General features: G+C 60.5%; 60 protein-coding genes, 1 tRNA gene and 2 pseudogenes (2 of these 63 cut by a window edge). 23 read left to right on the top strand and 40 right to left on the bottom strand.

All coding sequences use genetic code 11. The features are described from left to right. The 3 genes from IPM89_02130 to pyrF form a co-directional block, all read left to right on the top strand. A protein-coding gene (locus tag IPM89_02130) for a hypothetical protein (protein ID QQS54676.1) crosses the window boundary here: on the top strand, positions 1 to 315 show its end. Its footprint begins 1,548 nt before the window's first position; only the last 315 of its 1,863 coding nucleotides appear in the window; its start codon lies beyond the left edge, outside the window; the stop codon is at positions 313 to 315. 67 nt (positions 316 to 382) lie between these two features. Then, positions 383 to 841, top strand: coding sequence for a universal stress protein (locus IPM89_02125; protein QQS54675.1), 459 nt, complete (start codon positions 383 to 385; stop codon positions 839 to 841). A gap of 238 nt (positions 842 to 1,079) precedes the next feature. Next, positions 1,080 to 1,787: an orotidine-5'-phosphate decarboxylase gene (pyrF, locus tag IPM89_02120; GenBank protein ID QQS54674.1), complete on the top strand. Its 708-nt coding sequence runs from the start codon at positions 1,080 to 1,082 to the stop codon at positions 1,785 to 1,787. Between the two features lie 7 nt (positions 1,788 to 1,794). Here pyrF and IPM89_02115 read toward each other — a convergent pair whose 3' ends face one another. From IPM89_02115 to IPM89_02075, 9 genes are read right to left on the bottom strand one after another with little or no spacing between them, the layout of a single operon-like run. Beyond that, the gene (locus IPM89_02115; protein QQS54673.1) at positions 1,795 to 2,745 is read right to left on the bottom strand and encodes a F0F1 ATP synthase subunit gamma; all 951 of its coding nucleotides are present in this window, start codon (positions 2,743 to 2,745) and stop codon (positions 1,795 to 1,797) included. A 5-nt stretch (positions 2,746 to 2,750) separates the two neighbouring features. After that, on the bottom strand, positions 2,751 to 4,265 hold the full coding sequence (locus IPM89_02110; protein ID QQS54672.1) for an alternate F1F0 ATPase, F1 subunit alpha: 1,515 nt from the start codon (positions 4,263 to 4,265) through the stop codon (positions 2,751 to 2,753). Beyond that, positions 4,252 to 5,034, bottom strand: coding sequence for a F0F1 ATP synthase subunit B (locus IPM89_02105; GenBank protein QQS54671.1), 783 nt, complete (start codon positions 5,032 to 5,034; stop codon positions 4,252 to 4,254). Before IPM89_02105 ends, IPM89_02110 begins: the two co-directional genes overlap by 14 nt. Before the next feature lie 2 nt (positions 5,035 to 5,036). After that, positions 5,037 to 5,315: a F0F1 ATP synthase subunit C gene (locus IPM89_02100; GenBank protein ID QQS54670.1), complete on the bottom strand. Its 279-nt coding sequence runs from the start codon at positions 5,313 to 5,315 to the stop codon at positions 5,037 to 5,039. Between the two features lie 16 nt (positions 5,316 to 5,331). After that, positions 5,332 to 6,060: a F0F1 ATP synthase subunit A gene (locus IPM89_02095; GenBank protein ID QQS54669.1), complete on the bottom strand. Its 729-nt coding sequence runs from the start codon at positions 6,058 to 6,060 to the stop codon at positions 5,332 to 5,334. Continuing rightward, entirely contained in the window at positions 6,057 to 6,347 is a 291-nt protein-coding gene (locus tag IPM89_02090) for an ATP synthase subunit I (GenBank protein QQS54668.1), read from the bottom strand. Before IPM89_02090 ends, IPM89_02095 begins: the two co-directional genes overlap by 4 nt. After that, the gene (locus IPM89_02085) at positions 6,340 to 6,699 is read right to left on the bottom strand and encodes an AtpZ/AtpI family protein (GenBank protein ID QQS54667.1); all 360 of its coding nucleotides are present in this window, start codon (positions 6,697 to 6,699) and stop codon (positions 6,340 to 6,342) included. Before IPM89_02085 ends, IPM89_02090 begins: the two co-directional genes overlap by 8 nt. Further along, the gene (locus IPM89_02080; GenBank protein ID QQS55744.1) at positions 6,696 to 7,088 is read right to left on the bottom strand and encodes a F0F1 ATP synthase subunit epsilon; all 393 of its coding nucleotides are present in this window, start codon (positions 7,086 to 7,088) and stop codon (positions 6,696 to 6,698) included. Before IPM89_02080 ends, IPM89_02085 begins: the two co-directional genes overlap by 4 nt. Beyond that, a complete protein-coding gene (locus tag IPM89_02075) occupies positions 7,088 to 8,497 on the bottom strand; it encodes a F0F1 ATP synthase subunit beta (protein ID QQS54666.1) in 1,410 nt (469 codons plus the stop codon). Before IPM89_02075 ends, IPM89_02080 begins: the two co-directional genes overlap by 1 nt. Before the next feature lie 190 nt (positions 8,498 to 8,687). On the opposite strand from IPM89_02075, the gene IPM89_02070 reads away from it, so the two are divergent. After that, positions 8,688 to 9,140 (top strand): DUF302 domain-containing protein, encoded by a 453-nt coding sequence (locus tag IPM89_02070; GenBank protein ID QQS54665.1) that lies wholly within the window; start codon positions 8,688 to 8,690, stop codon positions 9,138 to 9,140. Between the two features lie 12 nt (positions 9,141 to 9,152). Here the strand turns inward: IPM89_02070 and queF are convergent, their stop codons facing one another. From queF to IPM89_02050, 4 genes are all read right to left on the bottom strand, one after another. Then, on the bottom strand, positions 9,153 to 9,566 hold the full coding sequence (queF, locus tag IPM89_02065; GenBank protein QQS54664.1) for a preQ(1) synthase: 414 nt from the start codon (positions 9,564 to 9,566) through the stop codon (positions 9,153 to 9,155). A gap of 132 nt (positions 9,567 to 9,698) precedes the next feature. After that, the gene (locus IPM89_02060; GenBank protein ID QQS54663.1) at positions 9,699 to 11,108 is read right to left on the bottom strand and encodes an NAD(P)(+) transhydrogenase (Re/Si-specific) subunit beta; all 1,410 of its coding nucleotides are present in this window, start codon (positions 11,106 to 11,108) and stop codon (positions 9,699 to 9,701) included. Positions 11,109 to 11,111: 3 nt separating this feature from the next. After that, the gene (locus tag IPM89_02055) at positions 11,112 to 11,414 is read right to left on the bottom strand and encodes an NAD(P) transhydrogenase subunit alpha (GenBank protein QQS54662.1); all 303 of its coding nucleotides are present in this window, start codon (positions 11,412 to 11,414) and stop codon (positions 11,112 to 11,114) included. A gap of 14 nt (positions 11,415 to 11,428) precedes the next feature. Beyond that, complete coding sequence (locus IPM89_02050; GenBank protein ID QQS54661.1) at positions 11,429 to 12,556, bottom strand: NAD(P) transhydrogenase subunit alpha; 1,128 nt, start codon at positions 12,554 to 12,556, stop codon at positions 11,429 to 11,431. Between the two features lie 318 nt (positions 12,557 to 12,874). Here IPM89_02050 and IPM89_02045 point away from each other — a divergent pair, with 318 nt between their 5' ends. Continuing rightward, on the top strand, positions 12,875 to 13,474 hold the full coding sequence (locus IPM89_02045; protein ID QQS54660.1) for an HNH endonuclease: 600 nt from the start codon (positions 12,875 to 12,877) through the stop codon (positions 13,472 to 13,474). A gap of 18 nt (positions 13,475 to 13,492) precedes the next feature. Further along, a complete protein-coding gene (locus tag IPM89_02040) occupies positions 13,493 to 14,527 on the top strand; it encodes a hypothetical protein (protein QQS54659.1) in 1,035 nt (344 codons plus the stop codon). Positions 14,528 to 14,546: 19 nt separating this feature from the next. Here IPM89_02040 and IPM89_02035 read toward each other — a convergent pair whose 3' ends face one another. After that, on the bottom strand, positions 14,547 to 15,617 hold the full coding sequence (locus tag IPM89_02035) for a histidine kinase (protein QQS54658.1): 1,071 nt from the start codon (positions 15,615 to 15,617) through the stop codon (positions 14,547 to 14,549). Between the two features lie 283 nt (positions 15,618 to 15,900). Here IPM89_02035 and hemE point away from each other — a divergent pair, with 283 nt between their 5' ends. The 3 genes from hemE (at position 15,901) to IPM89_02020 (ending at position 18,171) form a co-directional block, all read left to right on the top strand. Then, positions 15,901 to 16,992, top strand: coding sequence for a uroporphyrinogen decarboxylase (gene hemE / locus IPM89_02030; protein QQS54657.1), 1,092 nt, complete (start codon positions 15,901 to 15,903; stop codon positions 16,990 to 16,992). A 5-nt stretch (positions 16,993 to 16,997) separates the two neighbouring features. Beyond that, positions 16,998 to 17,450: an NUDIX domain-containing protein gene (locus tag IPM89_02025; GenBank protein QQS55743.1), complete on the top strand. Its 453-nt coding sequence runs from the start codon at positions 16,998 to 17,000 to the stop codon at positions 17,448 to 17,450. A 94-nt stretch (positions 17,451 to 17,544) separates the two neighbouring features. Beyond that, positions 17,545 to 18,171, top strand: coding sequence for a CBS domain-containing protein (locus IPM89_02020; GenBank protein QQS54656.1), 627 nt, complete (start codon positions 17,545 to 17,547; stop codon positions 18,169 to 18,171). Between the two features lie 15 nt (positions 18,172 to 18,186). On the opposite strand, the gene aroB is transcribed toward IPM89_02020, so the two are convergent. From aroB to IPM89_02005, 3 genes are all read right to left on the bottom strand, one after another. Next, positions 18,187 to 19,263 carry a 3-dehydroquinate synthase gene (gene aroB, locus IPM89_02015; protein QQS54655.1) on the bottom strand — a complete coding sequence of 359 codons (1,077 nt, stop codon included), beginning with the start codon at positions 19,261 to 19,263 and terminating at the stop codon, positions 18,187 to 18,189. A gap of 42 nt (positions 19,264 to 19,305) precedes the next feature. Further along, positions 19,306 to 19,800, bottom strand: coding sequence for a shikimate kinase AroK (aroK, locus tag IPM89_02010; protein ID QQS55742.1), 495 nt, complete (start codon positions 19,798 to 19,800; stop codon positions 19,306 to 19,308). Positions 19,801 to 19,864: 64 nt separating this feature from the next. Next, positions 19,865 to 20,083 (bottom strand): hypothetical protein, encoded by a 219-nt coding sequence (locus tag IPM89_02005; protein ID QQS54654.1) that lies wholly within the window; start codon positions 20,081 to 20,083, stop codon positions 19,865 to 19,867. A 390-nt stretch (positions 20,084 to 20,473) separates the two neighbouring features. On the opposite strand from IPM89_02005, the gene IPM89_02000 reads away from it, so the two are divergent. Then, positions 20,474 to 22,951 (top strand): PASTA domain-containing protein, encoded by a 2,478-nt coding sequence (locus IPM89_02000; protein QQS54653.1) that lies wholly within the window; start codon positions 20,474 to 20,476, stop codon positions 22,949 to 22,951. Between the two features lie 157 nt (positions 22,952 to 23,108). Here the strand turns inward: IPM89_02000 and IPM89_01995 are convergent. Then, positions 23,109 to 24,169: pseudogene (locus IPM89_01995) on the bottom strand (IS630 family transposase). 184 nt (positions 24,170 to 24,353) lie between these two features. On the opposite strand from IPM89_01995, the gene IPM89_01990 reads away from it, so the two are divergent. After that, positions 24,354 to 24,683, top strand: coding sequence for a hypothetical protein (locus IPM89_01990; protein QQS54652.1), 330 nt, complete (start codon positions 24,354 to 24,356; stop codon positions 24,681 to 24,683). Here the strand turns inward: IPM89_01990 and IPM89_01985 are convergent. From IPM89_01985 to IPM89_01960, 6 genes are read right to left on the bottom strand one after another with little or no spacing between them, the layout of a single operon-like run. Further along, positions 24,635 to 27,124, bottom strand: coding sequence for a hypothetical protein (locus IPM89_01985; protein ID QQS54651.1), 2,490 nt, complete (start codon positions 27,122 to 27,124; stop codon positions 24,635 to 24,637). The two genes, IPM89_01990 and IPM89_01985, sit on opposite strands and share 49 nt — an antisense overlap. A gap of 42 nt (positions 27,125 to 27,166) precedes the next feature. Next, entirely contained in the window at positions 27,167 to 29,401 is a 2,235-nt protein-coding gene (gene pilQ, locus IPM89_01980) for a type IV pilus secretin PilQ (GenBank protein QQS54650.1), read from the bottom strand. Between the two features lie 16 nt (positions 29,402 to 29,417). After that, a complete protein-coding gene (locus IPM89_01975) occupies positions 29,418 to 30,008 on the bottom strand; it encodes a pilus assembly protein PilP (protein QQS54649.1) in 591 nt (196 codons plus the stop codon). Beyond that, positions 30,005 to 30,673, bottom strand: a complete 669-nt coding sequence (locus tag IPM89_01970; protein ID QQS54648.1) for a type 4a pilus biogenesis protein PilO — start codon at positions 30,671 to 30,673, stop codon at positions 30,005 to 30,007. Before IPM89_01970 ends, IPM89_01975 begins: the two co-directional genes overlap by 4 nt. Then, positions 30,670 to 31,242 carry a PilN domain-containing protein gene (locus IPM89_01965; GenBank protein QQS54647.1) on the bottom strand — a complete coding sequence of 191 codons (573 nt, stop codon included), beginning with the start codon at positions 31,240 to 31,242 and terminating at the stop codon, positions 30,670 to 30,672. The genes IPM89_01970 and IPM89_01965 overlap by 4 nt, the downstream gene beginning before the upstream one ends. A gap of 1 nt (position 31,243) precedes the next feature. Beyond that, on the bottom strand, positions 31,244 to 32,347 hold the full coding sequence (locus tag IPM89_01960) for a pilus assembly protein PilM (protein ID QQS54646.1): 1,104 nt from the start codon (positions 32,345 to 32,347) through the stop codon (positions 31,244 to 31,246). A gap of 145 nt (positions 32,348 to 32,492) precedes the next feature. Here IPM89_01960 and IPM89_01955 point away from each other — a divergent pair. Next, a pseudogene (locus IPM89_01955) lies at positions 32,493 to 34,039 on the top strand (IS66 family transposase). Between the two features lie 100 nt (positions 34,040 to 34,139). Further along, entirely contained in the window at positions 34,140 to 34,781 is a 642-nt protein-coding gene (locus IPM89_01950; protein ID QQS54645.1) for a hypothetical protein, read from the top strand. 19 nt (positions 34,782 to 34,800) lie between these two features. Here IPM89_01950 and IPM89_01945 read toward each other — a convergent pair whose 3' ends face one another. Then, positions 34,801 to 35,076, bottom strand: a complete 276-nt coding sequence (locus IPM89_01945; protein QQS54644.1) for a hypothetical protein — start codon at positions 35,074 to 35,076, stop codon at positions 34,801 to 34,803. A 584-nt stretch (positions 35,077 to 35,660) separates the two neighbouring features. Between IPM89_01945 and IPM89_01940 the strand changes: the two genes are divergently transcribed. Both IPM89_01940 and IPM89_01935 read left to right on the top strand, forming a co-directional pair. Further along, positions 35,661 to 35,876 (top strand): DUF1289 domain-containing protein, encoded by a 216-nt coding sequence (locus IPM89_01940; GenBank protein ID QQS54643.1) that lies wholly within the window; start codon positions 35,661 to 35,663, stop codon positions 35,874 to 35,876. 42 nt (positions 35,877 to 35,918) lie between these two features. Further along, positions 35,919 to 36,527: a DUF2889 domain-containing protein gene (locus tag IPM89_01935; protein ID QQS54642.1), complete on the top strand. Its 609-nt coding sequence runs from the start codon at positions 35,919 to 35,921 to the stop codon at positions 36,525 to 36,527. 29 nt (positions 36,528 to 36,556) lie between these two features. Here IPM89_01935 and IPM89_01930 read toward each other — a convergent pair whose 3' ends face one another. The 6 genes from IPM89_01930 to IPM89_01905 form a co-directional block, all read right to left on the bottom strand. After that, positions 36,557 to 37,564, bottom strand: a complete 1,008-nt coding sequence (locus tag IPM89_01930) for an NAD(P)-dependent glycerol-3-phosphate dehydrogenase (protein QQS54641.1) — start codon at positions 37,562 to 37,564, stop codon at positions 36,557 to 36,559. Positions 37,565 to 37,567: 3 nt separating this feature from the next. After that, positions 37,568 to 38,053, bottom strand: a complete 486-nt coding sequence (secB, locus tag IPM89_01925; GenBank protein ID QQS54640.1) for a protein-export chaperone SecB — start codon at positions 38,051 to 38,053, stop codon at positions 37,568 to 37,570. A gap of 178 nt (positions 38,054 to 38,231) precedes the next feature. Beyond that, entirely contained in the window at positions 38,232 to 38,507 is a 276-nt protein-coding gene (gene grxC, locus IPM89_01920; GenBank protein ID QQS54639.1) for a glutaredoxin 3, read from the bottom strand. Continuing rightward, positions 38,507 to 38,938, bottom strand: coding sequence for a rhodanese-like domain-containing protein (locus tag IPM89_01915; GenBank protein QQS54638.1), 432 nt, complete (start codon positions 38,936 to 38,938; stop codon positions 38,507 to 38,509). The genes grxC and IPM89_01915 overlap by 1 nt, the downstream gene beginning before the upstream one ends. A 21-nt stretch (positions 38,939 to 38,959) precedes the next feature. Then, positions 38,960 to 39,190, bottom strand: a complete 231-nt coding sequence (locus IPM89_01910; GenBank protein QQS54637.1) for a DUF2892 domain-containing protein — start codon at positions 39,188 to 39,190, stop codon at positions 38,960 to 38,962. 91 nt (positions 39,191 to 39,281) lie between these two features. After that, complete coding sequence (locus IPM89_01905) at positions 39,282 to 39,590, bottom strand: winged helix-turn-helix transcriptional regulator (GenBank protein QQS55741.1); 309 nt, start codon at positions 39,588 to 39,590, stop codon at positions 39,282 to 39,284. Positions 39,591 to 39,923: 333 nt separating this feature from the next. Between IPM89_01905 and gpmA the strand changes: the two genes are divergently transcribed. The 3 genes from gpmA (at position 39,924) to IPM89_01890 (ending at position 42,815) form a co-directional block, all read left to right on the top strand. After that, positions 39,924 to 40,670 (top strand): 2,3-diphosphoglycerate-dependent phosphoglycerate mutase, encoded by a 747-nt coding sequence (gpmA, locus tag IPM89_01900; protein ID QQS54636.1) that lies wholly within the window; start codon positions 39,924 to 39,926, stop codon positions 40,668 to 40,670. Positions 40,671 to 40,871: 201 nt separating this feature from the next. Beyond that, on the top strand, positions 40,872 to 42,218 hold the full coding sequence (locus IPM89_01895) for a S41 family peptidase (GenBank protein QQS54635.1): 1,347 nt from the start codon (positions 40,872 to 40,874) through the stop codon (positions 42,216 to 42,218). Between the two features lie 51 nt (positions 42,219 to 42,269). Then, entirely contained in the window at positions 42,270 to 42,815 is a 546-nt protein-coding gene (locus IPM89_01890; GenBank protein ID QQS54634.1) for a DJ-1/PfpI family protein, read from the top strand. 6 nt (positions 42,816 to 42,821) lie between these two features. Here IPM89_01890 and ubiB read toward each other — a convergent pair whose 3' ends face one another. From ubiB to rimO, 7 genes are all read right to left on the bottom strand, one after another. Then, the gene (gene ubiB, locus IPM89_01885; protein QQS54633.1) at positions 42,822 to 44,510 is read right to left on the bottom strand and encodes a ubiquinone biosynthesis regulatory protein kinase UbiB; all 1,689 of its coding nucleotides are present in this window, start codon (positions 44,508 to 44,510) and stop codon (positions 42,822 to 42,824) included. 13 nt (positions 44,511 to 44,523) lie between these two features. Further along, positions 44,524 to 45,135, bottom strand: coding sequence for an SCP2 sterol-binding domain-containing protein (locus IPM89_01880; protein QQS54632.1), 612 nt, complete (start codon positions 45,133 to 45,135; stop codon positions 44,524 to 44,526). Positions 45,136 to 45,181: 46 nt separating this feature from the next. Beyond that, entirely contained in the window at positions 45,182 to 45,931 is a 750-nt protein-coding gene (gene ubiE, locus IPM89_01875) for a bifunctional demethylmenaquinone methyltransferase/2-methoxy-6-polyprenyl-1,4-benzoquinol methylase UbiE (GenBank protein QQS54631.1), read from the bottom strand. Between the two features lie 29 nt (positions 45,932 to 45,960). Next, complete coding sequence (locus IPM89_01870; GenBank protein QQS54630.1) at positions 45,961 to 46,317, bottom strand: DUF971 domain-containing protein; 357 nt, start codon at positions 46,315 to 46,317, stop codon at positions 45,961 to 45,963. 9 nt (positions 46,318 to 46,326) lie between these two features. Next, complete coding sequence (gene hslU / locus IPM89_01865; GenBank protein QQS54629.1) at positions 46,327 to 47,661, bottom strand: ATP-dependent protease ATPase subunit HslU; 1,335 nt, start codon at positions 47,659 to 47,661, stop codon at positions 46,327 to 46,329. Positions 47,662 to 47,728: 67 nt separating this feature from the next. Beyond that, a complete protein-coding gene (gene hslV / locus IPM89_01860; protein ID QQS54628.1) occupies positions 47,729 to 48,271 on the bottom strand; it encodes an ATP-dependent protease subunit HslV in 543 nt (180 codons plus the stop codon). A 316-nt stretch (positions 48,272 to 48,587) separates the two neighbouring features. Continuing rightward, positions 48,588 to 49,910, bottom strand: coding sequence for a 30S ribosomal protein S12 methylthiotransferase RimO (rimO, locus tag IPM89_01855; protein ID QQS54627.1), 1,323 nt, complete (start codon positions 49,908 to 49,910; stop codon positions 48,588 to 48,590). Between the two features lie 210 nt (positions 49,911 to 50,120). Between rimO and IPM89_01850 the strand changes: the two genes are divergently transcribed. Beyond that, a complete protein-coding gene (locus tag IPM89_01850) occupies positions 50,121 to 50,366 on the top strand; it encodes a type B 50S ribosomal protein L31 (protein QQS54626.1) in 246 nt (81 codons plus the stop codon). Between the two features lie 240 nt (positions 50,367 to 50,606). Further along, positions 50,607 to 51,893 carry a citrate synthase gene (locus IPM89_01845; GenBank protein QQS54625.1) on the top strand — a complete coding sequence of 429 codons (1,287 nt, stop codon included), beginning with the start codon at positions 50,607 to 50,609 and terminating at the stop codon, positions 51,891 to 51,893. Positions 51,894 to 51,992: 99 nt separating this feature from the next. On the opposite strand, the gene IPM89_01840 is transcribed toward IPM89_01845, so the two are convergent. Together IPM89_01840 and trmB are read right to left on the bottom strand one after the other, a co-directional pair. Next, positions 51,993 to 53,246 (bottom strand): D-alanyl-D-alanine carboxypeptidase, encoded by a 1,254-nt coding sequence (locus IPM89_01840; GenBank protein ID QQS54624.1) that lies wholly within the window; start codon positions 53,244 to 53,246, stop codon positions 51,993 to 51,995. A gap of 224 nt (positions 53,247 to 53,470) precedes the next feature. Continuing rightward, complete coding sequence (gene trmB, locus IPM89_01835; GenBank protein QQS55740.1) at positions 53,471 to 54,208, bottom strand: tRNA (guanosine(46)-N7)-methyltransferase TrmB; 738 nt, start codon at positions 54,206 to 54,208, stop codon at positions 53,471 to 53,473. A gap of 218 nt (positions 54,209 to 54,426) precedes the next feature. Here trmB and IPM89_01830 point away from each other — a divergent pair, with 218 nt between their 5' ends. The 3 genes from IPM89_01830 to dapB form a co-directional block, all read left to right on the top strand. Further along, positions 54,427 to 54,747, top strand: a complete 321-nt coding sequence (locus IPM89_01830; protein QQS54623.1) for an H-NS histone family protein — start codon at positions 54,427 to 54,429, stop codon at positions 54,745 to 54,747. Positions 54,748 to 54,877: 130 nt separating this feature from the next. After that, positions 54,878 to 54,951, top strand: a tRNA-Gly gene (locus IPM89_01825). 143 nt (positions 54,952 to 55,094) lie between these two features. Then, positions 55,095 to 55,487: the beginning of a 4-hydroxy-tetrahydrodipicolinate reductase gene (dapB, locus tag IPM89_01820; protein ID QQS54622.1), read on the top strand. Its footprint extends 411 nt past the window's final position; 393 of the gene's 804 nt are visible here — the first part of the coding sequence; it begins with the start codon at positions 55,095 to 55,097; its stop codon lies beyond the right edge, outside the window.

Here is a 55,487-nt window from a genome sequence, read left to right as displayed (position 1 = left end):
ACCGTGTTGGCGGGTCCCTCGCCGCAGCATGAGGCAGTTGGCGATCGAGGGCCGGCTATTATCGTCGGCGCCCGGACCCAGCCGATTTCCGACGCCGCGATTCTTGCCTTGAACAAGGCGCTGGCGAGCAACGAGAAAATTGACCCCGCCCTGCCCTCCGCGGCGGTTCTGCGCCCGTCGAAAGCCGCCAAACCCGAAGGTATCGAGGTCAGACCCGCTATCTCTTTCACTAACCTGGTCGTTATCCTGCTGATTATTTATCTGATTTATCTGTTTCAGCAGAAAGACCCGCCGCGAAAAAGAAAAGCGCGGTAACCGCTCGACAACACCGCTTGGCCTGCCAAGCGGTGGCGCCGCCCCCTGACAGAGACGGAGGTGTGAGATGCATCAAACCATCCTGGTCCCCATCGATCTGAACCACAAGAGTTCCTACGTCACTATACTGCCGGCCGCCGCCGAGGAAGCGCGTTACCACTCGGCCACGTTGTATGTGATGACGGTGGTGCCCGACATCACCGCCGGCATGGACTGGCGCTATGCGATCCGCGGCGCCAAAGGCGGCTCGGAAAGCTACGGCCTTCCGGAAATGATGAAACAGGCCAGGGAAAGAATCACGGAACTGGTCAAGGAATTGATTCCAGCAGGATTCGAAACCAAAGTGCTGGCCAAACACGGCTCGATCTATAAGGAGATCCTGGACGTCGCCGAGGAAATCGACGCGGATCTGATCTTCATGGCGGCTTATCGGCCCTCGGTGAAGGACTATTTGTTGGGCTCGAACACCAGCCGCGTGGTCCAACACGCCCGATGCTCGGTGATGGTGGTCCGCGACAAGGAATGAGCCTCTCCGCATCGCGGCGGCGAGGTCGTTTCCCGCACTCGCCGTCTCGTCCCCTTGCCTGGGTTTCAATATGTTGATCAGGTAATCAGAAGTCGCTTTGAAAAAACCTTAGCCGTTGCCCGTCGCGCTTTTTCAAGGCTACCCCATGGATGGGCGGCAAGACGCTCGGCCTTTGCGCCCATACGCGCCGTCGGTATCGCGCGGCCGCCACTGTAACCCACCCCCCAAGAGTCAAGTCATGACAAAACAGATCCCTCTTAACGAGCGCATCATCTTCGCGCTGGACGTGGATTCGAAAGATGAAGCCGAACGCTGGCTGGATCGCCTGGGTGATCAGGTCCGGTTCTATAAAGTCGGCCTGCAGCTGTTCCTGGCGGGCGGTTTCCCCACGATCGACATGATCTTGCGGCGCGGTCACAAGGTGATGGTCGATCTGAAGTTTTTCGACATCCCCGAGACCGTGGCCCTGGCGGTTCGGGAACTGAAAAACAAGGGCGCCACCTTCATCACCGTGCATGGCAACGAACCGATTCTGCGCGCGGCCGTGCAGGAACGAGGCAGCGCCCAAATCCTGGCCGTGACCGTGCTCACCAGCTTCGATGAATCCGACATGCGGGAGATGGGCATGACCGGCACCATCGAGGATCTGGTTTATCACCGCGCCCGGAAAGCGCTCGACCTGGGCTGCGATGGCGTGGTTTCTTCCGGACTGGAAGTCCCTCGCCTGCGGGACGGACTGGGTGACAAGTTTCTGATCGTGACGCCCGGTATCCGTCCGGGAACCAACGACAGGGTTCAGGACGACGATCAGAAACGGGTCGCGTCCGCCCATGCCGCCATCAGGAATGGAGCCGATTACGTGGTGGTGGGGCGCCCCATCCGCAACGCCAAGGAACCGATCAGCATCGTCAGGGCACTGCAAGACGAGATCGCCGCCGCGCTATAGGGACCGTTCAAACTTCGTTTTCTCCCACCCCGTCCCGGCGGAGTTTTTCACGGCGACCACCCGCCACCACCAGCACCTCAAACCCAGCGACCACATCCAGTAATTCGGCGGTGATCGCCTCCTGGCGCTGCTGGCGGTAGGCGGTGTTCAATTCCGCCAAACGGTCCGTGATATTGCGCTCGGCGGCCTGCATCGCCAGCAGGCGGCTGGCGTGCTCGCTGGCCAGGGATTCGGCACAGGCGCGAAACAGCTCCACGAACAGCCATTCCCGCAGCAGCGCGGCCAGCAACTCAGCGTGGCCGACGGCGTAACCGGGCAGGGAACGCGACGGCGTGGCCGGTTCGCGGCGCAGGCTATCCGGGTCGAGCGGCAACAGCCGCGTACTGGTGGGTTCGTGGCTTTCGCTGCCCCGATGACGGCTATGGAACAGCAGCACCTGGGTCACACCCCGCGCGCGCCACTGCTCCAGTAACGGTAGCACCTGCCGCACGGTCTGGTGGATGGCGCTGGCGGCGCCCGGCGTGTAGAACTGCTGTTCGGGGACCAGGCCTTGCCCCTCCAGCGCCGCCGCCTGGCGCACCCCGACCGCCAACACCCGGCAGGCCGCCGCCGATTCGCGCAGCGTTTCCGCCACATACTCCGCAAGCGCTTCGTTGAACCGGCCGCACAAACCGTGATCGGAGCCGAACACGATGGCGCCGGTGACCAACTTGCCACCGGGCGGCGAGTCATCCAGCGGCCCCAGCAGCCCGACACCGTGCGCTCCAGCCTCCGCCACCAGATCCCCCAACACCACCGCCAGCCCGCGCCGCACCGCGCGATCGTAATCGGTCAGCGCCGCGACCGCCCGCTCGTACTGATGAATACTCACCGCCGCCAGCGCCTTCATGGTCCGCACGATGGATCGCAACTCCTCGACCGTGGCGAGGGTATGGCGCAGCGCATCCAGAGCCGGCATGGTAGTCAGTCAGGTTGAGCGGCGGCAAAACCGGCGAGCGCCAGCCGCGCCGCCGTCAGCAGCGCATCCCGGTCGGTGTCGCTTAGCGGTGCTCCAGCACTGATCCGCTGGCCGATGTCGGGACAGCGGACGGCGACCTGTTCCCGCACCGCCCGTTCCGCGGCCGCCACTCGTTCCAGCGGCACCAGGTCGAACACGCCCTCGGTCACCGCCAGCAGCACCGCGATCTGATCGGCGACCGGTAGTGGCTGGTACCGCGGTTGTTTCAGTGCTTCGCGTACCCGATGGCCGCGCTCGAGGGTCCGGCGAGTGGCCACATCCAAGCGGGTACCAAAACGGGCGAAGCTTTCCAACTCCTCGAACTGGGAATAGGCCAACCGCAATTCGGCGGCGATGGTGCGATAGGCCGACAACTGGGTTTTGCCGCCCACCCGCGACACCGACTGACCGACATCGACCGCCGGCAGAATGCCCTTTCGGGCCAAGTCCGGGGACAGGACAATCTGGCCGTCGGTGATCGAAATCAGGTTGGTGGGTATATAGGCGGAGACGTTTTGCGCCTCGGTCTCGACGATCGGCAGCGCCGACAGCGAACCGCCGCCATGCTCCGGGCGCAACCGGGTGGCTCGTTCCAACAGCCGGGAGTGCAGATAGAACACATCGCCGGGATAGGCTTCCCGCCCCGGCGGACGGCGCAGCAACAACGACAGTTCCCGATACGCCTGGGCGTGCCGGGTCAGATCGTCGTAGACGATCAGCACGTCGCGGCCCTGGGCCATGAACCATTCCGCCATGCTGGTGGCGGCGTAGGGGGTGAGGACTTGCAAGCCGGGCGGGTCTTCGCCGGCGGCCACCACCAGGAAGGTGTAACCCAAGGCGTCGCGCCGCCGTAGATCGTCGAGCACCCGGGCCACCGCCGTGCCGCGCTGGCCGATGCAGCAATAGACGCAGATCACGTTCTGATCGGCCTGGTTGAGGATGGCATCCACGGCGAGCGCGGTCTTACCGGTTTGCCGGTCTCCCAGGATCAGCTCCCGCTGGCCCCGGCCGACCGGAATAGCGGCATCGATTACCTTGATGCCGGTGGCCAGCGGCACGCTGACCGGCGCCCGGTGCATGATCGCCGGCGCCGGCCGTTCCAGCGGCCAGCGGTCGGCGGCGACCAGCGGGCCGGCTTCGTCCAGCGGTTCGCCCAGGGCATTGACCACTCGCCCCAGCAGGGCGGAACCAACCGGCGTATCCACCACTCGTCCGGTACGCTCGACCGGATCGCCGGCCTTGAGGCCGCTGCTGTTGTTGAGCAGCACCACGCCGACCTCATCGGGGTCCAGATTGAAGGCGATGCCGAGAATGCCGTTGGGGAAACGCACCAGTTCCATGGCCTCGACGCCCGGCAAGCCGTTGACTTGGGCGATACCCTGGCCGAGCTGCTCCACCACCCCGGTTTCCACGACCTTGATCTCGGGCCGATAGGCAGCCAGCGCCCGGTCGAAAGGCGCGAACAGCTCAGGATCGTGCATGGTCGTCGGCCACGGTGGAGATCCGGGAATTCAATGCCTGGGCGAGCGCTGCGCCGAAACCATCGAGATAGCTGTCCAGGGTCCAAGCCAGACGGTGACCGGGCATTTCCAGGGTGATGCCGCAAGCGGCGTTCGGATCGTGATGGAAGCTGAGTGACGTTTCGGTGCCCAGCAGTGAATGCAGCATCGTTCGCCAGTCTTGTTGCAGCGCCGTGTCCAGGGAAAAGGCGGTGGTAACGGTGCAGCCGCCCAATGCCGCCTGCGCCAGCGCCGCGCGTTCGCCCACATCCAGGGCGCGCAGCCGTGTCAGCAGCGGTTCGAACATCCGCCGCTCCAGATCGGCGTCCGCCAGTTCGCGCAAGGCGTGGCGGAGTGCCTCGGTCAAGCGGTGGACGGCTTCCCGTTGCAGGGCGTGCTGGCCTTCCGCCTGCTCCCGCCGCCAGGCCGCCAGCCAGTCGGCGCGCTGGGCCTCCACCTCGCGTCGGGCCGCCGACAACCACGCCTCGCGTTGGTCCGCAACCTCCTGGCGAGCCTCGGCCAGCCACGCCTCGCGTTGGGCTTCCAGCACGGCCTGCCGCTCTCGACCGGCTTGCGCCGCGCTTTCGGCTTGCTGGGTCTTGGTCCGGGCCTCTTCCAGCGCCGCCGCGATTTTTTGTTGGCGGGCGGCCATGGCATCGAGCACCGGACGGTACAGAAACCGCTTCAGCAGCCACACCAGCAGCAGAAAATTGACGATCTGGGCGGCGACGGTGAACCAGTCGATCTGCATGGCTACTGGCCGGCGGCAGCGACGAAATGATTCCAGAACGGGTTGGCAAAAATCAGAATCATCGACACCACGAAGCAATAGATGGCAGTGGATTCGATCATCGCCAAACCGACGAACAGGCTACGGCTCAAGGTTGCCGCTTCGTCCGGTTGCTGAGCGATGGCAGCCAGGGCCTGAGCCACTGCCCGGCCTTCCGCCAAGGCGGGGCAAGCGGTGCCGATGGCGATGGTGAGGCCGGCGGTGACGACCGAGGCAAGGCCAATGAGAAGTGCGGCATCCATGGGGAGGTGCCCTCCGTCAGGGTTCGTTAATTCGCTCCTCATCCTCCGAGGAAGAGGGTGAGGAGGCCGGGGGTGAAATATCGTGCGCCGCCGTGGCCGCGGCGAGATAGACCGTGGCGAGCACCGCGAAGATATAAGCTTGGATAATCCCGGTCAGCAGCTCCAGCGCGTGCATCAACACCGGGAAGAACAGTGGGGTGACGATCAGCAGAATCGCTCCCACCACGGCGCCGCTCATCACGTTGCCGTAGAGCCGCACCGCCAACGCCAGGGTGCGGGCCAGCTCGCCGATCAGATTCAAGGGCAACATGATCGGGGTCGGTTCCAGATAGTCCCTCAGATACGCGCGCCACCCCCGCCGCCGGATGCCGAACAGCGGCACCGCGACCAGGACGCATAGCGCCAGCGCGGTGGTGGTGGACAGTGAGCCGGTGGGCGGCTCGAAACCAGGGACGATGGCCAGCAGGTTGCAGGTGGCGATGAAAACGAACAAGGTGCCCACGAAGGGCAGATAGGGCACGGAGTCCTGCCGGGCGATATCGCGGATTTGTCCCTGAATACCTTCGACCAGCACCTCCAGCAGATTTTGCCAAGGCGACAGCGTGGCGTCGGCGGTCAGCCGGCGGGTGATCCACCGAGCCAACACCACCAGCAGTGCCATGACCAGCCAGGTGAACAGCAAGGTGGCGCTGATGCGGATGAAACCGAATTCGAACCAGACGGTTTGATCGGGACTGATGGTCATGCTCGTGACTCCGGCGTCGGTCGCAAATAGCGCGTCAGCACGACCCGCGCCGCCATGAAGGCCAGCAGCGCAATTCCCAGCCGGATCAGATTACGATCCGGACCGAGGATAAAATAAAACCCGCTCAGGCTGACGGCCAGCCGCAGAATGAAACTACCGGCCACCCACAAGGCGGGATGGGGATGAGCCGGCAATCGTTGCAGGGTGAACCACAGGCCGGCGAAATAGAACAGGCCCAGAAGTAGGCCACCCAGCGCGGCCAGCAGCCCAGTCCAACTCTCAATCATGAGGCTCCTGTTTTTTCAACCATTGCCAGGCGGCGGCGCAGCCGAGCACCAATCCCGCGACCAGCAGCGTCAAGGTCCAGGAATGCCGGCTGGGCCAGTTCCGGTCGAACCACAGCCCCAGCAGCGCACCCAGGACGGCCGGCAGCGCCACCGTCCAGCCGACGATGCCGAACAGGCCCAGGCCGAACCAGACGCTGGGCCGATCCGTCTCACGCGCCCGCAGCTTACGCGATGCCTTACGCCCCACCTGTTCCGGCAGAAGATCGGGCGGCGGGGATGAAGCGATCGGTTGGCCCTTGACGCTGTCATTCTCCTCTTTCCCAGAGGGATCGGGACTGTGGGAGCGAGTCATCGCCTACCCTCCCCCAAGTGCAGAAACCGCCGGATCATCCCGGCCTCCAGTCGAGCCAAGGCGCCACGGGCTGCTTTCTCTTGATCGTCGAGTTGACGGAACTCGATATCCACCACCTGCCGCAATCGGCGGAGATCGCCTTCCCGCACCGCCCGCCGCACCGCGATCAGCACCTCGGCGCCGCGCTTGCTCAGTACGCCCTGATCCACCGCCACAAAGTATTCCAATCCGGCGGGAGTGGTGAAGCCCACGATGCCCGGTACCAGCGCCGCCACCCAGTCGCGATGACGCGGCAGCAGGCAAAATGCGCCTTCCAACCCTTCGGCGCGAACCTGGGTCGCGGTTTCGTCCACCACGGTTTGGGTCGGAGTCAGCACCTTCAACCGGATCATCGCCGCGCCTCGTCCAGGGTACCGATCATGTACAGATCCGCCTCGGCCCAGTCGGCGCAACCGTCGTTCAGAATGCGCTCGCAGTCGTCCAGCACTTGCGGGAGCGGTACGCTCTTGCCGGACCGGCCAGTGAAGTGCTCGGTGGTGAAAAACGGCTGGGTCAGATAGCGCTCCAGCCGCCGGGCGCGATTGACGGTGCGCCGATCGGCCAGCGACAACTCCTCCAGACCGAGCATGGCGATCAGATCCTTGAGTTCCTCGTACTCGGCCAGGGTCTTGCGCACCGCTTGGGCGATCCGGTAATGACGCTCGCTGACCAGCGCCGGGGTCAGCAGCTTGGAGTCGGAAGTCAGCGGGTCCACCGCCGGGTAAAAACCCTGACTGGCGCGCTTTCTAGACAGCGCCACCGAAGCCGAAAGATGGGCGAAGGTGTGGGCGGCGGCGGGGTCGGTGAAATCGTCGGCGGGCACGTAGACCGCCTGCACCGAAGTGATGGAACCGCCGGCGGCGTTGCAGATGCGCTCTTCCAACTCGGCCAGTTCGGTGCCCAGGGTCGGTTGATAGCCGACCCGCGACGGGATGCGGCCCATCAGACCAGAGACTTCGGCGCCGGCCTGAATGAAACGGAAGATGTTGTCGATCAACAGCAGCACGTCGCGGCGGGCGCGGTCGCGGAAATACTCGGCGAGAGTCAGCGCGGCGTGGCCGACCCGGAAGCGCGCGCCCGGTGGTTCGTCCATCTGCCCGAATACCAGCACCGCGTCCTTCAGCACGCCGGCCTCGCGCATCTCGCGATACAGTTCCTCCGCCTCGCGGCAGCGCTCGCCGATCCCGCAGAACAGGCTGACGCCCTGGTAGCGGCCCACCATGTTGTGAATCAGCTCGGTGATGATCACGGTTTTGCCGACCCCGGCTCCGCCGAACAGCCCCGCCTTGCCGCCACGTTCCAGCGGACACAGCAGGTCGATGACCTTGATGCCAGTCTCGAACATCTCCAGACCGACCCGGCGTTGAGCCAACGGAATCGGCGGTTGGTGAATCGAACGCCATTCGCCACCCGTCAGCGCCGGGCCGTCGTCGATGGTCTGGCCGAACACGTTGATCATTCGCCCCAGCAGTTCTGGCCCGACCGGCACGGTCAGCGGACCGCCGCTGTCCCGCACCGGATCGCCGCGCGCCAAACCCTGGGTGGGCGTCAGGGCGATGCCGCGCACGGCATCGACCGCCAAATGGTCGCTGACCTCGATGACCACCGATTGATCCCGGCCAGCGCGCAGTCGCTGGCGCAAAGCCGGCAGGTGGTGGGGAAAGCGCGCGTCCACCACGCTGCCGCGCACGGCGATTACCGTACCCTGCGACTCGGCGACGGCGCGAGCAGGTACTGACGAAGCCGGGATGGCCGGCATTGAATGCAACCTCCATACAAACCGTCTTGCGACCACAATGTATCGTCGGCACATTGCTCCGCGCCCAGGCTAAACGGCTCTATCCCGAAGGGCGGACTCGGCGGCGACCGACAAAAGTCAATCCGGCGACCGTTGAAAAGCAGGTCTTCAACAGCTATTGCTTAGATAACCCTACATTAAGGAGCTAATAATGAAAACCCTGCGCTTGGTCTGCGTGGCGCTGCTGCTTGCAATGTCGCTCTCCGCATGGAGCGCCGACGGTTTGATCGCCCTCAAGAGCCCGTTGAGCCCCAAGGAAACGATGGATCGCCTGGAAAACCTGCTCCAGAAGAAGGGCATGACGATTTTTGCCCGGGTCGATCACGCGGCGGGCGCCAAGAAGATCGGCAAGACCCTCCGCCCGACCGAGCTGCTGATCTTCGGCAATCCGCAGGGTGGTACGCCGTTCATGGAGTGCGCGCAAACGGTCGGGATCGACCTGCCGCTCAAGGCGCTGGTCTGGGAGGATGCCTCCGGTCAGGTCTGGCTCGGCTATAACGACCCGGCGTTCCTGGCGACACGCCACGGGGTGGCGCAATGCCCGGTGGTGGCGAAGCTGCAAAAGGCCCTGGCCGGTTTCGCTCGGGAAACCGTTGGCGATTGAGATGATCCTGCTTCAGGACTCCGCATCGGCCAAGCGCACGCTGGGTTTGATCGCGATGCCGCCCCGAGGCCAGAACTCTCCCCACACCTCCAGCCATTTCGGTTGCAGGAACTGGAACAGATCCCGAGCGATGCAGTTGACGCTATCCTCGCTGAACTCGCCCTTGTTGCGAAAACTGAACAGGTACAGCTTCAGCGATTTCGACTCCACCAGAAACTCGCGGGGGCTGTAGCGGATGCCGATGTGGGCGAAATCGGGTTGCCCGGTCAGCGGGCACAGGCAGGTAAACTCGGGGCAGTCCAGCTCCACCACGTAATCCTGCTGGGGATAGCGGTTGTGGAACCGCTCCAACACGTTCGGGCTATAGCTTTGTGGGTACTCGGTCTTGGACTGACCCAGCAGCGTCAGGTTTTCGGTATCGGACATGGCAAGCTTCCGGCGGTGAAGGTGTGAGGGATGGCCGGTTCGACCGCCCCGCCGGACAGCATAGCGCAATCCCAAAAAAAGCGGGGCGACCCGAAGGCCGCCCCGCTGGCTTGGGTCCAAACCCGATAACGGCTAGCCGAGATCCTTGATACCCTGGATCAGTCCCGCCGTCACTTTCTGCGCATCGCCGTACACCATCCGGGTGTTGTCGGCGAAGAACAGCGCGTTCTCGATGCCCGCGAAGCCCACACCCTTGCCGCGCTTGATCACCTGCACGTTTTTGGCGTGATCCACATTCAGGATCGGCATCCCGTAGATCGGGCTGGCTTTGTCGGTGCGCGCCGCTGGATTCACCACGTCGTTGGCGCCGATGACCAACGCCACGTCAGCGGTGGAGAACTCTTCGTTGATCTCGTCCATGTCGAAGATCAGATCGTAGGGAACACCGGCTTCCGCCAGCAGCACATTCATGTGACCAGGCATCCGGCCCGCGACCGGGTGAATGGCGAACTTGACGACGACATCGCGTTCCATGAGCAGCTTGCACATTTCCCAGATCTTGTGCTGCGCCTGAGCCACCGCCATGCCGTAACCGGGCACGATAATAACCTTGGCGGCGTAGGCCATCTGAATCGCCGCATCCGGCGGCTCCATCGCCTTGAGGCTGCCGGTCACCGCCTGCGCCTCGCCACTGGCCAGCGCCGCCCAGTTGCTGAACAGCACGTTGGCTACCGAGCGATTCATGGCCTTGGCCATCATCAGGGTCAGCAAGGTACCCGACGAACCGACGATGATGCCGGCAATGATCATCGCCGAGTTGCCCAGCACAAAGCCTTCCAGCGCCACCGCCAAGCCGGTGAAGGCGTTGAACAGCGAGATAACGACCGGCATATCCGCGCCACCGATGGGCAAGGCCATCATCGCGCCAAACGCCAGCGCCAGCAGGAAGAAGATCGAGATCAGGAGGCCGCTGGAGCTGTGATTGAGCGCAATCACCAAACCGAGTATGACCGCCGCGCCGAAAATCGCCGCATTGACCTTCTGCTGCCCAGTGAAACGAAACTTGGCGTCATCCTTGAAGAATTTGAGCTCCTGCAACTTGCCGAAAGCCACCACCGAGCCGGAGAAGGCCACCGCGCCGATCAGCGCGCCAGCCACCGCCATGATCAGAACATGGGTTTCCGGAGCCACCGCCTCAGTGCCGTGATTCTTCAGTAGTTCCACCGCCGCAATCGCCGCCGCCGCGCCGCCGCCCATGCCATTGTAAATGGCAATCATCTGCGGCATGGCGGTCATTTCCACTTTCTTGGCGCCATACCAGGCGATGGCGCCGCCAACGGCAATGGCGATGACCATCAGGACATAATTGCCCGGTCCCGCCTGGATTTGCGGGTGGGCAAAGCTGAACAGCGTTGCCAGCACCATCCCATAGCCCGCCCAGACGATACCGCTCCGGGCGGTGGTCGGATGCGACATCCGCTTGAGGCCGACGATGAACACCACCGCCGTCAGGAAATAAATCGTTTCAATCAGGTAACCCATGACTTACTTCTCCTGACCCTTGCTGCTCTTGAACATTTCCAGCATCCGCTCGGTGACGAAGTAGCCGCCGACCGCATTACCGGCGCCCAGCAATACGGCCAGGAAACCGATAGCCTGCTCCAGGGGGGTTTCCGCCTGGCCCAAAGCCACCATTGCGCCGACCAACACGATGCCGTGGACGAAGTTGGTGCCGGACATCAGCGGGGTATGCAGGATCACCGGCACCTTGCCGATAATTTCATAGCCGAGAATGGCGGCCAGCATCAGGATGTAGATGGGAGAAAAAAAGCTAACCACTGCTTCCATCGTGCGTCTCCGGGTTATTGTTCGAGCAGTTTGCGGGTGGGTTCATGAACGACCTGCCCATCACGGGTCAACGCGCTCTTGGCGATCACTTCGTCGTCCCAGTCCAGGTTCAATGCGCCGTCCTTGATCATCGGCGACAGGAAGTTGTACAGATTCTTCGCGTACATTTCGCTGGCCGGAACCGGGAAGTTGCTGGGGATGTTGAGCGGACCGTCGATGATGGCGCCGTTATGCTCGTAGGTCTCGCCGGGGCGGGTCAAATCACAGTTGCCGCCGGATTCCGCGGCCAGATCGACGATGACCGCGCCACGCTTCATATTCTCCACCATGGCCGCCGTCACGATCTTCGGCGCCGCCCGCCCAGGAATGGCGGCGGTGGTGATGACCGCATTGGCGGCGGCGATATGCTTGGCCAGCACGTCGGCCTGCTTCTGCTTCTCCTCAGCCGTCAATTCGCGGGCGTAACCCCCTTCGGCCGCGGCGTTGACCCCGGTGTCGATCATCTTGGCGCCCAGTGATTCGATCTCCTGGCGGGCCGCCGGACGGATGTCGTAGGCCTCGACCATGGCGCCCAGCCGTTTGGCGGTGGCGATGGCCTGCAAACCGGCGACACCGGCGCCGACAATGACCACCTTGGACGGGCGGATGGTGCCGGCGGCGGTGGTCAGCATCGGGAAGAACCCGCTGGCCAGGCTGGCGGCGCGCAACGCCACATAGTAACCGGCCACGGCGGCCTGGGAGGACAGCACGTCCATCGACTGGGCGCGCGAGATACGCGGGATCAGTTCCATGGCAAAGCTGGTGATCTTCTTGTCGCGCAAGCGCTTGACCACCTCCGGGTTGCGATGCGGCGACAACACGGCCAGCAGAACCGAACCGTCCTTGAGCAACTCCACTTCTTCCAAAGTGGGTCCCTGCACCTTGAAGACTACCTCGGCCTCGGCATACAACGCTTGGGCGCCGTCCACCAACCGGCTGCTTTTAGCATAGGTTTCATCGGTGAAAAAGGCGCTGAGACCCGCGCCTTTTTCCACCAGGATTTCCACGCCGAGCTTGGTGAAACGCTCGGCCATCGTCGGGTCCAGCGCGACCCGCTGTTCGCCCGAAATGGTTTCCTTCGGGACGGCCATACGAACAGGCATGATCTTGTCCTCCTGATTGTGATTTTCACCGGGCTCCCGCCCGCCCGGAAATTGACACGAAAAAAAGGCTTTTTAAAGCCTCTTGGAGTGCCAGGGTGTTAAGGTGGGCATGCGCGCCGTCAGCGGGTAACGCGCGATACTCGTAGAATAGTAGCCTAGACTTTCAACATCACAAATGGGCAGAGTTCGAAATATGTCCAATACCCCGGGCGTCGCCCTTGCAACCCGACGCCGGCTTTTATGTCCATGGAGTGTCAAGCTGGGTTCAAGTTGGCGGGCGATAATGGGATGGAGATAAGGAACAGGCACAGGTGAAGTATGTACGGATTGGAGCAGCAGGTTCTGCACACGGATGTGACAGGAATGCCGTTGGAATGGATTAATTACCAGCAGGCGGTACGCTTATACCACGCCGAGCAGGTGGCCTATACCTGCGGCATGGCGCTCTACACGGTACACGGCGGCGTCAGCACCCTGAGCGGCCGGCGCAGCGCCATCACGGTCAACTCCATCATCGCCACGCGAGGCGGCGCCTACGCCCGCCTGCGTGCCCGTCATGACTACGTGCCCCCTCTCTCGAACGCCTCGCTGTTTCGCCGCGACTGCAATACTTGTCTGTACTGCGGCGAGACTTTTGCGATTCGAGACCTGTCCCGCGACCATGTCAGGCCACTCGTGCAAGGCGGCGCCGATCACTGGAACAACGTGGTCACCGCCTGCAAGCTCTGCAACCATCGCAAGGGCGGCAAGACGCCGGAACAGGCCAGAATGCAGTTGCTGGCGATTCCGTTCACCCCCAATCACCCGGAATACGTGTATTTGCAGGGCAAGCGAGTGCTGGCCGATCAGATGGATTTTCTCCGCGCTCACTTTCCTCGCTCCAGCCCGCTGCACCAGCGACTGGCACGGCTGTCCTGACCCGACGCGAGATGTGCGATGACGGACGATCAAGGGTTTCTACACGAGATTTACAGCACCTTCGGCGGCATCGCCGCCTTCGCCCAGCACCACTTGGCCGAACATCGCCTGCGCCAGGAGCGGCTGGCGTTGCTGCGGGATTCCATCGAGCAGGTGGTGGACGCCAGCGAGCCGCGAATTCGACTGGTGGGCAACTACGCCGAAAAACTGCTGGATGCCGTGGAAATCGGGCAACGCCATTGCGACGACATGCTGCGACGCTTGCCGCCGGCGCTGACGCTCGGTGGCCAAGCCTGGGCCATGGACCCGTGCGTCAATGCCTTTTTCGCCACGGTGGACAGCCTGCGCGCGACCTTGGACCTCGACCCGCGAGTGCGGACCTACTTCAAGGAGAGCGGACCACCGGAATGTTTCGCCCTGCTGCTGATGGTCAAGCGCGAAACCGAGACTTTCGGCATGACGCTGGCAGGCGATCTCCTGGTTCGCGACGCCCACCAAATCCAGGTCAGTTTCTCAAATCACCAGTTATTCTTTCCCGCCGCCAGCGAATCCGAACTACGCAAGGAACTGCGGCAGCGGATGCTGATGTTCTTGGCCTCGCGGGCGCTGGAGCGCATCAACGAACTGCGCGAACGGCGCGGAACCCTGGAAGAGCAGCGGCGGCAACTGCAAGCGCAGCTGCGTGCGCTGCGGGGACACGCGCGAGGCTTACAACCGCTACTGTCCGCCACCGATGCCGACGAGCGCCGGCTGGCGACACTGGAGCAGCGGTTATCCCAAACCGAGGGTGAGTCGATCGTCGCCCGCAAGCAATTGGGCACACTGGACGATTACCTGGAACAAGTGCGGCAGGTGCTCGGCCACCCGGAGACCTACCTGCAACTCCATCCCTTGAGCTTGCGGCTCAACCGGCTCGGGGTCAAGCTCGACCCGGACTCGCCGGAACCGGGGGAAACCCTCACCCTGATCGAACTGGCCTCTCTGGGGGAGCAGCGGATCGGCGCGCTGGTCCGTTTCACTCGCGACGAACTGCCGCCAGCCGAAACCGATTAGGCGCGCGTCCGAAAGCCGCTCACTCCTCGCCCAGCGGCACCGAGAACGCGACCTGATAGCGGTCGGGCGCTTCCACGATCTCCAACTGGCAGGCGGCACCGAAAGCCAGCAACAAGCGCTGGCGGATATTATCCTGAGCCAAGCGCTGGCCCGATCCGCCGGTTTGTCCGCCGTCCACGCCCCCCCAGGGGTTGGCAATGCTAAAGCGCAAGGCACTGGAGCGCCGCTCGATGCGAATGCTCAGCCGGCCACCCTCCGGCAAGGGCTGGATGCCGTGGCGGATGGCATTTTCCACCAGCGGTTGCAGCAGCAGTGCCGGCAGTGGAGCCGCCAGCGGCAACCCGTCGGCCAGATGCCACTCTACTTGCAACCGCTCGCCGAGGCGCAGCCGCTCGATGGCGATGAAGCGACGGGTCAGTTCGAGTTCCTCTCCCAGCGTGATGCGCTCCTGATGGGCCAACGCCGAACGCAGCAGGTCGGCCAGATCGAGCACCGCCTGTTCCGCCTGGTCCGGCTGAACCGGGATCAGGCCAGCGATGGTGTTGAGGGTGTTGAACAGGAAGTGCGGGTGAATGCGCGCTTGCAGGGCGCGCAGCCGGGAGCGGGCCTCGGCCTCGACATTACGCTGCCATTGATGGCGGACATAGAAGTAGCGCAGGGCCAGCAAGGTAACGATACCGCCGATGGCGAGGTTGCGAGCGATCAGAGCGGCTGGCGGCGCGGCGAGCCCAGCCGCTTCCCAGCCCGGCTCGAGAAACCACCAACCAAGGACCGAGAAGCTCAAGGTGACCAATTGAGTCAGGCCGAACACGGCCAAGGTGGCGGCGGTTACCTTGAGCCGATTGAGCCAGCGCCGACACAAACACAAAGCGGCGGCGGCCCCCAGCACTACCCACTGCACGAACAGCGAAATCAGCGCCAATCGATTCCAGAAGTCACCCAGGCGGTCGGCTTCGCTCAGCGCCAGCACCAAGGCGAATAACTCGGCCAACAGAATGGTCAGGAAGACCGTGGGGTTGGCGCAAAAATCGGGTAGAAACCCGGACACGGGCTCTCGTGTCCGGGAAGGTCCGCGCGGCGCTCGTTGCATGGGTACCTTGATCACAATGCCATGAATGAAGAACTGCCACTATCTTATAGCGCTCGGATCAAAACAGTGTCAGCTTGAACCACAATGCCATAATGCCGTCAACTCCGCCGATAATCACCACCCAAGAGTCGGCGGTCTCTAAACCGCGCCACGCATGGACGCCACCACCGAACCTTGGCACACTATAAAATATACGTAGCCGGGAACTGCGGGCGGTGTCGAACGGCCTCATGCTCAGGTAACCGACCCATCCCATTCAACCAGGACCGCCGTTCCGCCACGCATGACCACCTCGCTCCATAACGACCGCCTGCTGCGCGCCCTCCTACGGCAGCCGGTGGACCGCACCCCGATCTGGCTGATGCGCCAGGCGGGCCGTTATTTACCGGAATACCGAGCCGCCCGCGCCCGCGCCGGCAGCTTTCTGACGCTGTGCCAGACTCCGGAGCTGGCCTGCGAAGTCACCTTGCAGCCGCTGGAACGGTTTCCGCTGGACGCGGCGATTCTATTCTCCGACATCCTGACCGTGCCCGACGCCATGGGGCTGGGGCTGTCGTTCAGCGAAGGGGAAGGCCCGCGGTTCGCTCGGCCGCTGCGCGCGGCGGCCGACATCGCCCGCTTGGGCGTACCCGACCCGGAAATCGAGCTGCGTTACGTGATCGACGCGGTGCGATTGATCCGCCGCGAGCTGGCCGGTCGAGTCCCGCTGATCGGCTTTACCGGCAGCCCGTGGACGCTGGCGACCTACATGGTCGAGGGCGGCTCCAGCAAGGATTATGCCCGCATCAAGGAACTGCTGTACGACCAGCCGGAACTGCTGCACCGACTGCTGGACGTAACCACCCGGGCGGTAACTACTTACCTCAACGCCCAAATCGCCGCCGGCGCGCAGGCAGTGATGATATTCGACACCTGGGGCGGCATCCTGGCCCCGCGCGCCTACCGGGAATTTTCGCTGGCCTACATGAGCCGCATCGTCGCCGGACTGACCCGCGAAGCCGAGCAGCGACCGGTGCCGATCACCCTGTTCACCAAGGGCGGCGGCGCCTGGCTGGAAGACATGGCCGCCAGTGGTTGCGATGCGGTGGGGGTGGACTGGACCGTGGACTTGGGCGACGCCCGCCGTCGGGTCGGGGCGCGGGTGGCGCTACAGGGCAACCTTGACCCGGCCACCTTGTACGCCGCTCCCGAACGTATCCGCCAGCAAGCCGCCCAGGTGCTGGCCGATTATGGCGCCGGACCGGGCCACATCTTCAACCTTGGCCATGGCGTCCAGCCAGGAGTCGATCCGGAGCATGTCCGGGTGCTGGTCGAGGCAACGCAGCAGTTGAGCGTCCCCTATCACGCGCACGCCGGCATGGGCGATGCGCGATGACCTCGATGCCAAGTTCCAGGCCAGCCAGCGTTCGGATTCTGTCATCCGGCGTGGTGGTGGTACATTGGAATGCCGATCGTTACGACTATCTTTTACTCAGAGCCTACAATTACTGGGACTTTCCAAAAGGCGTGGTGGAAGTGGCCGAATCGCCGCTGCAAGCAGCCGTCCGCGAAGTCGAGGAGGAAACCGCGCTGACTGGGCTGCGGTTCCGTTGGGGCGACCTTTACCGGGAAACTCATCCCTATAATCAGGGCCGCAAGGTGGCCCGTTACTACATCGCCGAATCGGCGAGCACCGAGGTCAAGCTCATGCCCAATCCCGAGTTGGGGCGGCCGGAGCATAACGAATACCGCTGGGTCGACCGCGCCGAAGCCTGGAACCTGCTAACGCCGCGAGTGCGGGCGATTCTGGAATGGGCCGATGGCGTCATGGCTCGATCCAGCCGGCGCCGCTGAACACCGCGCTGGCGGTCTTCCAGGTCTTCCAATCAACCCACTTCTTAAAAAAACGCCTCAAAGGCAACCGCGCAATTCCATGGAGGCCACCCCGATGACCCCTAGCTACCAGCCGCTCCCGTTTCATCATCTGGAAGCCGGCGCCGGTTATTTCCGGCCGAAACAGCATCTGCCCGACCACGTCTCCACCGATGACCCAGCCGTGCAGGTGATGACCGACCTCAGCCAAGTCACCGCCTACACCACCGAACTGGATACGCCGCTTAGCAAGGCGCTGGAAATCATGGTCAAGCGTGGGGTGCGCATGTTGCTGGTGCGCGACGGCGACGGCCGAATCGTCGGGCTGGTGACCAGCCGCGACATCGAGGGCGAAAAACCGGAACGCATCCTGGCCAAGGCTGGCGGCGACTGGGAAGACCTGCGGGTCGCCGATATCATGACACTCAAACCCAAGCTGGAAGTGCTGCTGATGGACGATGTGCGGAACGCGCGCGTGGGCGACATCATCTCCACCCTGCGGCAAATGAACCGCCAGCACGCGATGGTGGTGGATACCGATCCCGCCACCGGTAAGCCGGCGGTGCGTGGTATTTTCTCGCTGTCGCAAATCGGTCTGCTGCTCGGGCTGGACATCGATCCCGCCCACCAGCCGACCACCTTCGCTCAACTGGAGCGGGCCGGCATCGATCATCCGATCGCCAGCACCGACCTGCTGCCCTGATTCCGGCGCGGCCCTCTAGCGCCGCGCCTCCAGGGTTTCCCGCAGGCGAACCGGATCGATGTCGCCGACGATAACGCCCTGCCCCAGCCCGCGCAGCAGGATCAGCCGCAAGTGGCCGTTCTGGACTTTCTTGTCCACCGCCATCAACCGCAGGAAATCGTCGGCGCTCAGGTCCGGCGGCGGCGCCGATGGCAGGTGGGCACGCTCCAGCAGCGCCAGTATCCGCCCGACCTGCTCCCCGCTCAGCCAGCCCAGCCGCGCCGAGAGATCGGCCGCCAGCGCCATCCCCGCCGCCACCGCCTCGCCGTGCAACCACACACCGTAGCCAGCGCCGGTCTCGATGGCGTGGCCGAAGGTATGGCCGAGATTGAGCAGGGCGCGCTCGCCGGTTTCGCGCTCGTCGGCGGCGACGATCTCGGCCTTGCTGCGGCAGGAGCGTTCGATGGCTTCGCTCAGGGCGCCGGCCTCGCGCGCCAGCAGCGCATCCAAGTGCGCCTCCAGCCATTCCAGAAAGGACAAGTCGCGGATCAGACCGTACTTGATGACCTCGGCCAAGCCGGCACTCAGTTCGCGATCCGGCAGGGTGGCGAGCGTATCGGTGTCGGCCAACACGCAGCGCGGCTGGTAAAAAGCACCGATCATGTTCTTACCGAGCGGATGATTGACCGCGGTCTTGCCACCCACCGAGGAATCCACCTGCGCCAGCAGCGTGGTGGGAATCTGGATGAAATGCACGCCGCGCTGATAACAGGCCGCCGCGAAACCAGTCATGTCGCCGACCACCCCGCCGCCGAGCGCCATGATCGTGCAGTTGCGGTCGAAGCGATGCCGCAGCAAGGCGGTAAACACCTCATCGAGCACCGCCAGCGTTTTATATTGCTCGCCGTCGGGCAGGATCACCGCTTCGTGGCGCAACCCGGTCAGCGCGGCGCGGGTCCGTTCGAGATACAGTGGCGCGACCGTGGTGTTGCTGACCACCAGTACCTGCCGGCCGGGAATATGGGGGCGCAGCAGTTCGGGCTGGCCGAGCAGGCCGGGGCCAATGTAGATGGGATAACGGCGGTCGCCGAGTTCCACATGCAGGGTTTTCATAGGGCGTTCCTGTCGGAGATCAAGCGGGAGCGGCGGGTTTGGTCAGCGCGGGCTACCCTGGCGGTTGAGGGCGCCGAGAATCCGCCCCACCACCTTTCTCACCGCCTGGCCGTCACTTTGGATCACGAGATCGGCGGTGGCGCGGTAGATTGGGTCGCGCTGTTCGAATAATTGCGCCAGACGAGCGCGGGGATCGGCGGTCTGCAACAACGGGCGGTTGCCGTCCATGCGGGTCCGCAGGAGCTGTTCGTCCACCGTGGCCCACAGGTAGATGACAAAGCCGCGCTCGCGCAGACAGTTACGGTTGTCGGAGTCGAGCACGGCACCGCCGCCGGTGGCAAGGATCAAATTGGCACGCTGGGTCAGTTCGGCGATGACGGCCTTTTCGCGGGCGCGGAAACCGGCCTCGCCTTCCAATTCAAAAATGAGCGGGATGCTGGCCCCGGCGCGCTGCTCGATTTCCTGATCGCTGTCCACGAACTCGCGGTTCAGCACCTGCGCCAACCGGCGGCCGATGGTGGTCTTACCGGCGCCCATCGGGCCGATCAGGAACAGGCGGGAGATGGCGGAAACATTGGCGACGGACACCGATCAACCCCACTCAACGCTCTGCACCACCACACCCTTCCGCCGCGCCTGCGCCAGCAATCCCGAATAAACAAAAGCCGTTTGAACCGTATCCAATTTGTGCAAGCGGAATACTATCCATTTCAAGAAGATGGGCGACACTGCAAGGCATGCTAAGCTTTCCCGATTCAATACGATGGCCAACAACGTATGGATTGGTTTGCCGAAGCCGGATTTTCAGCAGTATAAACACCGGAGGGGGCTTCTCGCATCCACAATCCAACCTTGTATCCCGGTCCAACCCATCCGTCGGCCGCGGCGGGCGGGCGGACAGGACCGCCAGGTTCGAGCAGCCACCCTCAATTCGGGTATGCGCGAATGTTTGCCAGCGTCATAAAAGAGCTATACTTGTTCCCTAATTAAGGAAAGGCGTTGTAAGGGGGGGCGGCACGGTTTTCGAAACGGTGTCTTCCTGAAAAGAGAGCGAATACACCTGTGCTGTAATGCCTGATAAAGCGTGGAGCTTTTTAACATGAGATCAAAAACCAGGTTTTTTTCCACGTCGTTCCTGTTAATTTTCATAAGTTTTTTTCTTGTCATTTACCCACAAATCAGTGCGGCGGCAGATGTCAAAGTTCCGGACGTGGTCGATCTGACCAAAACCGGCGCCAGCACCGTCATTCGCAATGCGGGGCTCAGCGTCGGCGCGACAACCCTGCAATTCGACGATGAGGCTCCCGCCGATACCGTCATCGATCAAAGCCCGGCGTCCGGAACCCAGGTGACCGCCGGTACCGCCGTCAATCTCACCGTATCCCTGGGTCCGGCCGGCGTCGTTACGGTTCCCAACGTGACCGGCCAACCCGAAGCCACGGCGCAATACCTCCTGCGCGGTGCCGGGCTTACGATCGGCGCCACCACGAAGCAACCGGATGTAACGATGCCGATCGGCAATGTCATCCAGACCACGCCGGCGGCCGGCGAGCAGGTCCAAGCCGGCACAGCGGTCGACCTAGTCATTTCCCAGGGCTTCTCCGGGCCGCAGCAATGCGCCGCGCCCGACGTGACTGGTCAGACCGTCGAGAACGCCCACGAGATTCTGTTCGCGACCTGTTTGGCCAACATCGGCTCCATCACCGTGCAGCGCGACAACACCATACCGGCAGGCCGGGTTGCCGCTCAATTCCCCGCCGCCAGCTCATTGATCGGCTACAACACCACGGTCAACGTGATCGTCTCTTCCGGTTCGCAACCGCCGGTTGTCACCCCGCGCGTGGTCGGGCTAACCGTACTCGATGCCACTGTCCTCCTCGAAAACGTCGGCTTGAAGGTAGGCTTCGTCTCCCGCCAGACCAGCAACACCATCGAAGCGGGCCGCATCATCAGTCAAAACCCGCTGATGACCGCGCTGGCTCCGGTCGGCTGGGCGGTCAATCTGGTGGTATCGCTGGGTCCGGTGCCGGAAGATCCGGGTGCCAGCCCGCAAACCTCGGTTCCCGACGTGGCGAACCTGACGCTGGCGGCAGCCACCGCCAAGCTGATCGAAGCCGATTTGCGGGTCGGCGTGGTCTCCAACCAGCGCAGCCCGGACGTCCCGGCCGGCCAAGTGATCCGCCAGAATCCGCAACCGGAGGCGACCGCGCCGATCAACAGCCGGGTCAATCTGACAATTTCCTTCGGTCCCTATGCTTATGGACTACTGAGTGGACCGGCTTATATCACCAATTACTATGGCAACACGGTATCGATCCTGAACCCCGACATCAATCAGGTCGTCGATAACATGTCGGCGGGCATCAACAACAGCGGTCCCAGCGGCATCGCGGTCAGCCCGGATGGCACCCGACTATATGTTGCCAATCGCCCACAGTACGGCCGACGCGCCGGGACGCTCTCGGTGATCGATCTGACCGAGCGTCGGGTGATCGCCATCATCCCGGTCGGCGTGGCGCCGCTGGGCGTTGCCGTCAACCCCACCGGCGAACGGGTGTTCGTGGCCAACGAAGGCAGCTTCAGCCTGTCGGTGATCGACACCACCACCAACCAGCCGTTCATCGATCTGAACGTGCCCAACTTGGCCGCGAACTCCTACCCGCGCGGCGTGGCGGCGCATCCCAACCCGTTGCGCCCGCTGGTGTATGTCACCAACCGGACGGTCAACTCGTTCTCGGACGATGCGACCAATCCTTATCCCGATCAGTGCGACGCTCTGGTATCGCGACCCCCGGTCAACGTCAATCCGGACCAGTGTGTCGGCTCGCTGTCAATCTTCGACGCGGACCTGAAAACCCAGGTCGGTTCGGTGGCGGTCGGCTGGGCGCCGGAGGGTGTGGCGGTTCATCCCGACGGTATGTTGGTGTACGTGGCCAATTCCGGTGACCGGACGGTGTCGGTCATTGAGACGGTGTTCAACCGAGTGGTCGGTGTCATCGCGCTGGACGAGTTCGGCGGCGCACCGCAACCACTGGTGCCACGCGGCGTCGCGGTCAGCCCGGACGGTAACCGGCTGTACGTCACCGACGGGGCTGGCAATCGCCTGTTTGTGATCGACACCACCGCCAACCACAGCGTGGTGGACATCGTACCGGTCGGCAAGAAGCCCTACGGCGTCGCGGTTAGCCCGGACAGCAAGCGGGTGTACGTGGCCAACACCGACGATAATACGGTTTCGGTCATCGAAGCGATCACCAACCGGGTGATTGCCGTAGTGCCGGTGGTTTCGGGGATCAACGCCAACGGCCAATGGGCGCCGTGGGCCTTCGGTCGGTTCGTGGGGCCACTGGCCACAGTGGCGGCGCCGACCTTCGATCCGCCAGGCGGAAACCTCACGCTGTCCGTCAGGATCAGCACCACCACGCCGGGCGCTTCCATCAGCTACACCACGGACGGCAGCACGCCCACACCAACCCACGGGACCATAATCAACAACGGTGATTCCGCCTCGCTGGCTGGATCGAATAGCCTCACCGTGGTGCTGAGGGCAATGGCCTTCAAGGATAACTGGGCGGATTCCGAAGTTGTGGACGCCATTTATTCCAATGACCCCACGCAGTCTTTACCGGGTGGAGGCATCATCCCGGGTTCGGGCGATGAGGCGGGTGGAAAAAGCCCTGGCGAATAAATAATCGGGTCATCTTTTCGAGCCGCGATTTATATCGCGGCTTTTTTTTACCCGCATTCGGGAACGGCGCAGGGAAGAGGATCGTTTTACGAGACCATATCCGCCTTGAGGTATGGCCTCTCCCCGAAAACGTAATACCGATTACTAATAGATTTTACTACTTTAGTGCGGATAAAATAAAATCAAAACTGGTCAAAGAAACCACTTCGCTTGGGAGAAGCGATTGAATGAGTTCATCCACTTTTTTACGTAGTTCATCTAGGGTTTTTAAATTGATCCAACACAATTGATCTTTCATTGATTGCCAAACACGCTCAATGGGGTTCACATCGGGACTGTAAGGCGGTTGGAATAATAAGACGACATTATCGGGGATTACGAGTTTTTTGGCAGAATGAAAGCGACCGTTATCCAATTGAATTACGTTGAGGCTGTGCGGATAAGTTTTAGAAAATTCATTCAAAAACCACTGAAAGCAATCAGCATCTAAATGGGAAAATTCTAAAAAGAAGTTTTCGCCACTCAGTGGCTCAATGGCACCATAGAGCCAAAATGATTGAAAGGTCCATTGAACTGGACCAACTGGCTTAATCCCCAGTGCGGTGATGACCCGCCGGGTGATCGTTTTTAATCCAAAGCGACTTTCATCTTGGCACCAATACCGTAAAGGCCGGACCGCTTCATTTTCAACTTGCTGAAGAATATCAATTAATTCAAGTTGTCGTGGAAGTTTTTTTTAAAAGAAACCACCGCCTCTTCATGGCGATGAACGCTCGTTGGCCGCGCCACTTTAAGTTTTGCTTTGAGTTGATAACGAACGACTTGATGCACTGTTGAATAAGGAATATCGACCTCGTATTCCTGGAGAAGCCACTGCTGGATTTGTCCGTAACTATGAAATCCATGAGTCGGATCGTCCAGACGGCGCTGGAGTGCCTCTCTCATAGCTTCGGTAATTCTCGAACGACGGCCGCCATGATAATTCCACTGCAACAGCCCGATTAAGCCTTGGGTACGATATACTTTGAGCCACTTGACAATGACGGATTTCGATCGCCCTAAATGATCGGCTAACTCTTGTAAAGAATGAAAAATTTCACTTTTAATCCAATATAGAATTTGTAATCGCTCTCGAAACTTGGCGTGAGTTTGTTCATTCATTATGCGCTTTAGTTCTTCGGAGGATTCGTGGATTTCGACTTGTAATGAGCGGCTCATGACTGGATCAATAAAAGTAGGTTAAATGAGTATGATAACAAAATCTAATCGTAAATGGTATAAAGAACCCCGCCACCAGGGGACGAGGTTCTTGAAGACAAGCCTGAAAGCCCCAATCTAAACAGCGGGCATCGCAGGCCACTACCAGATGTTCATTCCTGCCGCAAGTAACGGGGAGATATGAATGTCTTTCGTGAACGCTTTCCCTAAAAACACAAACGGCAAGGGAGAAACCTATCCCGTTTCGTTCAAACCGAGAACAAACATGTTCTTCCATGTTGATCCCGACGCAGTGATCAGTCATTTCATCTTTTGGATACTTGCACTTACTTTTTCGAGAACCCGCTTACGGGCCAAAAGCACCATCACCCCCATGCACAGCCAACAAAAAAACCGGCGGGATCACCGCCGGTTTTTTTCGGTTGCTGGCAAGAGAAGAAGATTACGTCTCGCCGTATTCAAGACTCACTGTGTCGCAGCCGCTTCCGGCTGCGGCGGCTGCACCGTAATCTGAAGCGTTTCGCTGCTAATCTCGGGGCCAACGGTAGAGAAGAAGAAGTCTACGCTGCCATCCGTGGGTAAGTCGTTGACTTGCAGCACCAGATTGGTGTACCCACCCGCGCCACTGGCTAGCGTGGCCGGAACCACCGACGCCGTAGGCGTGTGCAGGTTAGCAATCGCCCGTGCCTGGGCGGCTGCAATCTTTGCCGCATCCAAAGTGACCACCAGCGCTTTTCGCTCAGCACATTTCGCCGGATCTCGCTCCACCGGTGCGGTGTCCGGATCGCCATCGTCATCGATCAGATCACAGACGCCTGGATTCAATGCATCAAAGGTATCCAAGGCTACCTGTGCCTTCACCACGGCTTCTTCCGCCGCAATCGCCGCTGCTTCGGATGGATCGTTGATGACAATTTGCACCGCGATCGGCACACCCGGAATCGGAGTGCGAACTAATACACCTCCGGAGGTGACGCCGCCATCCAGTAATTGCAACGTGACGGGCAACTCAACGGCTATCCCGGAAGGTACTTCTTGAGTGACGGTAACCAGCGCCGGCGGATTTTGGTCGATTGGCGCTACAACAGCTACTTGCTGAGCCAATTGCGGCGGCTGCGTTATGGTTAAAAAGCTGCCATCCGGATTACCCAGATACCAATGGGTCATCACCGCACCAACCTTCCCACCGTTCGATTCGGCCGCTACCATGAAGCGCCGCCCCACTTGGCTAGCCGGGTAGCTCATCACGGTACTGGCCCTACCAGTAACATCGGTCAAAACGATGACTTCATTCCCGACAATTCCATTGCCGATATTCAGCACATTACCCTTATGGGGCGGGCAACCGACCGTGTACCAAACATTGGCGCCAACATTCTGACTGACTTGATTGAACGGGGTATTAACGGTCAACATATTTCCGCTACGCCCGGTGATAACCCGGCTACCCACATGATATTCCAAGCGACCCTCCGCAGGCAGGGCGTTGATTGTACTCGGATTTGGATTGATGATTTCAGGGTCCTGCAACATTAGCAGGCAAAGAGGATCAGCCACTGCATACGACACACCGTTGGGCACCACGAATGGATTCAGGGTATCTCCAACAGCCCGGGGTACCGTGCGATTGGGCGCGAAGAATTCCCAACTTCCTTCCTGGGGGTCACCGTTGTACCCCGTAATGGCGAACTGACCATGCCCTTGATCAGGATAGCGATTCACCAGCATATCTAACGGCGAATCGATCAATCGGAACGTGATGGGTGTTCCTTCCGGCGGAGGGTTCCCAAAGGGATCGCTGGCGATGACCGAGATAATGCGGTTATATACGCCATCCCATACAAAGTCGCATGCCTGCTGAGTGGGGCAAAGACCATTCACTGCGATCAGGTTGTTCGCACTCACAAAAGCAGCATCGGCAAATGGCCCGGTGAAGGTCAGTGATTTAATTTCACCCGTCCCGATCGATACCATGGCGTAATTGGTGATCCCCATCTCGATCCCGTTATCCACATTATTATCGCGGCGGTCAGCGGTGGCCGAGATCAAGACCGTTCCCGGTAAGGTGCCACTATGCAAGACCAAGGTCGCCACGCCACCAACCAAATTAGCCAGAACGCTGGTACCCTCCTGCGGGTTGCCGTTGGCATCGGTCGTGCTCAACCATTCACCGCCATTCGGCCGGTTAGGCAACAGCTCGACCCGTAAGGCATGTCCTTCACCCTGATTAATTGGCTGACTAAAATCGTCCAGCACAAAAACCTGGAACTGCTTGACCGTGTTCTGAGTGACGGTGGTTGTACCCGAAGGATTGTCACGGATATAAACCAGCGCGGGATCCATGACGAACTTGACCACAGAAGGGAAACCGCCCGTTGCGCCGCCGCCACCACCGGTCACGGTAATAGTTAGATTACCGCTGATAACTTGCCCGGTTTGAGGATCCTGTGCCGAAGCGACCAGCACTATGGTTCCCGGAATGTTGGTAGCGTTAACGTGAAATGTTACGATGCCCTGCGTATCCTCGAATGTTATGTTTCGAAAAGCGATGGGAACCGTAGCAGTGGGAGGACAAGTAGCTCCCGTAGGGCATTGCTCGTGCTCCGAATCACCGTCTAGATAGTACAAAGCACCACTGGAAAGACCCGACGCAATAGCAACATTAATAAGAGGTGCTGCGAACAATTTACCGTTCTGCATCACCTGAACAGTCACCGTATTCGTATAGGGATTACCAATAGACGGCCCGGCATTTAGGATATTCACCGGCAGCGTGGTCTTATCGGCGGTCATCCCAACGGTAATCGGCGCCCGCCCAGTAAACCCGCCGCCGGTAAACCCACCACCGCCACTGCCATCGAAACGAATAGCATCGCTGCTACCCCCCCAACCGACCAATACCACGGCCAGCAACAGCAATTCTGCAAACCCCGTCAATCGTCTCAGTGATCGCATGGCTTATCCCCCCGCGATGAAATTATGTTGTTCTTTGGATCTTTAACGTTCAGCCAACGCGCCGTTCTTCAAGATCTGCGGTGTCACGAAGATCAGCAATTCGCGCTTGGTATTGCTCTTACCCGTAGTCCGGAACAGGTATCCCAACAAAGGAATATCCCCCAACAGAGGCACTTTACTGACATCATCACGCTTGGTTTGCTCGAAAACACCGCCCAACACCACGGTTTCACCGTTATTCACCATGACTTCCGTTTCGACTTCACGCTTATCGATGCTGACCTGCGGCCCGGTCGCGGTCGCCACGGTGGCACCCTGCTCGTCCTTGGAAACCTTAAGATTCATACGGACGCGATCATCCGGCGTGATTTGAGGTGTCACCTCCAATTTCAGGAAAGCATCCTTGAATTCCACATTGGTTCCCTCCTGGCTGACCGTCGAGTAAGGGATTTGCCGGCCTTGCAAAACAGTGGCCTTCTTCAAATCGGCGGTCACCACCCGGGGATTGGAAATGATTTCACCCTTGCCTTCGACCTGTAGCGCCGACAGTTCCAAATCCACCAGATAATCCGCCCCCAAAATCGAAAGTGCCAACCTCGGCCCCGCCACCGGGAAATTCACTCCCAAGCGCTGATCGAGATCCGGCACCGTCACCGGGAAAGGCTGGCCAGTGTTGATCAAATTATCCACCGCGCTACCGACCATGGTATTAGTGCCCTGCAGGCTGCCGCTCAGCGTATTCACGCTGCTACCGCCTTGATTAACACCGGTCACGCCAAAGCGAACGCCCAGATCGCGACTGAAGTCATCACTGGCGATCACCACTCGCGAGTCGATCATCACCTGCCGGGTCGGCACGTCCAGTTTGCTCACCAGATCGCGGATCTCTCCCAGCTTGTCGGGCACATCCTTGACGATCAGGGAATTGGTGCGCTCGTCAAACACCACATCCCCACGCGGCGATAACATGGTTTGTCCCTTTTCGCCGGCCTGCTTGAGCAGGGCCGCCAGCTCCGCCGCCTTGGCATAATTCACCTGAATAATCTCGGTTCGCAACGGGATCAACTCCTGCACCGTCTTGCGCGATTCCAGATCCAGTTTTTCGCGGGCCGCGATTTCTTCGGTCGGGGCGATGAAAACCACATTGCCGTTCTGGCGCATGGCCAAGCCTTTGGTGCGCAGGATGATATCCAGCGCTTGGTCCCAAGGTACGTTCTGCAAGCGCAGCGTCAGGTTGCCCTTCACGCTGTCGCTGACCACAATGTTCAATCCAGTAAAATCCGCCAGAATCTGCAGGATCGCCCGCACCTCGATATCCTGGAAATTCAGCGACAGCAGGTCGCCCTTGTACTTCTTCTTGGACGGATCGAGCATCGCCTCCTTTTCTTCTTCCTCCGCGGATTTCTGCGGCGGGCGCACCTCAATCACATATAAATCATTGGCCTGATAGGCCAGATACTCGAACGGCGGGCTGGGCAGAATGCTCAAGCGGGCGTTATTACCCTGATTCAGCGCCTCCACGATCGTGACCGGCGTGGCGAAATCAGTGACATCCAGACGTCGCTGCTGGCCTTTTTTCAAAGTCGCCCCCTGGAAATCGGCGATGATCTGATTGCCTTCCTGCCGCACGTCCACCGGGATACCTGGATTCGACAGCTTGACCGTAATCACGCCCTGCCCGCCCGGACCGCGCCGGAAGCTGACATCGCTGACATTGCTGCGCTGCGTCGCAACCGGCGCCGCGTCGCGCCGCGATGAGGCGGCCGCCGCCACCGACGCCGTTGGGGTGGGTGCCGGGGTTTTCGCGGCGCTCGCTCCCGCGTTCTCCAACGTCAATAACACGACGTTGCCCTGCATCTGCACCTTATAGGGCACCAGCCGCGCCAGATTCAGTGAGGCACGGGTCCGGTCGGACCCTTCCAGCACGCTGATCCGATCGGCAACGCCGACATTGATGGATTGCTGCCGTGTATTCAGGCCGTTGCGGGTATTCAGAAAATCCAACACGATGCGCGCGGGCTCGTTGATGGTAAATGTGCTCGGCGGCTGTGTGGGCACTTCCGAAAGCCGGAAGCGAAGTTGCAAACGGTTGCCAGCCAGCGGGCTGATATCCACCGCTTGCAATACCGGTTCCCGTTCGGGGGTAACCGCCAACGCCTCGGTCCCCTCCCACAGCATCCCCCCAATCAAAAAAGCCGTAACCGCCAACATTGGCGACAGCCATCCCCCGCCCGGTCGCCGGTCATGTTGGCCTTCGCTCGTGGACCTGCTCGTCATGACACTTCCCCCTCGATCATTGGGTAAGCGACAGAAACGCATCCCGTTCCTGCCAGCGCCCGGGTCCATCCGGAACGATCTCCCGCAAATCTAACCGCTGCTCCGTGATGTCGACAATCTTGCCGTGGTTGGTCCCCAGGTAATTATTATTCTGCACCCGGTGCACGACACCATCGGGCGCCAGGATCAGCGCCCATAACTCGTTGTTACCCCCCATGCGAAAAGTACCCATCATCTTAAGCGAGCCTAACGAGTATTTTTCCAGTTCCTCACGCACCCGATTGGGATCGGGCCGCACACCGGTGTAGCTGCCATTTTGCTGGGCCGCCAGCGCCTGCGTCAGCTCAAGCTCCTCCTCCTGAGCGAACGGCGCCACGACGAATGGATCCTTGATGCCCTGCGCGGTGTAGGCAAACGGTGTATAGGGCTTAATTTCCGGCGGAGGGTCGGGCTTCTTCACCGGCGTGGTGCGTTTGGTGGTCTCAACGAACCGCTGCAAGTCGGTCATATCGCGCTGCGCGCACCCCGCCAGCACGGCCAATGCCGCAACCAGCAATGAAACGACCCGGATGGCTGCGGCAAAACCCGGAAAAAGGCATGCGTTCATTTTCTGCCGGCCCTCCTATCTTTTTGCCGACCCGCAGCCGGCGCATCGGCTTCATCCATATAGCGATACGTCTGCAAGGTGGCCTGGATGTTGAGGGGTTCCGCATTGCCCACCTTCTTGCCGTCTTTTACCGCATTGCCGCTGGTGCTGGTCAGCGTCGCGTTTTCCAGAGTCACGATCCGCGACAGCGCCGCAACCCCGCTGACGAACGCGCCGAACTGATGATAAGTTCCCTGCGCCTTGATGGTAATCGGCTTAGCCGCATAAAAATCCCGAGGCTGTTCGGCCTCGGGCTTGAATAGCTCGAAGTCCAGACCGTTTTTCTTGCCGGTGTTGGACACATCCTCCAGCAGATCAGGCATCTCCGTACCGGTCGGCAACTGCCGCAACATGACTTCCAGCTCGGCCTCCATCTGCTTAAGCTGCGCCCGAAACGATTCCAGATTGGCCGCAACCCGCTGCTTTTCAATAAACTCCTGCCGCAGTTGCTGCTCCTCGCGGGTCACCCGATCCAGTTCTTCCAGGCGGTCGCTGGTAAAGAAGTAGTACCCCGCTCCCAGCACGGCGGCGATGACCAGAACGACCAGCACGATCTTGCCGACCCAGGGCCAATCGCCAGCTTCCCGCAGGTCGAAGTCGTTGAGGTTGATCTCCGACAGATTCATGTCTTACCCCCTGTATCCGCCTTCTCCGCATCCAGTTTCAGCGGAACGACCAGCTCGAACACTCTCGCTTGCACATTATTCAAATTCTTGGTCTGAATAACTTGCAAGACTGGCTCGCCAAACAGCTTGACATCCCGAATGTCACGCATGAATTCGGAAATAATCAGGTCGGAGCGAGCAGTGCCGCTGAGAGTCACCTGATTGCTGGTGGTCTTGAAAGCGGTCAGGTAGATATCCTGAGGAACCAGCCGGACCAGCTCATCCAGCATCCGCACCATACCGGGACGGCTGGCCTGCAATTTCTGGATGACGTTAAGGCGCTCAACCAACCGGTTCCGGGTTTGTTGTAACGCCTGGATCTCCTCGGCGGCTTTCTTGAGTCGGGCCAACTCACCACGCAGATAGTTGTTGCGCTCTTGTTGGTACTCAATGCGGTTGGCGATTTCCGTTTGCACCAGAAACACGCTGCCGGCGGCAACCAGCGCCGCCGCGACCAGCATTGCGACCAACTCGCGCTGTCGCTGAGCACGGCGCGCCTCGCGCCAAGGCAGCAAATTGATGCGCGTCATGTCAGTCGAAGCTCCTCAGGGCCAGCCCACCGGCAACCGCCAGCATGGGTGCGTCACGCAATAAGGCGCTACTGTTCACCTTGGTGGCGCTACCCATGTTCTTGAAGGGGTTGGCAACCACCGTGGCGATGCCCAGCACGTCCGCCAACACCCGGTCCAAACCCGCGATCATGGCACCGCCTCCCACCAGGACGATAGTATCTACATTATAGCGGCCCGAAGCATATTGGTCGGAGGAAAAAAAGAACTGCAAGCCGTGCCCAATCTGCTCAGCCAGCATGTGCTTGAAAGGTTCTTGAACGGCCGTGGCAAAATCCTCGGCCACCGGATCGGCGGAGCGCTTGGCCTGTTCAGCCTGCTCCCGGGACAGGCCATAGGTTTCGGCGATCCGAAGGGTGAGTTGGTCGCAACCGAAACCCTGCTCGCGAGTAAAAATAACGCAATTCTGTCGCAAGATGTACAAATTAGTGATGGTGGCACCGATATCGATCAGCGCGGTCAACCCTTCCCGCGGCTTATCCAGGTTGAGTGATCCATCGCCGCCAGCCTTGGGCAAGCCCTCCATCAGTAGGCGGAATGTGTTTTCCAAGGCATAAGCCTCGATATCCACGACCACCGGAACCAAACCCGCATTCTTGAGCGCGGCTTCCCGAGTATCCACGTTCTCCTTACGAGTGGCCACCAACATGACATCCTGCATTTCGCTGCTGGCCTGGGACGGACCCTTCATCTCAAAATCCAGATAGATTTCCTCGACGGGGTACGGGATATACTGAGCCGCCTCGATTGAAACATTAACCTCGACATCGCTTTCCTTGAATTCCGCCGGCATCGGTATGGTACGCGTGATTACGCTGGAGGTAGGCACGGCGACGGCCGCGCGGCGCAAGCGGGTACCCGATCTGCGGCAGGCCCGCTTGATCGCCTCTCCCATTGCATCAGGATCGGCGGGGTTGCGGTCCTCCATCATCCCCTCGCCCAGCGGTTCGACAGCGAAGGCCTCAACCCGGAACCGTGACCCGGAACGGCTCAACTCGATCAACTTGATTGACGAGGAGCTAATGTCGATGCCCAGAATAGATTCTTTACGCTTGAACAGAGCCAAGTTACGCTTCCTCAACTGATCTGATTGAATGAATCAAACCTGTACCTTGGAAATATGTAACTCTTCACACCCCTCCCGGTAACGGCTGACTTCCCCTCGGGGAGTAGGTATGGAAAACTAGAGTCCGGCCCCACGATCAACCGCCATGCACCTAAGCCAACATAGCCTGCGCCAATTAGACCAAGCCTACCTGGATTCGCTGGGGAGGCCGAGGTGCGTGCGCTGTCGGGCAAGCTGCTGGACGATTTGAAGGAGGCGCTGGACCGGCTGAACCAGGGACCGGACAACAGTTCGCGGCCGCCGAGCAGTCGGGTGCCGTGGGACCGACCGGGTGGCGGGCCGGAATCGGATGCCGCCGATGCGGCGGACGATGGACCCGAGTCGGCGCCGGCGGACGCGAAGCCGGCGCCGGCGGAACCGCCGTCGGCCGAGGCGAAACCGGCGGACGCGAAACCAGCCCGTAAACCGGGTAAGCAGCCGGGGGCGCCGGGGATTGGCCGGACTCAGGTGTTCCAGGCGAATGCCGAACAGGCCCATTACCCCGACACCTGCGCCGGTTGTGGCCGGCCGCTGGACCCGGTGGGCGCGGTGGCCTACACCGGGTTTCAGGCGGTCGACCTGCGCTGGGACGATCCAGCGCGACCGGGGTTGACGCTGTGGGTAGTGGACCATCGCTACTACGAAGCCCCCTGCGCCTGTGGCCATCGGACCCGGGCCGTGGCCGGCCAGGGCGTGGTGGACCCACTGCTGGCGGGGATTGAACTCAGCGAATGGCGCTTGGTGGGGCCGGGGTTGGCGGCGCTGATCGTGGCGCTGGCCCTGCGGTTTCGGCTGTCGCGGGCACGGATTCGCGAATTCCTGGACGAGTGGCTGGGCCTGAAGCTCAGTACCGGCACGATCCATCGAACGCTCCACGAAGCCGGCGCGGCCGTGGCCCCGGCGGAAGACGAACTCGTCCAGGCGGTTCTGGACAGCGCCCTGCTGCACGCCGACGAAACCTCCTGGCCCGAACACGGCCAGACCCTGTGGCTGTGGGTATTCCGGTCGTTAACCGTGACGCTGTATTACGTGGCCGGGCGAGGCAAAGAGTTAGTCGAAAACGTGCTGGACGGTTTTAGCGGCTGGCTGATGAGCGATGGCTGGATGGCCTACCGCGACTACCCGCACCGGTTGCGCTGTTGGGCGCACCTGATTCGCAAGGCGCGAGGCTTGGCCGAGAGTTGTGACCGCGAAGCCCGCGTCTTCGGCCGGATCGTCCTGGATACTTTACAAGCCTTGATGGCGGCGGTGTATGCCGCCCGCGAAGGCCCGCTCCCGGTCGATTTGCCCACTCAACACGCGTCGCGGGTGGCGGCGTTGCGCGCCGCCTGCGAGCGGCAGCAAGGGAGCGACCACGCTAAAACCCACGCCTTGGCGGTGGAGTTGCTCAATGACTGGGACGTCATCTTCCAGGTACTGCGGTACCCGAAACACCCCTTAACGAACAACGAGGCCGAGCGCGCCCTGCGGCATTGGGTGATCGCGCGCAAGATCAGTCTGGGCACCCGCACCCCGGTCGGCTCGCGGGTCTTCGCTCTGCTCGCCAGCGTCATCGATACCTGCCGCCAGCGCGGCCACTCCCCTTGGCGCACTCTCGAACGCGCCATCGCCGACCGGCGCGCCGGACTGCCTCTCGCCCCCTTACCTCAGTAGAGTAGAGGGGAATGAACGGCTACGGAAATATAGCAAACAAACTCGTTCGAAGCGCCGGGGAATGCCATCGCCCGCCGCCATCGCCCCACCGGAGCTGCCCATGGCCCGACGCCGCCGCGACACCCCGCGACTCAAGATCCTCATGGCGCAGGAAAGCGCCCGAATCATGGTTGAAGAAGGAGTCCAGGATTTCCGTAGCGCCAAGCGCAAAGCCGCCATTCGCCTGGCGGTGACCGATAAGGCCGCTCTGCCAGACAATGCCGAGATCGAGCAGGCATTGCTCGACTACCAGCGGCTGTTCCATGCCGACCGTCAAGCGCTGCGCCTGCGCGGCCTGCGCGAAACCGCCGTGGAAATCATGCGGTTTCTGGGGCGTTTCCGACCCCGGTTGGTTGGCCCGGTACTGAGCGGCGCCACCGGCCCGCATGTCGATATTCATCTGCACCTGTTTGCCGATACGCCCACGGACGTCCTGCTGTTCTTGATGGAACACCACATTCCCTTCGATACCACGGAACACCGCATCAAACTAGGCAATGGCGATCCGGTCTGCCTGCCCGCCTTCCGACTCGACGCCGACGGCAGCTGTATCGACCTGACCATTTTCGCGCCATTGGCCGAACGGGAGGCGCCGCGCAGCCCGGTCGACGGCCGCCCCATGCGGCGGGCGAGCCTAGCCGAAGTTCAGGCTCTTCTAGCCGAAGATCGGCAACAGACACCACCGGCCGCACCCGAGCGGTGACACCAATCCGTCGCCCTGGCTAGGCCTTTTTGGCGGTGGCGTTTGGATGGGTGTCAACAAAGTGCTTGAGCACCAACTTCAACTGCAAGACCTTTTCAGCATGCCCTCGCCGGTTCGCATCCTCGATATCTTCTAAAATGATACGCTTGATCATCGGTATACCTTCCGGCGTATGCACCAAATAGCTACCCAGCTCCAAAGCCGCCATTTCCGGTAAATGCTCGTGCTGGGCGATGGCTTCGATCTCTTCTTCGGTCAGGTCGCTCAACTCCAGACAGTCTTCATAGGTCAACATGGATGTTCCCTCCTGAATCGTTATTCGATGGATCAAAACCTGTCGTCAGGGCACACCACCGAGCAGGGTCAACCCTGCTCCAATGCCTGTTATTAAAGGTTAAACCCGGCGATGCGTCCACACAAGCACAAACCCCATGACCATTGTACTTATTACATCCTTCCGATCTCGGACCTCCCATAATCCTGTGGGTACCCTTGCATCAATCAAGGTTTGTCCTTATTTACGTCCGCTTGCCACTTTGGCTAAGGTCTTCGAAGTCAAGCGTGCCAATTCAAGCATCCTGATTCAACCTGGTTAGCCGCGAAGACGGCGGAGAGGTCTCCCAACCACCACAGGATCGAGGGTCGGCTACCACCGCCCGACCAAAGCGCCATGGCGCGTGCTCCAAACCAGCACACTCGATAAGCCCATAACCATTCTCTCCCAAGTCTTCGCGGCCGACCGGCTCTTCCGCCCCGACAACGCCTAACCGATCACCGGAATGCCGCCGGTCAACCCATTGGACATGGATTCGAACAGCCGAGGCGCTGTATCATTGCAATCTGATCCATGTTGCAAGCGACCGCCATTCCGAAAGCCTCATGAGCGACAATCCCTCCACCGTGCCCGACGAGCCGCCGTCCCCGTGTATCGGGGTCTGCGTGATCAACCCGCAGACCCAACTGTGCGACGGCTGCTACCGTACGTTGGAGGAAATTGCCGCTTGGTGGGACTGTACCCCCGAGCAAAAACGCGCTGTGCTGGCGCGGTTGGAACAGCGAATGGCACGAATCGTGGGTGGTACGTTCTTCGACTAATGACACTCGCCACCCAACGCTTTACCCCTACAAGGATTTCTCATGCCATTGCCCGCTCCCGCTCCTCGCCAACTACTGCACAAGCGCGTCGTTCAATGCTGGGGCTACCGGCGCGAGGATGGCTTGTGGGATATCGAAGGACGGCTGGTCGACACCAAAACCTACCCCTTTCCCAACGATGATCGCGGCGGAACGATTCAGGCCGGCGAACCGTTACACGACCTGTGGATCCGCCTGACCGTCGACAGCCAGTGTCTGATCCAGGCGGTCGAGGCTTGTACCGATGGAGCGCCGTTCGCCCTGTGTCCGGCGATCGCCGGCCGCTACCAAGAACTGGTCGGTGTACGGATTGGGCCGGGCTGGTCGTTGAAGCTGAAGGAATTGTTCGGCGGTACGAGCGGCTGCACACACATGACCGAACTGCTGGGTCCCGTGGCCACCACGTTCTTTCAAACCCTCTACGGTCAGCGTTACGACGAGGAAGATGCCAAGCCCGCCGCCGCCCGCAAGCCACCGCCAGTCCTGAACACCTGCCATGCACTGGCCAGCGACAGCCCGGTGGTCAAAAAGCGCTGGCCGCAAGCCTATAGCGGCCTGGATCGGGAAGCGGACGATCGCAGCCGCCCATTGCTGGAAAGCTGCATCACTTAACCCATCGCCCGGCTGGTGGCGATTCTGCCTCAAACTCCTTCCGGCTTCGGATCGCGCGCCAGCAGGTTTTCCACCGCCCGGCGCGGACTCTGACCGTGATATAGCACCGCATCCACCTGTTCGGTAATGGGTAGCTCCACACCGTGCCGCCGCGCCAGCCGCAGGATTTCCCGCACGGTCGCCGCACCTTCCACCACCTGCCCGATAGCCGCGCTGGCCATCTCGGCGCTGTCACCGCGGCCGATCGCCAAGCCGAATCGCCGGTTGCGCGACTGGTCATCGGTACAGGTCAGCACCAAATCGCCGATACCGGCCAAACCCATGAAGGTTTCGCGCTGACCACCCACGGCCACACCCAGCCGCACCAGCTCCGCCAACCCACGCGTGATCAGCGCCGCTCGGGCATTGGCTCCGAAACCCAGACCGTCGGCGATACCGGCGGCGATGGCCAGCACGTTCTTGACCGCGCCGCCCAGTTCGACGCCGATCACATCGCTGCTGGTGTAAGCACGCAAGTTGGAACCGTGCAGCACAGCCGCCACCCGACGAGCATGCGCCACATCCCAGGCGGCGACCGTAACGGCGGTCGGCAAACCACGGGCTACTTCCACCGCAAAGCTGGGGCCGGAAATCACCGCCGCCGACCTGTCTCGACCAAGCATCTCCAGCGTCACTTCATGCAAAAACCGACCACTGCCGTGCTCCAAGCCCTTGGTGGCCCAAGCGAAACCGGCGGTCGTCGGCAACAGTGGCCGCAACCGGACCAAGGTCGCCCCGTAGGCATGGCTCGGTACCGCCACCAGCGCCAGTTCGACATTGGCAAGCGCTTCGATCAGATCGGTGCTCGCGTTCAAGCGACTCGGGAACGGCACGCCAGGTAAGTAGCGGCGGTTCTCTCGCTCCCGACACAACGGCGCGATTTCCCGCGGATCGTGACCCCACAAGCGGACGTCATGCCCATTGCGCGCCAGCAACAACGCCAGTGCGGTGCCCCAACTCCCCGCCCCGAGGACAGCGACCCGCGCGGCGACGAGCATCGCTCAGGAAATGGTTGGAGCGGAGGAAGGCGGGGCAGCAGCGGCGGCTTGCTCCTGCTGTTGCTGAAAGCGTTGCAGATAAAGATTGTCGAAGTTGATCGGATTGAGCAGCAGCGCCGGAAATCCGCCCTTGCCGATCAACGAGGCCAGTTCCTCGCGGGCGAAGGGAAACAGGAGGTTCGGGCAGTATGCATGCAGCATGTGACCCATTTGTCCATCATCGAAACCCCGCAGCGCAAACAAGCCACCTTGCTGCACCTCAACCAGATAAGCAGTACGATCGCCGAGCTTGGCGGTGACAGTTACGGTCAACGACACTTCAAACAAGCCTTCGGCCAGCGGCTTGGCGCCGGTTTCCAGACGCACCTCGGTCTGCGGTTGCCATTGCTCGGTAAAAATCATCGGGGAATTTGGGGTTTCCAGCGATATATCCTTCAGATAGATTTTCTGAATTTCGAACTGCTGGGGAACCTGTTGCTGATCGCTCATGCACAATAGCCTTGTCTTGTCGGTGGAGAATATCCGTCATTCTACAGGGTCTGCGCCATACAGCCCAACAATCCACCCAGACCCGGCGTGATTGCGGCGCGTGGCCGGACGCCAGCAACCTACCTCCCTTGGAAAATCGGCTTGCCACCGGACCGACGGACAAACCGCGCGTCCGGCTTCAGCCGCGCAGCAATGGGGTCAATTCACCGCGCCGCTCCAGCTCGAACAAGTCATCACATCCACCGACATGCCGGTCGCCGATGAAGATTTGCGGCACGGTATGGCGACCGGTGCGTTTGGCGATTTCCTCCCACAACCGCGGGTCGCGGTTCACGTCCAAGGGCGTGTAAACCACGCCCTTGCTGTCCAATAACGCCCGCGCGCGCCGACAGTACGGACAATACCCGGAGGTGTATATCACGATGTTCGGCGTCGCCGGATCTGGCGCGAGCATCAGGACTTCTTGCGACTGACCGGCAAGTTGGCTTCCTGCCAGGCCGATAACCCGCCGCTCAGGCTGTAGACGTCGGCAATGCCGCTCTTTTTGATTTGCGCGCAAGCCGCCTGCGAGGTGGCGCCGTTGCGACAATAGACGATGATGGGTTTATCCTTGGCCTTGGTCAGTTCACCCAATCGGTCGCGCAGAGCGCCGAGCGGGATATGGCGCGCCTGCGGAATATGCCCCTCTTTGTATTCGCCGCCATCGCGAACGTCCAGAATCAGGGCCTCCTGATCGTTGATCAGGCGCAGGGCTTCGGCGGCACTGAGGCTGCTGACCCCACGCATTTTGCGCAAGACCTCGCTACCGATCAACATCCCCGTAATGGCGAACAGCGCCAAGAATAACAGCCAGTTCTGTGTGGAGAATTCGATGAAATCGTTCATTAATGATTTCCCGCGGTCCCGCTAGTTCGCACAACCGGTCGGAGTACCGGCTTTTTTAACACCCAGCTTCCACAGGATTTGCTCAGCCGGACAGAAGCGGGTAAAGCCGCTCTGAAATAGGTTGAACCCAACGAAGCCGGTGAACCAGAGCCAGTAACCGCTGTGATAGAGTGGGCTGGCCGGAGCCCCCAGCAACAATGACAGCAGGATAAAGGAACCGGCCATAATCCGGATAATCCGTTCGCTATTCATATAATCGATGACAACCTCGTGGAAATGGTCGAGTCGGGTTCGCCGCCGGACGGACGGTACCAATGCGTGTCCATCGAACCGCTCCAGCGATTCAAACCCGCGTACAGAAGACGTCTCTCATCATACCGATCAGGCGCAAGGTACGGGCGTCTCCCACCCGATAATAAACCCGGTTGGCATCCTTGCGGCAAATGAGGATACCTTTGTCACGTAGGATCGCCAGATGTTGGGAAATGTTGCTCTGAGAGGTACCCACGCGCTCGACGATTTCCTGGACACTGACTTCCCGCTCGCCCAGGGTACAAAGAATCTTAAGCCGCAGCGGATGCGACATCGCCTTGAGCGAACGCGAGGCCCGTTCGATATCCTCATCGCGAGTTATCAGCAATTCCAGCGCCATATTGCCGGCCCCACCGCCATCCCGCGCAATACCCGTCAACCCATCTTGCACCATAAATCCGATAACGCCTTGTCCAGGAATTTGGTGTATTAGCATAGCTTGATATAGCGATACTGAGAAGTCACTTCAGGACCAGCGGCACAAATGCCGAGTGGCGAAATCGACCGGTCCAGCGTATGATCTCTCGATAAAATTATGTATATCGTTTCAAGGGATCGGCGCGCTGCCGGCCCATAGTGCCGCCGCCATCCCAGAGAGCAGCGTATTCCAAACGCTGGCCGATACACCATCCGATGACGACCACGACGCCCTGAACCAAGGAGGCATTCTTTCATGTACAAAATCGTGCTCATCCGCCATGGCGAAAGCCAATGGAACAAGGAAAACCGTTTCACCGGTTGGCATGACGTCGATCTATCCGAGAGGGGCCGCGAGGAAGCTCGGAAAGGCGGACAAGCCCTAAAGAAGGAAGGCTACGTCTTCGATGTCGCCTTTACCTCGGTACTCAAGCGCGCCATCCGCACGCTCTGGACCGTGCTGGACGAAATGGACCTGATGTGGATTCCGGTAAACCGGACCTGGCGACTCAACGAGCGCCACTACGGTAACCTGACCGGCTTGAACAAAGCGGAGACCGCCGCCCAGCACGGCGAGGAACAGGTCAAGATCTGGCGGCGCAGTTTCGATATTCCGCCCCCGGCGCTGGAGGCAACCGACCCGCGTTTCCCCACCAACGATCCACGCTACGCCGATCTCGATCCGCGGGTGCTGCCGGCCACCGAAAGCCTCAAGATCACCATCGATCGAGTGCTGCCCTATTGGCACGACACCATCGTGCCCACCATCCGCGCCGGCAAGCGCGTGGTGATCGCCGCGCATGGCAACAGCTTGCGGGCGCTAATCAAATATCTCGACGATATGTCCGACGAGGCGATCATCGCTCTGAACGTTCCGACCGGCGTGCCACTGGTCTACGAACTCGATGCCAAGCTGCGACCCACCAAGAGCTACTACCTCGCCGACCCCGAGGAACTCAAGAAGCTGATGGATGCCGTTGCTAACCAAGGCAAGGCCAAGTAGAACTCGCCCACTTCCCCACCGTAACCACTCCCGGCACCGACCACCAGGGTCGGTGCCGGGATTTTTCCATCCGTGAATCATTGAGCCTCGATACACTTTTCCAGCCCGACCCTGCATATTTAGGCTTATTCGGTTGTCTCATGACAATCACCGATTGATTATTTGCGTTCTCCCTGTGCGATGAAGAATTCTGGAGCGAAGATGAGTGCTGCAACCCGACACGGTCTGGCGCTGGCGTTGAGTTTTTTGGTGGGCGTTTCATTGACAACGGTGCATGCCGTCTGGGCCGAGAAGGAAACGGCGGCTGAGAACAACCGACTCCCTCTGGATGAGTTGCGCACCTTCACCGGCGTACTCGATGCCGTCAAGCAAGATTATGTGGAGCCGGTCAAGGACAAGGAGCTGCTGGAAAACGCGATTCGCGGCATGCTGAGCAACCTCGATCCCCATTCCGCCTACCTGGACGCCGAAGCGTTCCAGGATTTGCAGATCGGCACGTCCGGCGAATTCGGTGGCTTGGGCATCGAAGTCGGGCAGGAAGACAGTGGTTTCATCAAAATCATTGCCCCAATCGACGATACGCCCGCCCAGCGGGCCGGTCTTCGCGCCGGCGACTTGATCATCCGTCTGGACGACACCTCGGTCAAGGGCATGCCGCTGGCTGATGCCATCCAGCGGATGCGAGGCAAGCCGAATACTTCGATCACTCTGACCATCGTCAGGGAAGGCGCGAAAAAACCGTTCAAGGTCAAGCTGGTCCGGGAAGTTATTCAGGTCAGAAGTGTCAAAAGCCGCTTGTTGGAACCGGATTTTGGCTATCTGCGAATCACGCAATTCCAGTCCAAGACCGCGCAGAATCTGGAGCAAGCACTGCAAGAACTGGAACAACAGAATAAAAAACCGCTACGAGGGCTGGTGCTGGACTTGCGCAACAACCCGGGCGGGGTATTGAACGGCGCGGTGGATGTGGCGGACGATTTCCTTGAGGATGGCGCCATCGTCCAGACCAAGGGACGCGGCAACGGCTCCGACCAAAGCTTCAAGGCCACGCCAGGCGATTTACTGAAAGGCGCGCCGCTGGTGGTGTTGGTCAACGGCGGTTCCGCGTCAGCCTCGGAAATCGTCGCGGGCGCGCTACAAGATCACCGTCGGGCGCTGATTCTGGGCGAGCGCACCTTCGGCAAGGGTTCGGTACAAACCATTTTGCCCTTGGGCAACGGCACGGCGGTCAAACTGACCACGGCGCGCTACTACACCCCGAATGGCCGCTCCATCCAGGCCGAGGGTATCGAACCCGACATCAAGCTCAAATCGCTGAAGATTGCCGCTGACGACACCGGCACCACTTTTATCAAAGAATCCGATTTGTCGGGCCACCTGAACAACGACCGCAACGGCCGGACCGACGATAGCACGCAATCAGACGACACGGCTCCCATAGTCGCCGGCGGCGAAGCAGCCGATTCCGCCCAAAACGATTACGCGCTTTACGAAGCCCTGAACCTGCTGAGAGGCATGTCCTTACTGCAAGCCCACAAAAACGGCTGAATACTGACCTGCCACCCTTGAACCCGCATCCCCTCGAAAGAAGAGTTTGCCATGGCCACCATACTCGTCCCACTTGCTCAAGGCTGCGAAGAACTGGAAGCCGTCACCATCATCGATCTATTGCGCCGCGCCGGCCTCACCGTGGTGGTCGCGGGGCTGGAAGCGGGAACAGTGACGGCTTCGCGCGGGGTCATGCTGCTCCCCGAAACCACGCTGGCCGAGGTTCTGGATCAGGATTTCGATATGGTGGTGCTACCCGGTGGTTTGGGCGGCGCGCAGCGATTGGAAGCCGACCGGCGGATCGCGGCACTGCTGCGGCGGATGGCGGAACAAGGTCGCTATGTCGCCGCCATCTGCGCCGCGCCGCGGGTGTTGGCCGGTGCCGGTTTGCTGGATAATCGTGAAGCCACCGCCTATCCAGGCATCCTCGACGGTCAGGAAGGTATCAAGACCAGCAGCGCCGCCGTGGTGCGCGACGGTACCTTTATCACCTCGCGCGGCCCCGGCACCGCCATGGACTTCGCCTTGACCCTGATTGAAATTTTGTGCGGGCGCGGCCAACGCGATACCGTGGAAGCCGCATTGCAACGCTCCTGAACGTCTTCAGGCATCCGTCGGCCAGGCGCCGAGCAACAAGCCGACACCGACACCACCCAGTAGCCAGACCAGCAATGGCGTTTGCCAAATATCGATGCTGTTCTGAGCGTTGAATCCCAGCAGCACCGCCGCGCAAATGATCAGTGCGGCACCCACCACGGAATGGAAATTGCGCCGGTTGGCACGGCGGAGGTCGCGCCGCAAATATTCCGTTTCTTGTTTATGCAGCTGCACCGTCAGCCCGCCGGCGCTCGTGTGTCGAAGCAGATAATAGACCAGGTTTGGCAAATCCGGCGTCTGGTCGATCCAACGCGGTATGTGATTTTTGATGCGCCTGATGAAGGAACGCGGACCGACCCGATCACGCATCCAGCTTTCCAGGAACGGTTTGGCGGTCTTCCACAGATCCAGTTCAGGATCGAGCTGCCGCCCCAACCCCTCGATATTGAGTAAAGTCTTTTGCAGCAGTATCAGCTGCGGCTGCACCTCCATGTTGAAGCGGCGGGCGGTCTGGAACAGCGTCAGTAGAAAAACGCCGAAGGAAATATCCTTGAGCGGGCGGTCGAAGATCGGCTCCGACACGGTGCGGATGGCCGACTCAAATTCGTCTATCCGGGTTTCCGCCGGCACCCAGCCGGATTCGATATGCAGTTCCGCCACTCGCCGGTAATCGCGATGGAAAAACGCCAGAAAATTTTCCGCCAGGTACTGCTGGTCGGTGGGGCTCAAGGTACCGATGATGCCGAAGTCCACGGCGATGTAACTGGGATTGTCCGGATGTTCGGCGTTGACGAAGATATTGCCGGGATGCATGTCGGCGTGAAAGAAACTGTCGCGGAATACCTGGGTAAAAAAAACCTCCACTCCACGTTCCGACAGCTTCTTTAAATCCACCCCGCGCCGCCGCAATTCGGCGATATCGCCCACGGGGATGCCGTGGATCCGCTCCATCACCAGCACCTCGCGGCGGGTTTCCGGCCAGAACACCTCGGGCACGTACAGGACCGACGAGTCCTGGAAATTGCGCCGCAGTTGACTGGCGTTGGCGGCCTCGCGGATCAGATCCAGCTCATCGAAAATGGTCTTTTCATACTCAGCCACCACCTCGACCGGCCGCAACCGACGCCCCTCTCGCCAGTAGCGCTGCGCCAGGCTGGCGATGATGTGCAGCAATTCAACATCGCGGCGAATAGTCTTTTCGATGCCGGGCCGCACCACCTTGACCACCACCTGCCGACCGCTGTGTAAGCGGGCGGTATGCACTTGGGCAATCGAAGCGGAAGCCAGTGGCTGAAAGCTGAATTCTTCGAAAAATACCTCCAGCGGCTGGCCATAGGCTTTCTCGACGATGGCTCGCGCCTGCTCGCCGGGAAAGGGTGGCACCCGATCCTGCAGCTTGGCCAATTCCAGGGCGATATCGTCCGGCAGCAGGTCGCGGCGGGTGGACAGCATTTGTCCGAACTTGACAAAGATCGGCCCCAAATCTTCCAGCGTCAGGCGGATGCGGGCGCCGCGCGGTAGATCCAGTTGCTGGCGAGGTACCCAGTTCCACGGCAACAGGTGCCGCAAAAAACCAATGGGCCGAAACAGATGGGTCGCCAGCACGATATCGTCCAGACCGTGGCGCACCAATATCCGGTTGATGTGCAGCAAGCGCAGCAGCTGAGCAGGACCGAATAGGCGAAGTTCGCGCATTGTATGGAGGAGACTAGCGCGGTTCGCCGATCATCGGCCGCCGGCGCAGGCGTTCGACCCGCGCGGCCAGCCGGTCGGCGTCTTCCCGCAGGAGGTCCACAGCATTCAAAAACTGTTCGATCACCTGGCGCGGCGGCAACAAACGCAGCTCTTGTTGCACATACTCGCCGCCATCGCGCAGCAAGACATCGCCAGTTCGTCCACTCCAGGCCCGCAGACCGTCCCACAAACCGCCGAGGCGACGAGCGACCACATCCCCGACAACCCGCGACAGTTGCTCTTCCCAGTCGATATCCAGCCGCGCCAGAAGGGCTTGGAACTCCCGCCCCACCCCGACATCGCCCTCGATGGCGATCTCTTCGCCGCTGGCACGCTGCCCGCGCCATTGCCGGAACAGCGCCGCGGGCGTGGCACGAATCCGCACACTGGGTTCAGCCTCACAGCGGTCCGTCACCTGAATGCCACCGGGCTTGGGCAGTAGATAGAAAGTCATCGCCACACCGCTCGGTTCGATCGCAATGACGTGACCGCTCAGCGCACCCAAACGGGGGAACATCTCGGGGTCCAGGCGCAGAACCAGGTTGAGCGCGGTCTCCAGACTGGCGGCGATCACGGCGGGTGTCACGCGAGGCTCCTGGATAGGATGGGGTCGGAGAAGAGATTGAGGAGGATCAAAGCTTATAGCCGCGATGCACCGCGACAATGCCGCCGGTCAGGTTGAAATACTGGCAGCGCTCAAAGCCCGCCGCCTCCATTAGCCGCAGCAGGGTTTCCTGATCCGGATGCAGGCGAATCGATTCGGCCAGATAACGGTAACTGGCGGCATCGCCGGCCACCAACTTGCCCAGAATGGGCAGTACCGCAAAGGAATACAAGTCATAGGCCGGCTTCAGGCCCGGCGCGATCGGATGAGAGAACTCCAGGATGAGCGCCCGCCCACCCGGCTTGAGCGCCCGGTACATATCCGCCAGCGCCCGCTCCTTGCGGGTGACGTTGCGCAAGCCGAAGCCGATGGTGATGCAATCGAAGGTCTGGTCGGGAAACGGCAATTGCTCGGCGTCGATCTGGGCGTAGGCGATATTGCCGGCCGCGCCCTCGTCGATCAGCCGTTTGCGACCCTCGTCCAACATGCGGGCATTGATGTCGGACAACACCACCAGTCCCTTCGGTCCGACCAGAGGCAACAAGCGGCTGCTCAGATCGCCGGTACCCCCGGCCAGATCCAGCACTCGCTCGCCCGGCCGCACGCCGCTGACGCTCACCGCGAATCGCTTCCATACGCGGTGAACGCCGAGCGACATCAGATCGTTCATCAGATCGTATTTGCCGGCGACGGAATCGAACACGCCCGCCACCTTGCGGGCCTTCTCGGCGGCGGCCACTTTCTGGTAGCCGAAATGTGTGGTTTCGGGGGGTTCCATATTCGCGGGTTCCTGGGACAAATACCGGTTCAGATCGGGCGCTGGTGGCCGGCTTCGGCCAGCCGCCGCAGATAATCCCGCCAGTTGCGCTCCTGATTCGCTCCCAGATCGTACAGGATGTTCCAGGAATACAGGCCGGTCGAGTGGCCGTCGTCGAACACCAGCTTGACCGCGTAGTGGCCCACCGGTTCGATAGCGCTAATGTTGACCGTTTCCTTGTCGGTCACCAGAGTGGCGCTGCCGGGTCCGTGGCCACGGACTTCGGCCGAGGGCGAAAACACCCGCAGGTACTCGCAGGGCAACTGAAAACGCGCGCCGTCATCGAAGGTAACCTCCAGAACGCGGGACGCCTGATGCAATTTGATTTCGGTGGGATGAGTGCTCATGGTCGGGCTTCACAGAATGTAACGGGTCAGATCTTCGTGCTTGATCAGTTCGCCCAAATGGGCGTCGACATAGGCCAAGTCGACGGTCACCGCTTGGCCGGAACGGTCGGGCGCTTCGAAGGAAATCGTTTCCAGCAGCCGCTCCATGACGGTGTGCAGCCGACGGGCGCCGATGTTTTCGGTGCGTTCGTTGACCTGGCAGGCGACCTCGGCCAAGCGGCGTACCCCATCCGCCACAAACTTCAGTTCGACGCCTTCGGTGTTCAGCAGCGCCGTGTACTGCTCGGTGAGGGAGGCGTCCGGTTCAGTCAGAATCCGCACGAAATCCTCGGTGCTCAGGGCGCTAAGTTCCACCCGGATCGGCAAACGGCCCTGCAATTCGGGGATCAGATCGGAGGGCTTGGCCAGATGAAAGGCTCCGGAAGCGATAAAAAGAATGTGATCGGTACGCACCATGCCGTACTTGGTGGAGACGGTACAGCCTTCCACCAGCGGCAACAGATCGCGCTGTACGCCCTCACGCGAGACATCCGGACCACCGTACTCGCCACGCTTGGCCACCTTGTCGATTTCGTCGATGAAGACGATACCGTTCTGCTCCACCGCCGCCAATGCCCTGAGCTTGAGTTCATCCTCATTGATCATCTTGGCCGCTTCCTCTTCCTGCAACAGCTTGAGAGCATCCTGCACCTTGAGCTTGCGCGTGCGCGTGCGGCCGTTATTGAGGTTCTGAAACAGGCTTTGCAACTGATTGGTCATTTCCTCCATGCCGGGCGGCGCCATGATCTCCACCCCCACCGGCCGGGCCGTAACCTCGATTTCAATTTCGCGGTCGTCCAGATCGCCTTTGAGCAAACGCTCGCGCATCTTCTGGCGGGTCGTGGAATGATCCGCTTGTTGCGGTTCATTGGCGAAGCCAACGCTGCGCGGCTTCGGCAACAGCGTATCCAGCACCCGCTCGTAGGCGGCTTCCTCGGCGCGGTGACGAACCTTGTGCATTTCCTCCTCGCGCACCATCTTGATCGCCCCATCCATCAGATCGCGGATGATGGACTCCACATCCCGGCCCACATAGCCGACCTCGGTGAACTTGGTGGCCTCGACCTTGATGAAGGGCGCGTTGGCCAGTTTGGCCAGCCGTCGGGCGATTTCAGTCTTGCCCACCCCGGTCGGGCCGATCATCAGAATATTTTTCGGGGTGATTTCGCTGCCCAGCGCCGGCTCGACCCGCATCCGCCGCCAACGGTTGCGCAAGGCGATGGCCACCGCCCGCTTGGCGGCATCCTGCCCAATAATATGTTTATCCAGTTCCTGGGCGATTTCTCGGGGGGTCATCTCCGACATGCTGGGCTACCGTTTGGGCGTGTGAGGTAAAGATAAACCGGCGGGCGCATCGATCCCAAACAGCGCATCACGCAACCGCCAGCTCTTCGAGGGTCAGATTCTCGTTGGTGTATATGCAGATGCCGGCGGCGATTTTCAAGGCCTGTTCGACGATGGTCCGCGCGTCCAGTTCGGTATGCTCGAGCAGCGCTTGGGCGGCGGCCTGGGCGTAAGCACCGCCAGAACCGATCGCCGCCAGATCGTTTTCCGGCTCAATGACGTCGCCGTTACCGGAAAGGATCAGGGTAGCGTGGGGATCGGCGACGATCAGCAACGCCTCCAAACGCCGCAACAAGCGATCGGTACGCCAGTCCTTGGCCAGTTCCACGGCGGCGCGGGTCAGGTTGCCGCCATGCTTTTCCAGCTTACCTTCGAAGCGCTCGAATAGCGTGAAGGCATCCGCGGTGCCACCCGCGAACCCCGCAATCACCTTGTTCTGATATAAACGCCGCACCTTGCGGGCGTTGCCCTTCATCACGGTGTTGCCCAACGTCACTTGGCCGTCGCCGCCGATCACGACCCGACCGTCGCGGCGCACGGCCAACACCGTGGTGCCATGCAATGATTCCATGCAAGTGCCTCTCGATTGTGTGCGGGATTGTACACGATATCCGGGATACGGCAGGAGGGAAGCGCGCCCGCCCCGACCATCGAAAAAAAAGAAGCCCCGGTTACAAGGGGGAATGGAACCGGGGCGAATCGATATCCGGTTTAGCTAACCGGACATAGCCCGCTCAGGGAGGGAAGCGGACAGGCGTAAGGGCTTACGCTTACTTCCTGAGATGGGGACAATTCGAGAAAGTTCAATGGCGCTCAACAGCCGGGCGAATTGAGAGTCAAGGTCATGGTAATCCCCCGTGGCGACAGAAAATTCCACCGCCGTGTCGTCAGCGGTCCAGATATTCTCCAAACAGATCATGTTCGTCGGACTCCATGATCCGCACCGGGACAAATTCGCCGACCGGCAGATCCGCGCCGTCCTCGATATAAACGACCCCATCGATCTCCGGCGCATCGGCGCTGGAGCGGGCGATGGCCGTTCCTTCTTCGTCGATGGCATCCACCAAAACGGTCAAGGCACGGCCGATCTTACGCCGCAACCGGCCGGCGCTGACCGTTGCCTGCAACTCCATCAGCCGGGCTTGCCGTTCCTGTTTAACTTCCTCCGGCACCGGATTCGGCAACTGGTTGGCAGTGGCGCCTTCCACCGGCGAGTAGCTAAAACAGCCAACCCGATCCAGCTCCGCCTCTGCCAGGAACTCCAGCAAACACTCGAAATCATCCTCGGTCTCGCCGGGAAAACCGACGATGAAGGTGCTGCGCAGGGTGAGATCCGGACAAATTTCCCGCCAGCGGCGAATTCGCCCCAAGGTGTCGCCGGTATTGGCCGGCCGCCTCATGGCCTTGAGCACACGCGGACTGGCATGCTGCAACGGCACGTCCAGATAGGGTAATACCCTGCCTTCCGCCATCAGTGGCACCACCTCATCGACATGCGGATACGGGTAGACATAATGCAGTCGCACCCAGACACCCAATTCACCCAATGCCGCCGCCAGACTGGTCAGACGGGTCTTGAGCGGCCGACCGTTCCAAAAACCCGCGCGGTAACGCATATCCACTCCATAAGCGCTGGTATCCTGAGACACGACCAACAGTTCCTTGATTCCGGCCCGGACCAGATTTTCCGCCTCTCGCAGCACCTCGCCAACCGGTCGGCTGACCAGATCGCCCCGCAGTTGAGGGATGATGCAAAAGCTACAGCGATGGTTGCAACCCTCGGCAATCTTCAAGTACGCATAATGTCGAGGGGTTAGTTTGATACCCTGCGGCGGCACCAAATCCATGAACGGATCGTGCGGCCGAGGTAGGTGGGTATGAACCGCCATCATGACTTCCTCGCAGGCGTGCGGCCCGGTCACCGCCAACACACTTGGATGCAGGTCGCGCACCACGTTCCCCTTTGCGCCCAGACACCCGGTCACGATCACCTTGCCGTTTTCGGCCAGCGCCTCGCCGATGGCTTCCAGCGATTCCGCCACCGCCGCGTCGATAAAACCACAGGTATTCACCACCACCAGATCGGCGGCTTGATAGGTAGGCGCCAAATCGTAGCCTTCGGCTCGCAAACGAGTCAGGATTTGTTCGGAATCCACCAGCGCCTTGGGACAACCGAGGCTGACAAAACCGATTTGGGGGGGATGGCTCATGGGATCATGCATGCGGGTGGGCTCGAAATGGAACGGTGGCGTCGGGCCATCGGCCGGAAACTTGGAAAGTTGAAGCGATACGCTCTTGCGAGTCAAGCTGGAAAATAGCTATATTGTGAAGCTTTAATCATCCATTGGAGCATCGCTACCCGCGTGTCGGCGATGATGCGTCTTGGATCGGCCAACAGCATCCCTAAGGTTTCAGCAGCCATGCAAAAAGATATTCATCCTCAGTACCGCGACGTGGTGTTCCAGGATATCTCCACCGATTTCGCCTTTCTCACCCGCTCCACCATCACCGCCAAGGACACCATCCAGTGGACCGACGGCAAGGAGTATCCTCTAGTGAAAGTGGAGGTCTCCAGCCAATCGCACCCGTTCTACACCGGTAAGCAGAAGATCGTGGACACCGCCGGCCGGGTGGACCGCTTCCGCCGCAAGTATGGCTTGTCCTAAAGGCTCTGGCTCAACCCGCGCAAGGCATCTGATGGATGCCTTTTATTTTGCCCGTCGCCGGCCGCCCCACTGGTCGAGAGGATTTTTCGGCAAAGCGGCATAGCTTGGGTTATCATTGTCATCGCTTCGAAAAAGGTGCGTAACACGCTGAATCACTGTCGGATTACCGCCAGCTTAACCAGAACGCGACAACGAATGGCCAGCCGGTTCTGGCCCATCACCCCACTCTGGAGGTTATGAATGGCAACGATCACCTTGAAGGATGATATCACTGGAAAAGCCGCACAAATGCCAGTGCTGGAGCCGGTCTACGGCCATCCCGTGGTGGATATCGGCAAGCTGGCCAAGGAATTCGGTTACTTTACTTACGACCCCGGCTTCATGTCCACCGCCAGCTGCCAGAGCGCGATCACCTACCTGGATGGCGACAAGGGCGAACTACTGTATCGCGGCTTTCCCATTGAGCAGCTGGCCGAGCAGTGCAATTTCCTGGAAGTCAGCTACCTGCTGCTTTACGGAGAGTTGCCCAACACCGAAAAGAAGCAGATTTTTGAAACCAGCATCGCCCGACATAATCGGATTCGCGAAAACCTGAGGCGATTTTTACACGGCTTCAACCACGATGCCCATCCGATGGCGATGATGGCGGCGGTGGTCAGCTCGCTGTCGGCCTTCTTCCACGACCGCCTCGACATCCGCGATTACGAGCATCGCATGGTCACCGCCCGCCGGCTGATCGCCAAAATGCCGACCATCGCCGCCGCCTGCTACAAGCACAGCATCGGCGATCCCACGATTTACCCTCGTGACGATCTGAGCTATACCGGTAATCTGCTGTACATGATGTTCAGCCTTCCCGGTAAACGCTACGAAGTCGATCCCATCGCCGAACGGGCGCTGGACGTCCTGTTCACCCTGCACGCCGACCACGAGCAGAACGCCTCCACCTCGACCGTGCGGCTGGCCGGATCTTCGGGCACCAACCCCTATGCGGCGATCGCCGCCGGCATTAGCTGTCTGTGGGGACCGGCGCATGGCGGCGCCAACGAAGCCGTGCTCCGGATGCTGGAGCAGATCGGCGATATCAAGAACGTCGATAATTTTATAGCCAAGGTCAAGGATAAGAACTCCAACGTGCGCTTGATGGGCTTTGGCCATCGCGTTTATAAAAATTTCGACCCGCGCGCCAAGATCATCAAGGAAATCTGCCACCAGACCCTGGAAGCCTACGGCCATGACCCGCGCCTGGATCTGGCGATGCGGCTGGAAGAGATCGCCCTCAATGACGATTACTTTGTCGAACGCAAGCTATATCCAAACGTCGATTTCTATTCCGGCATCATTTACAGCGCGCTGCAGATCCCGGTCGAGATGTTCACGGTGATGTTCGCCATCGCCCGTACTGCCGGCTGGATCACCCATTGGATGGAAATGATCACTGAAAAGGATCAGAAGATCGGCCGACCGCGGCAGTTGTATATCGGCGAAACGCGCCGTGACGTGAAATCGCTGCAAGAGCGCGAATAAACCAAGCCCTCGCGCAGTCCGGGAACAAAAAAGGCGATTTTTGAATCGCCTTTTTTCTTGACAAGTTTGCCCGCACCGATCAACGGCACGAGATCCGCCTCAGATCCGCTGTTTAGTACTCTTCCGTGGCTTGCCGTTGGGTTCGGCGGGAACGGTGGCGATCTTGGTTCCTGGCTTGGCCGGCTTGGCCGGCTTGACCGCAGTCGCCGGTTTTTTGCCCGGATTCCTCCCCCGTACCGCCTTACCGGACGGTTTGGCCACCATCACCTTCGCGGCCGGCTTCTTCCGGGCAGCTTGCGTCCTGGCGGCAGTGCTTTTGGCGGATGCCGCCACCCCGTTCCTGGCGCCCGCGCGCCCTCGTTTACCCGCCAGCGCCGGCCGAACCACAGCCGCGCGAGCCGCCGTCGGCGTGATCACCGGTATATGCCGGACCATGACCGGTTCCGGCTCCACCCGCACGGGCGGTGGTGCCAAGCCATATCGAGAAAATCCATAATCGAGCAGACTACGGGCGTCCTGCCACAACGTACCCCGGCTGGGGCTATTGAAAACAGCCACAATCAGCGGGATACCGCCCCGATCCGCCTCGCCGACGAAGCAATGCCGGGCTTTGAAGGTAAAGCCGGTTTTACCGCCGCGCGTCCCCTCGTAAGACGCCAGCAAGCGATTGGTGCTGTGTACCGGCACCATCCGCCAGTCACCGTACGGACCGGACCCCGACTCAATGCGCAAAGCGGCGGTGCGGGTGCGCACGATGTCAGAAAACAATGGATAGTGCATCGCCCAGCGAAAAACCAATGCCAAATCATAGGCGGTGGCGTAATGATCGTCGTCGGGTAAACCGTGCGGGTTCGTGAAATGACTGTTGCGCGCCCCAATCTGCCAGGCCTTGGCGTTCATCAACCCGGCAAACTGGTAGACCGAACCGCCCGCGGCCTCCGCCAAGGTCTCGGCGGCGTCATTGCCCGATTTCAGCAACAACCCATACATCAGATCCTGCATCGTGACCATCTCGCCAGCCCGCAAGCCAATGCGACTCGGCGCGACACTGGCAGCCTGCGCGCTGACGGGCAATCGCGCATTCGGATCAAGCCGATCCAACGCCACCAGCGCGGTCAATACCTTGGTGGTGCTGGCTGGCGGCAGACGCAGGTGTGGCTCCTTGGCAAATAAAATTTCACCGGTCATGGCGTTCATCAGCACCGCCGCGCGCGCGGCCACTTCGGGCGCTGGCGAAAAGAACGGGGCTTGCTGTGCCGACAGCGGCCCCGCCGCTATCCATAAGGCAGCGCCGAGTATCCAGAGACAAGGCCGCCAATCCCGAAATGCACCAAAAGAGAATTTTAAAAACAAGAGGTTAACTCCATTGCCATTTTGAGTTTGGGCCGGGCCGCCCAAGGTTTCCAGCGGCAAAATCTCTATCGCCAGGCTCGCGTTCAGGAGCGACCTACATATTCTGAGCAATAATCGGGCAACCGGCTAGAGCCTGGCTTGAAATCCTCGGCGGGGCCAAACGCGGCCAGCAACGGAACACGAAAACGAGTCATCGTTACCGCCGCCTGGAAGGGTGCGCTGGTTTATACCGCTGACTGGGACCGGGCAAACAACATATCCCAAACCTCATGACCCAAGCGCCGGCCACGCCGTTCAAATCGAGTTAACGGTCGGTACGCCGGACGCGCGGCAAATCCGTCGCCATCCGCCGCATTCGTGAATTCAGGAACGGCGCGCAACACGTTCAGGATCGAACGAGCATAATCCTCGCAATCGGTGGCCACATGCAGTTGCCCAGCCCATTTTAGCTTAGAAACCAGCAGCGTAACGAACGATGGCTGAATCAGGCGACGCTTGTGATGCCGTGCCTTGGGCCATGGGTCGGGGAAAAAAATCTGAATGCGATCCAGACTCTCGTCCGGCAGCTGCCGAAAAACCTCGACAGCGTCGGCGCACATGACTCGAAGATTGCTCAGGTTCAGTGCCTCGGCGCGCAGCAGTACATGCCCGATACCCGGACGATGGACCTCAATGCCCAGATAATCCATCTCGGGGTGGGCCATCGCCATGGCGACCAGGGACTCGCCATCGCCGAAACCGATTTCCAACACTAACGGCGCACGACGGCCGAACAGCCATTCCGGTTCCAGCGTCGCCACGCCAGCATCAACCCCGAACCGCGCCCAGCACTCCACAAATGCCCGCCGCTGGGCGCGCGTCATCCGGCCCTCGCGCCGGACAAAGCTGCGGATTCGCCGCGACGCTTCATCGCCAGTATTCGAATCCTCCACAACAAGGAAGGTCGACGGAGGAAACTTCATGGTGTCGTCAGAATTCATTGGTCTTTCGATCCGCACTACAACGATATTCGGAATCATTAATCACAAGAGCGGCTAGCCATCTGAAAGATTACCCCTCGAACCGCCACATAAATATAGTCAAAATCATTGCAGTCATAAAAAAAAATGCTTTACAATAATCGAATGGTCCTAATCAAGGGCTCCTAACAGCAAACATTGACAACGGCAAACGAAAAACCATGAGCGACAACATCGAAGACTTCATCCATTCCTATTCCGTCGAGCAACTTAAACAGTTGATCCAGACAGCCGAAGATGCCATCGAACAAAAAAAGACCGGTGAAATCGAAGCCCTTCGCGATCAAATGATCAAAATGGCCGATCAATACGATATGACGCCGGAAGAGGTAATCAACTATTCGGGCCGCCGGAAGAGATCGCCCGGCAAACCTAAATACCGCAACCCTAACAACCCCGAGCAGACTTGGACAGGGCGTGGCAAAAGGCCAGGCTGGCTGAAGCAGGCGGATGACATCGAGGTTTTCCGAATCCCTGAATAGATTTTTCGGTTAAATTCCGCCAAGAGAGTAAGTCTTAATCATCTTGCAAGCTAGTTGCTTTATCTCTATGATTCTCGGACTATCCGCTTAATTGGGTTCAAGGCAGACGGGAAGAACGCGAGATCATATGGCGGGTGTAGTTCAATGGTAGAACCTCAGCTTCCCAAGCTGATGGCGTGGGTTCGATTCCCATCACCCGCTCCAAAGTCAAAGGGTTAGGCCGCAGCGCGTAACCCTTTAGTCTTGTAAAGAAAGTTCCCGTTAACACTCTTCGCGGTGACGCCTCAAGGCTAACACCAACCCAGTTGCCGGTAGCGTCTGACCCATTCCACGGGAGAATGCCCGCCATGATTCACGTCGCAATCGCCGGCGCCGCCGGCCGCATGGGGCGACAGTTGCTTGATGCATGCAGTCGGGTCGAAAATATTCGTTGCTCCGTGGCTTCCGAACACCCCGATAGCCCGTTTATCGGCGCCGATGCTGGCGAAATCGCCGGTATCGGCCGGCTGGGCATCCCCATCACCGCCGAACTGGCGTCACTGGCTGATCGCTTCGATCTGCTGATCGATTTCACCAAGCCGGCGGTAACCCTCGCTCATCTTGCGCTATGCCAATCCGCGGGCAAGGCGATGGTGATCGGCACCACTGGCCTGTCCGCGGAACAGAAAGCGGAAATTGCCGCCGGCGCGGTACGGATTCCCATCGTATTCGCGCCCAACATGAGTGTTGGGGTCAACCTC

The organism is Candidatus Competibacteraceae bacterium (assembly GCA_016699715.1).
Lineage (GTDB): Bacteria > Pseudomonadota > Gammaproteobacteria > Competibacterales > Competibacteraceae > Competibacter.
The sequence above is the reverse complement of the archived record's forward strand: the minus strand, read 5'-3'. Positions and strand labels throughout refer to the sequence as shown.

Excerpts from the sequence above, each read along its gene's own strand:
- IPM89_01915 (QQS54638.1), bottom strand. The coding sequence starts at position 38,938 with ATGAACGATTTCATCGAATTCTCCACACAGAACTGGCTGTTATTCTTG.
- ubiB (QQS54633.1), bottom strand. The coding sequence starts at position 44,510 with ATGCGCGAACTTCGCCTATTCGGTCCTGCTCAGCTGCTGCGCTTGCTG.
- aroK (QQS55742.1), bottom strand. The coding sequence starts at position 19,800 with ATGGGCGCCGGTAAGACCACCATCGGCCGCCGGTTGGCGCAGGTGCTG.
- IPM89_02125 (QQS54675.1), top strand. The coding sequence starts at position 383 with ATGCATCAAACCATCCTGGTCCCCATCGATCTGAACCACAAGAGTTCC.
- IPM89_02075 (QQS54666.1), bottom strand. The coding sequence starts at position 8,497 with ATGCCGGCCATCCCGGCTTCGTCAGTACCTGCTCGCGCCGTCGCCGAG.
- IPM89_01940 (QQS54643.1), top strand. The coding sequence starts at position 35,661 with ATGAGCGACAATCCCTCCACCGTGCCCGACGAGCCGCCGTCCCCGTGT.
- grxC (QQS54639.1), bottom strand. The coding sequence starts at position 38,507 with ATGCTCGCGCCAGATCCGGCGACGCCGAACATCGTGATATACACCTCC.
- IPM89_02055 (QQS54662.1), bottom strand. The coding sequence starts at position 11,414 with ATGGAAGCAGTGGTTAGCTTTTTTTCTCCCATCTACATCCTGATGCTG.
- hemE (QQS54657.1), top strand. The coding sequence starts at position 15,901 with ATGACCACCTCGCTCCATAACGACCGCCTGCTGCGCGCCCTCCTACGG.
- IPM89_02115 (QQS54673.1), bottom strand. The coding sequence starts at position 2,745 with ATGCCGGCTCTGGATGCGCTGCGCCATACCCTCGCCACGGTCGAGGAG.
- IPM89_02110 (QQS54672.1), bottom strand. The coding sequence starts at position 4,265 with ATGCACGATCCTGAGCTGTTCGCGCCTTTCGACCGGGCGCTGGCTGCC.
- IPM89_02090 (QQS54668.1), bottom strand. The coding sequence starts at position 6,347 with ATGATTGAGAGTTGGACTGGGCTGCTGGCCGCGCTGGGTGGCCTACTT.
- IPM89_01950 (QQS54645.1), top strand. The coding sequence starts at position 34,140 with ATGGCCCGACGCCGCCGCGACACCCCGCGACTCAAGATCCTCATGGCG.
- IPM89_02025 (QQS55743.1), top strand. The coding sequence starts at position 16,998 with ATGCCAAGTTCCAGGCCAGCCAGCGTTCGGATTCTGTCATCCGGCGTG.
- IPM89_02070 (QQS54665.1), top strand. The coding sequence starts at position 8,688 with ATGAAAACCCTGCGCTTGGTCTGCGTGGCGCTGCTGCTTGCAATGTCG.
- IPM89_01990 (QQS54652.1), top strand. The coding sequence starts at position 24,354 with ATGTCTTTCGTGAACGCTTTCCCTAAAAACACAAACGGCAAGGGAGAA.
- IPM89_02035 (QQS54658.1), bottom strand. The coding sequence starts at position 15,617 with ATGCAACGAGCGCCGCGCGGACCTTCCCGGACACGAGAGCCCGTGTCC.
- gpmA (QQS54636.1), top strand. The coding sequence starts at position 39,924 with ATGTACAAAATCGTGCTCATCCGCCATGGCGAAAGCCAATGGAACAAG.
- IPM89_01935 (QQS54642.1), top strand. The coding sequence starts at position 35,919 with ATGCCATTGCCCGCTCCCGCTCCTCGCCAACTACTGCACAAGCGCGTC.
- rimO (QQS54627.1), bottom strand. The coding sequence starts at position 49,910 with ATGAGCCATCCCCCCCAAATCGGTTTTGTCAGCCTCGGTTGTCCCAAG.
- hslU (QQS54629.1), bottom strand. The coding sequence starts at position 47,661 with ATGTCGGAGATGACCCCCCGAGAAATCGCCCAGGAACTGGATAAACAT.
- pyrF (QQS54674.1), top strand. The coding sequence starts at position 1,080 with ATGACAAAACAGATCCCTCTTAACGAGCGCATCATCTTCGCGCTGGAC.
- IPM89_02020 (QQS54656.1), top strand. The coding sequence starts at position 17,545 with ATGACCCCTAGCTACCAGCCGCTCCCGTTTCATCATCTGGAAGCCGGC.
- secB (QQS54640.1), bottom strand. The coding sequence starts at position 38,053 with ATGAGCGATCAGCAACAGGTTCCCCAGCAGTTCGAAATTCAGAAAATC.
- IPM89_01905 (QQS55741.1), bottom strand. The coding sequence starts at position 39,590 with ATGGCGCTGGAATTGCTGATAACTCGCGATGAGGATATCGAACGGGCC.
- IPM89_01970 (QQS54648.1), bottom strand. The coding sequence starts at position 30,673 with ATGAATCTGTCGGAGATCAACCTCAACGACTTCGACCTGCGGGAAGCT.
- IPM89_01850 (QQS54626.1), top strand. The coding sequence starts at position 50,121 with ATGCAAAAAGATATTCATCCTCAGTACCGCGACGTGGTGTTCCAGGAT.
- queF (QQS54664.1), bottom strand. The coding sequence starts at position 9,566 with ATGTCCGATACCGAAAACCTGACGCTGCTGGGTCAGTCCAAGACCGAG.
- IPM89_02105 (QQS54671.1), bottom strand. The coding sequence starts at position 5,034 with ATGCAGATCGACTGGTTCACCGTCGCCGCCCAGATCGTCAATTTTCTG.
- IPM89_01830 (QQS54623.1), top strand. The coding sequence starts at position 54,427 with ATGAGCGACAACATCGAAGACTTCATCCATTCCTATTCCGTCGAGCAA.
- IPM89_01845 (QQS54625.1), top strand. The coding sequence starts at position 50,607 with ATGGCAACGATCACCTTGAAGGATGATATCACTGGAAAAGCCGCACAA.
- aroB (QQS54655.1), bottom strand. The coding sequence starts at position 19,263 with ATGAAAACCCTGCATGTGGAACTCGGCGACCGCCGTTATCCCATCTAC.
- IPM89_02060 (QQS54663.1), bottom strand. The coding sequence starts at position 11,108 with ATGGGTTACCTGATTGAAACGATTTATTTCCTGACGGCGGTGGTGTTC.
- IPM89_02095 (QQS54669.1), bottom strand. The coding sequence starts at position 6,060 with ATGACCATCAGTCCCGATCAAACCGTCTGGTTCGAATTCGGTTTCATC.
- pilQ (QQS54650.1), bottom strand. The coding sequence starts at position 29,401 with ATGACGAGCAGGTCCACGAGCGAAGGCCAACATGACCGGCGACCGGGC.
- IPM89_01975 (QQS54649.1), bottom strand. The coding sequence starts at position 30,008 with ATGAACGCATGCCTTTTTCCGGGTTTTGCCGCAGCCATCCGGGTCGTT.
- IPM89_02040 (QQS54659.1), top strand. The coding sequence starts at position 13,493 with ATGACGGACGATCAAGGGTTTCTACACGAGATTTACAGCACCTTCGGC.
- trmB (QQS55740.1), bottom strand. The coding sequence starts at position 54,208 with ATGAAGTTTCCTCCGTCGACCTTCCTTGTTGTGGAGGATTCGAATACT.
- IPM89_02050 (QQS54661.1), bottom strand. The coding sequence starts at position 12,556 with ATGCCTGTTCGTATGGCCGTCCCGAAGGAAACCATTTCGGGCGAACAG.
- IPM89_01985 (QQS54651.1), bottom strand. The coding sequence starts at position 27,124 with ATGCGATCACTGAGACGATTGACGGGGTTTGCAGAATTGCTGTTGCTG.
- IPM89_02085 (QQS54667.1), bottom strand. The coding sequence starts at position 6,699 with ATGACTCGCTCCCACAGTCCCGATCCCTCTGGGAAAGAGGAGAATGAC.
- IPM89_01930 (QQS54641.1), bottom strand. The coding sequence starts at position 37,564 with ATGCTCGTCGCCGCGCGGGTCGCTGTCCTCGGGGCGGGGAGTTGGGGC.
- hslV (QQS54628.1), bottom strand. The coding sequence starts at position 48,271 with ATGGAATCATTGCATGGCACCACGGTGTTGGCCGTGCGCCGCGACGGT.
- IPM89_01965 (QQS54647.1), bottom strand. The coding sequence starts at position 31,242 with ATGACGCGCATCAATTTGCTGCCTTGGCGCGAGGCGCGCCGTGCTCAG.
- IPM89_02100 (QQS54670.1), bottom strand. The coding sequence starts at position 5,315 with ATGGATGCCGCACTTCTCATTGGCCTTGCCTCGGTCGTCACCGCCGGC.
- IPM89_01895 (QQS54635.1), top strand. The coding sequence starts at position 40,872 with ATGAGTGCTGCAACCCGACACGGTCTGGCGCTGGCGTTGAGTTTTTTG.
- IPM89_01945 (QQS54644.1), bottom strand. The coding sequence starts at position 35,076 with ATGTTGACCTATGAAGACTGTCTGGAGTTGAGCGACCTGACCGAAGAA.
- IPM89_01870 (QQS54630.1), bottom strand. The coding sequence starts at position 46,317 with ATGAGCACTCATCCCACCGAAATCAAATTGCATCAGGCGTCCCGCGTT.
- IPM89_01910 (QQS54637.1), bottom strand. The coding sequence starts at position 39,190 with ATGAATAGCGAACGGATTATCCGGATTATGGCCGGTTCCTTTATCCTG.
- ubiE (QQS54631.1), bottom strand. The coding sequence starts at position 45,931 with ATGGAACCCCCCGAAACCACACATTTCGGCTACCAGAAAGTGGCCGCC.
- IPM89_02045 (QQS54660.1), top strand. The coding sequence starts at position 12,875 with ATGTACGGATTGGAGCAGCAGGTTCTGCACACGGATGTGACAGGAATG.
- IPM89_01890 (QQS54634.1), top strand. The coding sequence starts at position 42,270 with ATGGCCACCATACTCGTCCCACTTGCTCAAGGCTGCGAAGAACTGGAA.